49 protein-coding genes (1 of these 49 running past the window's edge) are annotated in these 57,671 nt (G+C 45.6%); 24 read left to right on the top strand and 25 right to left on the bottom strand.

Annotated elements, in window-relative coordinates; all coding sequences use genetic code 11:
- Positions 1 to 1,529: the 3' portion of a translocation and assembly module lipoprotein TamL gene (gene tamL, locus ACX0G9_RS06065; RefSeq protein ID WP_459063972.1), read on the top strand. 892 nt of this gene lie to the left of the window's left edge; the window shows 1,529 of its 2,421 coding nt (coding positions 893-2,421); its start codon lies beyond the left edge, outside the window; its stop codon occupies positions 1,527 to 1,529.
- Here the strand turns inward: tamL and truB are convergent.
- From truB to ACX0G9_RS06035, 6 genes are all read right to left on the bottom strand, one after another.
- Positions 1,506 to 2,240, bottom strand: a complete 735-nt coding sequence (gene truB / locus ACX0G9_RS06060) for a tRNA pseudouridine(55) synthase TruB (RefSeq protein WP_459063971.1) — start codon at positions 2,238 to 2,240, stop codon at positions 1,506 to 1,508. The genes tamL and truB overlap by 24 nt on opposite strands.
- A gap of 28 nt (positions 2,241 to 2,268) precedes the next feature.
- Positions 2,269 to 3,609 (bottom strand): DUF58 domain-containing protein, encoded by a 1,341-nt coding sequence (locus tag ACX0G9_RS06055; RefSeq protein ID WP_459063970.1) that lies wholly within the window; start codon positions 3,607 to 3,609, stop codon positions 2,269 to 2,271.
- A 29-nt stretch (positions 3,610 to 3,638) separates the two neighbouring features.
- Entirely contained in the window at positions 3,639 to 4,616 is a 978-nt protein-coding gene (locus ACX0G9_RS06050; RefSeq protein WP_459063969.1) for an AAA family ATPase, read from the bottom strand.
- Between the two features lie 26 nt (positions 4,617 to 4,642).
- Entirely contained in the window at positions 4,643 to 5,866 is a 1,224-nt protein-coding gene (locus ACX0G9_RS06045) for a DUF4350 domain-containing protein (RefSeq protein ID WP_459063968.1), read from the bottom strand.
- A gap of 171 nt (positions 5,867 to 6,037) precedes the next feature.
- Positions 6,038 to 6,928, bottom strand: a complete 891-nt coding sequence (locus tag ACX0G9_RS06040; RefSeq protein ID WP_459063967.1) for a DUF4129 domain-containing protein — start codon at positions 6,926 to 6,928, stop codon at positions 6,038 to 6,040.
- A 20-nt stretch (positions 6,929 to 6,948) separates the two neighbouring features.
- Entirely contained in the window at positions 6,949 to 7,917 is a 969-nt protein-coding gene (locus ACX0G9_RS06035; protein WP_459063966.1) for a stage II sporulation protein M, read from the bottom strand.
- Positions 7,918 to 8,014: 97 nt separating this feature from the next.
- Here ACX0G9_RS06035 and ACX0G9_RS06030 point away from each other — a divergent pair, with 97 nt between their 5' ends.
- Positions 8,015 to 8,779, top strand: a complete 765-nt coding sequence (locus ACX0G9_RS06030) for an RDD family protein (RefSeq protein ID WP_459063965.1) — start codon at positions 8,015 to 8,017, stop codon at positions 8,777 to 8,779.
- A 61-nt stretch (positions 8,780 to 8,840) separates the two neighbouring features.
- Here the strand turns inward: ACX0G9_RS06030 and ACX0G9_RS06025 are convergent, their stop codons facing one another.
- Positions 8,841 to 9,308, bottom strand: a complete 468-nt coding sequence (locus tag ACX0G9_RS06025; protein WP_459063964.1) for a DUF5362 family protein — start codon at positions 9,306 to 9,308, stop codon at positions 8,841 to 8,843.
- A 196-nt stretch (positions 9,309 to 9,504) separates the two neighbouring features.
- Complete coding sequence (gene proS, locus ACX0G9_RS06020) at positions 9,505 to 10,980, bottom strand: proline--tRNA ligase (protein WP_459063963.1); 1,476 nt, start codon at positions 10,978 to 10,980, stop codon at positions 9,505 to 9,507.
- A gap of 188 nt (positions 10,981 to 11,168) precedes the next feature.
- On the opposite strand from proS, the gene ACX0G9_RS06015 reads away from it, so the two are divergent.
- A complete protein-coding gene (locus ACX0G9_RS06015) occupies positions 11,169 to 11,987 on the top strand; it encodes a hypothetical protein (RefSeq protein ID WP_459063962.1) in 819 nt (272 codons plus the stop codon).
- Positions 11,988 to 12,156: 169 nt separating this feature from the next.
- Complete coding sequence (locus ACX0G9_RS06010) at positions 12,157 to 13,731, top strand: hypothetical protein (RefSeq protein WP_459063961.1); 1,575 nt, start codon at positions 12,157 to 12,159, stop codon at positions 13,729 to 13,731.
- Positions 13,732 to 13,763: 32 nt separating this feature from the next.
- Here ACX0G9_RS06010 and ACX0G9_RS06005 read toward each other — a convergent pair whose 3' ends face one another.
- The 5 genes from ACX0G9_RS06005 to ACX0G9_RS05985 all read right to left on the bottom strand — a co-directional run bounded on the left by ACX0G9_RS06005 (position 13,764) and on the right by ACX0G9_RS05985 (position 18,189).
- The gene (locus ACX0G9_RS06005; protein ID WP_459063960.1) at positions 13,764 to 14,519 is read right to left on the bottom strand and encodes an SGNH/GDSL hydrolase family protein; all 756 of its coding nucleotides are present in this window, start codon (positions 14,517 to 14,519) and stop codon (positions 13,764 to 13,766) included.
- Positions 14,520 to 14,703: 184 nt separating this feature from the next.
- Positions 14,704 to 16,341 (bottom strand): chaperonin GroEL, encoded by a 1,638-nt coding sequence (gene groL, locus ACX0G9_RS06000; protein ID WP_459063959.1) that lies wholly within the window; start codon positions 16,339 to 16,341, stop codon positions 14,704 to 14,706.
- Between the two features lie 71 nt (positions 16,342 to 16,412).
- Positions 16,413 to 16,706 carry a co-chaperone GroES gene (locus ACX0G9_RS05995; RefSeq protein WP_459063958.1) on the bottom strand — a complete coding sequence of 98 codons (294 nt, stop codon included), beginning with the start codon at positions 16,704 to 16,706 and terminating at the stop codon, positions 16,413 to 16,415.
- A gap of 429 nt (positions 16,707 to 17,135) precedes the next feature.
- Entirely contained in the window at positions 17,136 to 17,744 is a 609-nt protein-coding gene (locus tag ACX0G9_RS05990; protein WP_459063957.1) for a globin family protein, read from the bottom strand.
- Positions 17,745 to 17,760: 16 nt separating this feature from the next.
- Positions 17,761 to 18,189 (bottom strand): hypothetical protein, encoded by a 429-nt coding sequence (locus ACX0G9_RS05985; protein ID WP_459063956.1) that lies wholly within the window; start codon positions 18,187 to 18,189, stop codon positions 17,761 to 17,763.
- A gap of 429 nt (positions 18,190 to 18,618) precedes the next feature.
- Here ACX0G9_RS05985 and nusB point away from each other — a divergent pair, with 429 nt between their 5' ends.
- The 4 genes from nusB (at position 18,619) to coaE (ending at position 21,082) form a co-directional block, all read left to right on the top strand.
- Positions 18,619 to 19,545 carry a transcription antitermination factor NusB gene (gene nusB / locus ACX0G9_RS05980; RefSeq protein ID WP_459063955.1) on the top strand — a complete coding sequence of 309 codons (927 nt, stop codon included), beginning with the start codon at positions 18,619 to 18,621 and terminating at the stop codon, positions 19,543 to 19,545.
- Positions 19,546 to 19,584: 39 nt separating this feature from the next.
- On the top strand, positions 19,585 to 20,022 hold the full coding sequence (locus ACX0G9_RS05975; protein WP_459063954.1) for a DUF1573 domain-containing protein: 438 nt from the start codon (positions 19,585 to 19,587) through the stop codon (positions 20,020 to 20,022).
- Positions 20,023 to 20,072: 50 nt separating this feature from the next.
- Positions 20,073 to 20,402 (top strand): preprotein translocase subunit YajC, encoded by a 330-nt coding sequence (gene yajC, locus ACX0G9_RS05970; protein WP_459063953.1) that lies wholly within the window; start codon positions 20,073 to 20,075, stop codon positions 20,400 to 20,402.
- A gap of 71 nt (positions 20,403 to 20,473) precedes the next feature.
- Complete coding sequence (gene coaE, locus ACX0G9_RS05965) at positions 20,474 to 21,082, top strand: dephospho-CoA kinase (protein WP_459063952.1); 609 nt, start codon at positions 20,474 to 20,476, stop codon at positions 21,080 to 21,082.
- Between the two features lie 284 nt (positions 21,083 to 21,366).
- Here the strand turns inward: coaE and ACX0G9_RS05960 are convergent, their stop codons facing one another.
- Together ACX0G9_RS05960 and ACX0G9_RS05955 are read right to left on the bottom strand one after the other, a co-directional pair.
- A complete protein-coding gene (locus ACX0G9_RS05960; RefSeq protein ID WP_459063951.1) occupies positions 21,367 to 22,557 on the bottom strand; it encodes a pyridoxal phosphate-dependent aminotransferase in 1,191 nt (396 codons plus the stop codon).
- Between the two features lie 214 nt (positions 22,558 to 22,771).
- Positions 22,772 to 24,208: a serine hydrolase gene (locus ACX0G9_RS05955; protein ID WP_459063950.1), complete on the bottom strand. Its 1,437-nt coding sequence runs from the start codon at positions 24,206 to 24,208 to the stop codon at positions 22,772 to 22,774.
- 76 nt (positions 24,209 to 24,284) lie between these two features.
- Between ACX0G9_RS05955 and secDF the strand changes: the two genes are divergently transcribed.
- Entirely contained in the window at positions 24,285 to 27,353 is a 3,069-nt protein-coding gene (gene secDF, locus ACX0G9_RS05950; protein ID WP_459063949.1) for a protein translocase subunit SecDF, read from the top strand.
- Positions 27,354 to 27,799: 446 nt separating this feature from the next.
- Here secDF and ACX0G9_RS05945 read toward each other — a convergent pair whose 3' ends face one another.
- Positions 27,800 to 28,081 carry a hypothetical protein gene (locus tag ACX0G9_RS05945; protein WP_459063948.1) on the bottom strand — a complete coding sequence of 94 codons (282 nt, stop codon included), beginning with the start codon at positions 28,079 to 28,081 and terminating at the stop codon, positions 27,800 to 27,802.
- A gap of 143 nt (positions 28,082 to 28,224) precedes the next feature.
- On the opposite strand from ACX0G9_RS05945, the gene ACX0G9_RS05940 reads away from it, so the two are divergent.
- The 8 genes from ACX0G9_RS05940 to ACX0G9_RS05905 all read left to right on the top strand — a co-directional run bounded on the left by ACX0G9_RS05940 (position 28,225) and on the right by ACX0G9_RS05905 (position 39,537).
- The gene (locus ACX0G9_RS05940; protein ID WP_459063947.1) at positions 28,225 to 29,496 is read left to right on the top strand and encodes a sensor histidine kinase; all 1,272 of its coding nucleotides are present in this window, start codon (positions 28,225 to 28,227) and stop codon (positions 29,494 to 29,496) included.
- 5 nt (positions 29,497 to 29,501) lie between these two features.
- Positions 29,502 to 30,203, top strand: coding sequence for a response regulator transcription factor (locus ACX0G9_RS05935; protein WP_459063946.1), 702 nt, complete (start codon positions 29,502 to 29,504; stop codon positions 30,201 to 30,203).
- Between the two features lie 169 nt (positions 30,204 to 30,372).
- Positions 30,373 to 31,647 (top strand): TolC family protein, encoded by a 1,275-nt coding sequence (locus ACX0G9_RS05930; RefSeq protein WP_459063945.1) that lies wholly within the window; start codon positions 30,373 to 30,375, stop codon positions 31,645 to 31,647.
- 32 nt (positions 31,648 to 31,679) lie between these two features.
- Positions 31,680 to 32,789: an efflux RND transporter periplasmic adaptor subunit gene (locus ACX0G9_RS05925; RefSeq protein ID WP_459063944.1), complete on the top strand. Its 1,110-nt coding sequence runs from the start codon at positions 31,680 to 31,682 to the stop codon at positions 32,787 to 32,789.
- Positions 32,790 to 32,892: 103 nt separating this feature from the next.
- On the top strand, positions 32,893 to 33,816 hold the full coding sequence (locus ACX0G9_RS05920) for a DUF2279 domain-containing protein (RefSeq protein WP_459063943.1): 924 nt from the start codon (positions 32,893 to 32,895) through the stop codon (positions 33,814 to 33,816).
- A 264-nt stretch (positions 33,817 to 34,080) separates the two neighbouring features.
- Complete coding sequence (locus ACX0G9_RS05915) at positions 34,081 to 37,272, top strand: efflux RND transporter permease subunit (protein ID WP_459063942.1); 3,192 nt, start codon at positions 34,081 to 34,083, stop codon at positions 37,270 to 37,272.
- A gap of 103 nt (positions 37,273 to 37,375) precedes the next feature.
- Positions 37,376 to 37,906: a DUF7935 family protein gene (locus tag ACX0G9_RS05910; protein ID WP_459063941.1), complete on the top strand. Its 531-nt coding sequence runs from the start codon at positions 37,376 to 37,378 to the stop codon at positions 37,904 to 37,906.
- 74 nt (positions 37,907 to 37,980) lie between these two features.
- Positions 37,981 to 39,537: an acyl-CoA mutase large subunit family protein gene (locus ACX0G9_RS05905; RefSeq protein WP_459063940.1), complete on the top strand. Its 1,557-nt coding sequence runs from the start codon at positions 37,981 to 37,983 to the stop codon at positions 39,535 to 39,537.
- A 2-nt stretch (positions 39,538 to 39,539) separates the two neighbouring features.
- Here ACX0G9_RS05905 and ACX0G9_RS05900 read toward each other — a convergent pair whose 3' ends face one another.
- Positions 39,540 to 40,466 carry a hypothetical protein gene (locus ACX0G9_RS05900; protein ID WP_459063939.1) on the bottom strand — a complete coding sequence of 309 codons (927 nt, stop codon included), beginning with the start codon at positions 40,464 to 40,466 and terminating at the stop codon, positions 39,540 to 39,542.
- 294 nt (positions 40,467 to 40,760) lie between these two features.
- Here ACX0G9_RS05900 and ACX0G9_RS05895 point away from each other — a divergent pair, with 294 nt between their 5' ends.
- Entirely contained in the window at positions 40,761 to 41,198 is a 438-nt protein-coding gene (locus ACX0G9_RS05895) for a hypothetical protein (protein WP_459063938.1), read from the top strand.
- Between the two features lie 88 nt (positions 41,199 to 41,286).
- On the opposite strand, the gene ACX0G9_RS05890 is transcribed toward ACX0G9_RS05895, so the two are convergent.
- Both ACX0G9_RS05890 and ACX0G9_RS05885 read right to left on the bottom strand, forming a co-directional pair.
- Positions 41,287 to 42,963 (bottom strand): glutamine--tRNA ligase/YqeY domain fusion protein, encoded by a 1,677-nt coding sequence (locus ACX0G9_RS05890; RefSeq protein ID WP_459063937.1) that lies wholly within the window; start codon positions 42,961 to 42,963, stop codon positions 41,287 to 41,289.
- A gap of 76 nt (positions 42,964 to 43,039) precedes the next feature.
- Positions 43,040 to 43,726, bottom strand: a complete 687-nt coding sequence (locus tag ACX0G9_RS05885; protein ID WP_459063936.1) for a YggS family pyridoxal phosphate-dependent enzyme — start codon at positions 43,724 to 43,726, stop codon at positions 43,040 to 43,042.
- 184 nt (positions 43,727 to 43,910) lie between these two features.
- On the opposite strand from ACX0G9_RS05885, the gene ACX0G9_RS05880 reads away from it, so the two are divergent.
- The gene (locus tag ACX0G9_RS05880) at positions 43,911 to 46,256 is read left to right on the top strand and encodes a TonB-dependent receptor (protein ID WP_459063935.1); all 2,346 of its coding nucleotides are present in this window, start codon (positions 43,911 to 43,913) and stop codon (positions 46,254 to 46,256) included.
- Here ACX0G9_RS05880 and ACX0G9_RS05875 read toward each other — a convergent pair.
- Complete coding sequence (locus ACX0G9_RS05875; RefSeq protein ID WP_459063934.1) at positions 46,234 to 47,388, bottom strand: acyl-CoA dehydrogenase; 1,155 nt, start codon at positions 47,386 to 47,388, stop codon at positions 46,234 to 46,236. The two genes, ACX0G9_RS05880 and ACX0G9_RS05875, sit on opposite strands and share 23 nt — an antisense overlap.
- Before the next feature lie 76 nt (positions 47,389 to 47,464).
- Positions 47,465 to 47,986, bottom strand: coding sequence for a hypothetical protein (locus ACX0G9_RS05870; RefSeq protein WP_459063933.1), 522 nt, complete (start codon positions 47,984 to 47,986; stop codon positions 47,465 to 47,467).
- Positions 47,987 to 48,308: 322 nt separating this feature from the next.
- On the opposite strand from ACX0G9_RS05870, the gene ACX0G9_RS05865 reads away from it, so the two are divergent.
- The 3 genes from ACX0G9_RS05865 to ACX0G9_RS05855 all read left to right on the top strand — a co-directional run bounded on the left by ACX0G9_RS05865 (position 48,309) and on the right by ACX0G9_RS05855 (position 51,434).
- On the top strand, positions 48,309 to 49,781 hold the full coding sequence (locus tag ACX0G9_RS05865; protein ID WP_459063932.1) for an arginine deiminase family protein: 1,473 nt from the start codon (positions 48,309 to 48,311) through the stop codon (positions 49,779 to 49,781).
- 32 nt (positions 49,782 to 49,813) lie between these two features.
- Entirely contained in the window at positions 49,814 to 50,734 is a 921-nt protein-coding gene (gene ctlX / locus ACX0G9_RS05860) for a citrulline utilization hydrolase CtlX (RefSeq protein WP_459063931.1), read from the top strand.
- Between the two features lie 79 nt (positions 50,735 to 50,813).
- Complete coding sequence (locus tag ACX0G9_RS05855; RefSeq protein WP_459063930.1) at positions 50,814 to 51,434, top strand: DUF1684 domain-containing protein; 621 nt, start codon at positions 50,814 to 50,816, stop codon at positions 51,432 to 51,434.
- Here ACX0G9_RS05855 and ACX0G9_RS05850 read toward each other — a convergent pair.
- On the bottom strand, positions 51,431 to 52,360 hold the full coding sequence (locus tag ACX0G9_RS05850) for a DUF72 domain-containing protein (RefSeq protein ID WP_459063929.1): 930 nt from the start codon (positions 52,358 to 52,360) through the stop codon (positions 51,431 to 51,433). The genes ACX0G9_RS05855 and ACX0G9_RS05850 overlap by 4 nt on opposite strands.
- A gap of 189 nt (positions 52,361 to 52,549) precedes the next feature.
- On the opposite strand from ACX0G9_RS05850, the gene pfkA reads away from it, so the two are divergent.
- Both pfkA and pyk read left to right on the top strand, forming a co-directional pair.
- Positions 52,550 to 53,533, top strand: coding sequence for a 6-phosphofructokinase (gene pfkA, locus ACX0G9_RS05845; protein ID WP_459063928.1), 984 nt, complete (start codon positions 52,550 to 52,552; stop codon positions 53,531 to 53,533).
- Positions 53,534 to 53,554: 21 nt separating this feature from the next.
- The gene (gene pyk, locus ACX0G9_RS05840) at positions 53,555 to 55,048 is read left to right on the top strand and encodes a pyruvate kinase (protein ID WP_459063927.1); all 1,494 of its coding nucleotides are present in this window, start codon (positions 53,555 to 53,557) and stop codon (positions 55,046 to 55,048) included.
- A 61-nt stretch (positions 55,049 to 55,109) separates the two neighbouring features.
- Here pyk and ACX0G9_RS05835 read toward each other — a convergent pair whose 3' ends face one another.
- Genes ACX0G9_RS05835 through ACX0G9_RS05825 form a run of 3 tightly spaced genes read right to left on the bottom strand, consistent with a single transcriptional unit; the run spans position 55,110 to position 57,532 of the window.
- Positions 55,110 to 55,844 (bottom strand): copper homeostasis protein CutC, encoded by a 735-nt coding sequence (locus ACX0G9_RS05835; protein ID WP_459063926.1) that lies wholly within the window; start codon positions 55,842 to 55,844, stop codon positions 55,110 to 55,112.
- A 2-nt stretch (positions 55,845 to 55,846) separates the two neighbouring features.
- Positions 55,847 to 56,923, bottom strand: coding sequence for an isoaspartyl peptidase/L-asparaginase family protein (locus tag ACX0G9_RS05830; protein WP_459063925.1), 1,077 nt, complete (start codon positions 56,921 to 56,923; stop codon positions 55,847 to 55,849).
- Between the two features lie 36 nt (positions 56,924 to 56,959).
- On the bottom strand, positions 56,960 to 57,532 hold the full coding sequence (locus ACX0G9_RS05825) for a nuclear transport factor 2 family protein (RefSeq protein WP_459063924.1): 573 nt from the start codon (positions 57,530 to 57,532) through the stop codon (positions 56,960 to 56,962).
- Between the last annotated feature and the right edge of the window lie 139 nt (positions 57,533 to 57,671).

Below are 57,671 nucleotides of genomic sequence, written 5' to 3'. Positions count from 1 at the left end.
TGCCCGTTCTGGAGGACAGCACTCCCTATATCAGTCATACCGACACAAGTACTGCCCCCAAAACAACGGTCATTTCCCGTTACTCTAAATTCAAACCGTCTTTTCTTACCAAAAACGTATACCTACGACCGGACAGGCTATACAAACAAACCAATTATACCCGGACCGTCAACCGTTTTAATCAAATGGGAGCCTGGCAGCAAGCAACCATCGTCCTTTCCCAGGACTATGAAAAAGATACCCTTTTGGACGTCACCGTGAAGCTTTACCCGGCAAAAAAACAAAATATGAGTGTTGGCGTGGAAGCCAGCCGCAATACCAATGACATCGTGACGGTCAGTAATTTATTCGGAGTCGGGCTGAACCTTGGGCTGCGCAACCGCAATACCTTCAAACAATCCGTTCTTTCAACAACCAGTCTGCGCGGAGGAGTGGAATTAGGGGCGGATTTCATCCAAACCACCCAGGCAAGCATATCTCATAGCATTTATCTGCCCAAGGTATTTCCTCAACCTCCTAAGTTCCTGACTGACTTCTTTAAAATTAAATTCCGCAGGGACAGCGTCCGGACGGTACTGAACTTTAATGCCGCCTACACAGACCGGAGAGAATTCTTTACGTTAAAGTCCGTCAATACCTCCTGGGGATTTGAATGGACAAAAGGGAACAGATCTTTTTTATGGAGGCCCCTGAACATTGAATATACCAAACTGGATAATACCACGGACAGCTTCCGGCACTACCTGAACACGAATCCCTCCTTGAATCTGGCTTTCAAAAGCGGCCTGGTCATCGGTCATCAATTTGTCTATTCCTCTGTCAGGAAAAAAGGCATCACGACAAATTTCCTCCGGATGAGTGGTGAAGAGAGCGGCGCAGTGATCGGCTTATTCAAAACACTGGATGAAGGAGATCTCTGGCGTTATATCAAGGGAGATATCGAATACCGCAAACATATTGACTTCAAACGCAGCCAACTGGCTTTCCGGGCATATGCCGGGGCAGGCTGGTCTTATGGCAGAGAAGGAAATGTTTGGGAGGAAACCCTTCCTTTCTATAAAGCTTTCGTGGCAGGAGGGCCAAACAGCATGCGGGGCTGGCAGGTCAGACAATTGGGGCTGGGCTCTTCCAAGTTATACGATACCCTGGGAGGCGGTCATTACAATGATCGGTTCGGGGATGTTCAACTGGAAGGGAATATCGAATACAGGTTCCCGCTGGGCACTCTTTTCACCATAAAATTGCAAAGTGCCTTTTATGTTGATGCCGGTAATATCTGGAACAGACATTTGATAGATTCGATGCACAACCGCGATGTAGGCAGCGATTTTAAATTAAACCGTTTTTATAAGGAGTTTGCCGTCGATGCAGGTACGGGCCTCAGATTAGACTTCGATTATTTCCTGATACGTTTTGACTGGGCTTACAAATTGAAGGACCCGCAACGACTGAAAGATAGCGAACGATGGTTTTATAATCTATCCCTTGGCAGCGGACAATTTCAATTAGGCATCGGGTATCCGTTCTGAGGAGTTCAATTCCTTTTTAATATAATTTTCCGCAGTTTCCATATTCATGGCATCCTCTATTCTGAATTCTCCTATCCTTGTCCGGCATAACCGGCTCAAATGTCCACCGCACCCCAGCGCTGCACCTACGTCATTGGCCAGGCTCCGGATATAAGTCCCCGTAGTGCAAACTACTCTGAATTCAATTACGGGGAGTTCAAACCGGGTGATCTCAAATTCCCTGATCGTCACTTTCCGTGGATCCAGCTTTACATCCACTCCTTTGCGGGCCAGTTCATAGACACGCTTGCCTTCTTTTTTTATAGCCGAATGGATCGGGGGAACCTGCCAGATCTCACCGGAGAATTTTTCCAACACGGTCTGCAGTGATTCGGAAGTAACCGCGGAATAGTCCTTTAGATCCTGCGGTTGGCTCTCCAGGTCGAAAGTCGGGGTAGTCGCACCTAAGGTAATGCAACCGGTATATTCCTTCTCCCTGGCCATATACTCGTTGATCTTTTTGGTAAACTTTCCGGTACAAAGGATCAGCAATCCGGTGGCGAGAGGGTCCAGTGTTCCTGCATGACCCACCTTTTTAACCCTTACCATGCCCCTGATTTTCCTGACTACATCAAAAGAAGTCCAATGCAGGGGCTTATCAAGGAGCAATACCTGTCCTTCACTAAAAATACTCGTGTTTTCCTGCTTCCTTTGACCCGTTCTATCTTCCATTCCGGCAAATTTAGGCAGCTAAGGCGTTCTAAATGGCCATTCTGGCTTTTAATTCCAAATATTTATTCACGGTTTGTATGGTAAGTTGCTCAGGAGGGGTAAGGATCGCTGCAATTCCATGCTGGTTCAGCTCTTTTACGATCAGACGTTTTTCATAAGCGAACTTTTCTGCAATCGTCTTTATATAAAGACCTTCTATATCCCTGACCCCGCTATCCTGAACCTCACGAAGTCCGGTATTTTCGAAAAAGACCACCAGCAGGAGGTGATTTTTGGCAATTCCCCGGATATAAGCCATCTGCCTTTGCAAACCCGATAAAGATTCAAAGTTGGTGAATAATACGATCAGGCTTCTTTGGGTAATCCGGTTACGGATCAGGGCATATAATTTTTCAAAATCCGTCTCCTGGAACTTGGTTTGCTGGTTATATAATATTTCTAAAATATGGCTCATTTGCAGAGCCTTGCGCCCTGCCGGTAAAAACGTACCAATCTGGTCGGCGAATGTCACCAGCCCGGCTTTATCCTGTTTAAGCAGGGCGACCCGGGAAAGGATAAGGGATGCATTGATCGCGTAATCCAGCAAACTCATCCCGTCAAAAGGCATCTTCATGATCCGCCCTTTATCGATCAAACAATATACCTGCTGGCTTTTCTCATCGGTATAGGAATTTACCATCAGCTGCCCTCCCTTCCTGGCCGTAGCTTTCCAGTTGAGGCTTCGTATATCGTCACCGGTTACATACTCCCTGATCTGTTCGAACTCCAGGCTATGGCCCAGCTTGCGGATCTTTTTTTGCCCTCTGTCCGTCTGATTCCCGGACCAGGCTAACAATTCATATTGTTTCAGTAAAAAGTAAGAAGGCAAAACCCTTACGGTTTCATGCCTGTCCAGCACTTTTCGTCTTACCAGCAACCCGAACGGGCTTTTAATAAATACATTAATGGCGTGGAATTCATACTCACCCCGCTCGGTTGGACGGAGGGAATAAGACAGGATCTGCTGCTCTCCGGGTTTTAACGAACAGGAAAGGGAAAAATCCCTTCGTTGAAAAATATCGGGTAATTCGTCGATGATCTGAAGGGAAACTTTAAAAGGGTATTTATTTTTTATCACCAGTTTTACCGGGTTAAGATCTCCATTACTTAACCTGGGGGCGATTTCCCTCTCCCCTCCAACCGGGTCTTTCCTGGAAAAAAGGACAAGGTAATCCATAGCCGTTACCATGAGGAGGAACAAAAAGGAAAGTTGTGCAGGAACAAATAAAAAAGGTATTCCGTAAGACAAAACAAACAGCATGATAATGGCTACTATAAGCCCATAGAATCGCCGCGAAATGAAAAGGGATTTATAGAATCGTTGGAACATCGTCGCCGTGGTTTAAATGTTGACCGGTTTTACCGGGGTATTTCCATGGATTGTATGATTTCATTGATCACCTCATCGGCGGAAGCTCCTTCCATTTCTTTCTCCGGCGTCAGGGAAAGCCGGTGACGCAATACCGCAGGAGTCGTATGTATAATATCTTCAGGCGTCACAAAATCCCTACCCCGTATTGCTGCTATAGCTTTTGCTCCGTTCAGAATACCAATGGAGGCTCTTGGGGATGCACCAAGATAAATTGATTTATGATTGCGGGTGGCAGCCACAATGGATGTAATGAAATGGATCAGTTTTTCTTCCACATGCAGACCCCTCACCTGTTTGCGCAGTTCATCAATCTGTACTGCTGATAATACCGGCAGCACCTCCTCCATCCGGTTATCCATCCGCATCATATGATGGTTCGATACGATCCGAAACTCCTGTTCCTGGGTTGGATAGCCGATATTGATCTTAAAAAGGAAACGGTCAAGCTGTGCTTCCGGCAAGCGGTAGGTTCCCTCCTGCTCGATAGGATTCTGCGTAGCCACTACCATAAAAGGTGACTGAAGCGGATAACTCTGCCCATCGACGGTTATCTGTCTTTCCTCCATTACCTCAAATAAGGCGGACTGGGTTTTAGCCGGCGCCCTGTTGATCTCGTCGATCAGAACGATATGGCTGAAGATCGGCCCTTTTTTAAACTGAAAACTGCTTTCCCTGGGATTGAATACGGTAGTTCCGATCACATCGCTTGGCATTAGATCTGGAGTGAATTGTATTCTGGAAAAATCCACCGAGATTACTTTACTGAGCAATTTTGCGGTAAGAGTCTTTGCTACTCCGGGAACTCCTTCTATCAGGATATGTCCATCGGCCAGAATTCCTGCCAGTAACAATTCGACCATTTGCTCCTGACCTACGATCACTTTTCCGATTTCTGTCTTGAGCTGTTCGATCGACTGTTGCAATTCCCCCAGGTCGGTTCGTTGCTGAAATAGATTTTCTTCCATGATTAGGCTTGTATTTAAACTTGTGATTAACCTTGTTTGTAAAACTCCTCCAATTTCCTGTGAAATGTCAGTAAAGCCGCATCCGTAAGAGGACGGTTTACCTGCATTCCCCTCATTTCTTCCAACAGATCCTGCAAAAACTCTTTAGATATCCCGGTTTTATAGGATAGCTGGTCTACGAATCGGCTGTCGGGGTCACCAGGTTCCGAACCTGAAATGTCGGGCCCGGTTTCACTGTTCCGGTATTTGACCGGAGTAACAGGGTCCGAAAAATTCACGGACAAATTATACCGGGTTCTTACATGATCCTGGAAATGGGACACCATTTTTAATGCGAGGTTATGATTATCCCTGCGCTGATAATACAACCGTCCGATGGTCTTTACAAAATCCAGTGAATTATTCCGCAGTCTTTCTATTTTGGGGACTATCCGTTGTTTTCGTTTGGTCCCGAATAAATATATGAGCAGGAAAAGCAGCAGCAACAGCCCAAATGCCCAGCTCAGGGAAGCGTTTTTGAGAATATATTGCAGTGCAGAAAAATTACTCTTTTGCCCGCCGCCCTCGCTATACCGAAAATAATCATCCCAGATCACTTCGGTGACCGAGGAGGGTATGTATGACATAACCTGTTCATAATATGCCTTATTGTTCTTGTGTAAAAGAAAATAATTGGTGAGGGCCATGGGAGCAAAATGGAGCATAATGGAACCGCCGCCCTTATATCCGAGCTTCACAAAATCGGGGCGACCTTTTCCATCCCTCCCCAGAATGGAAGTGTATTGGGAGTCAATAGAACTGGCCCAGTCATCCATGGCATTACCAGGATACACAAAAGAAAGGGAATCTCTGTTCTCAGGGTCATAAACACTCACCCGAAGGCTATCCTTTTTTTTGTAAAAATCCTGGCCATACGCTTTTTTAATTTTCAACCCATGCAGAAAAGATTCACCAAAACCGAAGGCTGATATAAATACATGATTCCCCTCTCCCACAAAATTCATGATAGCGTTCATTTCGGATGAATCCGGATCCATCATGGAAGATATTATGATGTACGCTTTTTTATTTTCTCCGTTCAGAAAGGTGGTTGGAGAGTTTTTGTTGATACTGATCGTTGAATTGGGGAAAAGTTGGTGCAGATTCTCAAATGCGAAAAAGGTTCCATAGGGAATTTTATCCTTCCTCCATAGCGTAACCCGGGGGTTTGCCCTTTTGGATTGGTCGGAGCAGCCTGATAGTAGCAGCATTAAAACTGCGAATAGTACAAACCGGCCAGTACTAAAACCGGTACCTAACCCAGCACTTACACCAGCATTTACCCCGGCGCTTACCCCCTTATTTCTTCTATCGTTGATTTCCTTCAATTCTTTATAATTGTGCTTCCTGTTTATTTCCCCTTGGGCTAGTGTAACTCAGTTCTAAGGGGTTGTTCCTATAGATTTATAAAATTTCTGAAAATAGTGATTCACTCTGTCGAATTGTTCACTGTTTAATGAAAAGTCCCCATACCACACATGCTCATATGCCCGAATAAGATATCGAAAATCCGGTTCCTGGGTATTTCCCTTCATTTGGCGGAGATAATCATGATTCGTAGTCCGGGCATGAAAATGGATCATCCCCCTGGAATCCAGCAAGCCTAAGGTCTTCAGAAATAAATAACGTACTCCAAGTCGGTAATTTCCAGATTTAATGGCTTGTTCTAATTTTTCTTCCAGGTCTTCGACAGTCAGCTCCGTCTCCTCCGCACCATCCGAAATCGCTTTTGGGGGATTTCGAAAGAACAATTGAAGATTATTCTCTTTGACAATTTTATATATCGCGAACAAAAGGATGCTTCCCAGAAGACTATAGATTAAATACCTGAACCAGACACTGGTCAATAGTCTTTCGAGAAAGATCAACCACCCGTTATTATTGACCGGATCTTTTTCTTTAACCCAATAAGACAGATCATTTGCATAGGCAAAGGCTTTATCTTTCCTGTACCGGTCGATGACCGAGTCGGGAATCGTACGCAGAACAGGCTGCTCCGGATCCAATGCCGGAGAAGTTCCGTCCTTCACCTTTGGATCTGCCTCACCGGCAGCCTCTGCTTTCTCCGTCGTTTGCCCAACGGAGTCCGTCCCTGAAGAAACGGTTTCGGTTTCCTTTAGTTCCGAAGATAATACCTCTGTGGATGTATTCAGGGAATCCGGCAATCTTTCAGGATGTTGAGCCAGGGAAGAAAGACCTGTAGTTAAAAAACAGATTATCCCAAAGGTGAAGGACAATACTGCGGTTCTGCCAATCCTTTTACCAAACGTCACGAACAAATTTATGAAAGGAGTCAAGGGTGGATAATTGAGTGCTGAAGGTTCATTTTCTTTTCCACCTTTATCGGATAAAGAATAAAATACCAAATTATGAATAGAATGGAAAAGACTAAAATCGATATACTCAATAACATGGGCATGGTGGAATACCGGGTTACAAATCCTTCCAGAAAAGCGGCCGTGACAAATACCGGCACCAAACCGATCATCATTTTCAAACCATCCTTAGCACCCCGTTTCAGGGAATAGATCCGGTTATGCGTGCCCGGGAAAAGCAGGCTGTTACCCAATACGATACCAGCTCCTCCTGCAATAATTATGGATGATATTTCCAGTGTGCCGTGTATCCAGATTACCAGGATGGATTTCAACCCTAATCCTTTTGCAAAAAAATAATATTGAAAGGCGCCGATCATTACCCCGTTGGAGAAAAGGAACCAGATCGTACCGATAGAAAGCAACAGACCGGCGACAAAAGTCATAAAAGCTACTTTAATATTTCTGAGTGCAATGCCCAGGAACATACTCAGCCTCCCATCGCTTTTATAGACACCGAAAGGATCGCCCTTGGCAATATTTTCTTCCGTCATATCTACATACCGGTCGCCCAATACTCCCCTGACAAAGGTCTCATCATGCGCCGCGGAAAAAGCAGCCACCAGGGCGAATAAAATGAAAATGAGAAATGAATAGACTATTTCGCGATGATATTTCCTTATGATCAGCGGTAACTCCGTCCTCCAGAAACCCGAAATTCGGGAAACTTCTTCTTTTTTATTCCGGTAAATACCGAGATAGATGCGGGAGGCCAATCCATTCAGATACTGGGTAACCTTGCTATGAGGGTAGAAGGTCTTGGAATAACCCAGATCATTCACCAGATCGGTAAACTGTCCGGCCATTTCATCCGGATCAGTGGCTGGCTCATATTGATATTGCTTCCACTTATCTATATTTTTTTTAATAAAAAGACCTTCTCTCAAACCGGAAAGATTTAGCGTGATTCAGTAGTATATTTTGCTATATTTAAGCTTTACATTCACCCTTAAATATAATAAGGAAAATCTGAACAAAACCAATATGTCCCTAGTAAAATTAGATACCGGATTTAACATAGAGGTAGATTTTGCCATTACCCCATTTCACAAACGACTTTTTGCCTGGCTGATCGATGCTGCGGTCCTGTTTGCTTATTTCCTGATAATATCCAGGGTGATGGGTATTTTTTTGGGATCTGAATGGACAAATGAAGGATGGCTGGTAGTTTTGTTTAGTCTACCCTCACTTTTATATCACCTTATCTGCGAAATATTGATGAACGGACAGAGTATTGGTAAAAAAGCGATGGGTATAAAAGTGATCACAGCTGACGGAGGACACCCATCCTTTAGTCAATATGCGATCCGGTGGGTCTTTCGAATGGCCGATTTTCCGGTTTGGATCCCTGCGGCTGTTTATTCCAATTCCCTGCCCTGGTGGTGTATCATCTTTATTTTCGGAGGATTCGCCTGCTTCTTTATTACTCCTTATTCCCAGCGGATAGGCGACCTCGTCGCCGGAACGATCATCATAAATACCCGTACCAGTACGTCCTGGGAAGATACTGTATTTACCGAACTTGAAGATAACTATCAGCCCCGGTTCCCCCAGGTAATGAACTTAAGTGATAAAGATATCAATACGCTGAAGAGCATAATCGAAACCGTTAGAAAAAAAGGGGATTATGATCTTTCTATGCGGATCGGAGAAAGGATAAAATCAAAATTACATATCGAAAGCGATCAGGATTCCCTTGACTTCCTGCAAACCCTGCTGAAAGATTATAATTATTATTCGACCAGGTAAGCGTGTCACTGCCCGGAAATTCCGGAACCGGCCGGGCAGTGACAGCTACAGCCATTACCCTTTAAATAGTACTGTGTGTAAATGCTCCCGCAATAATCGCAATGATAAAGACGAGTGCATAAAAACCAAGAATGATAACCGTCAATATTCCCCAAAAACGAAAAAGGGATTTGAGGTTCCTGAATGCCTGAATTAGCTGATTCTGGTCATTACCGAGCAAAGCCGCTTGCGTCTTTTTGGAAAAATTATACAAGTAGAGGCAAGGAAAGAAATACAATAAAGCTATCAATATATATATAACTGAGATCAACGCTCCCATCCCCCCCATCATTCCGTAGGCTCCTCCCATGCGTCCGACGGTACTGGCAATAAAAGTACCTGCAAAAAGGGCTATTATTACAAATAGCCCGCAGAAGATAAACCCCAGTATCGATAAGAATTTACCCCACTTGGCTGTTTCTTTCAGGTAACCGGAGATACTGTTATCTACCTGTAATTCAAACAAACTGATTTCGGTGTTTTGTTCCATAAAATGGATTGGTTTTAGTGATTATGGATTCAATGTAAAAAAAATAGTTGCAATCACATAATGATTTGCAACTATTTTCTTTATTAAACAAAGCTATTTCAACAACTTAACTATTTTCCCTGCCATTCCCCCGCATGGAATAGCCTGGTGTTTACCCTGTTTTTCAGCCTTGGAAAATCCTTTTCAGCCTTAGGCATTAATAGGCCCGGGCGAACAAAACCCGTTGTATGCTGGGTTTGCCTGTCAGAATACAAATACCGCTCTCCGGGGCATTTTCCAGAGGGATACAGCGGATGGTCGCCTTCGTCTTTTCCTTGATGGCCGTTTCCGTCTCCGGGGTTCCGTCCCAATGGGCCGCAAAAAACCCACCTTTTTCATCCAGCCCCTTTTCAAATTCATCCCAATGGTCCACCCGGGTAATATGCTGGTCCCGGTAAGCCAGGGCCTTATCATACATCGATTGCTGGATGGTATCGAGAAGCCGCACCACCGTACCGGCCAGCCCTTCCAAAGGAACACTGGATTTTTCCCTGGTATCCCTGCGGGCAATTTCCACGCTGTTATTTTCAAGATCCCTGAGGCCAAGCGCAATCCGGACCGGAACTCCCTTCATTTCATATTCGGCAAATTTCCAACCTGGTCTGGAATTATCGTTATCGTCAAATTTTACGCTTACTCCGGCTGCCTTTAATTGGGCTGCCAATTCTTTTCCTTTGGCGTCCAGCAGGTCCTTTTTCTCCTCCCCCTTATAAATTGGGACGATTACGGCCTGGAGCGGAGCGATCTTCGGAGGTAAGATTAACCCGTCATCATCGCTGTGGGCCATTACAAGGGCTCCAATCAGCCGGGTGCTTACCCCCCAGCTGGTAGCCCAGACATACTCCAGCTTATTTTCTTTATCTGAAAATTTCACATCGAAGGCTTTGGCAAAATTCTGACCCAGGAAATGGGAGGTTCCGGCTTGCAACGCCTTTCCGTCCTGCATTAACGCTTCAATACAGTAGGTATCCACCGCTCCGGCAAAACGTTCGCTTTCCGTTTTTACTCCTTTGATCACCGGCAAGGCCATATATTCTTCGGCAAAGGTGGCATAGACATCCAGCATCTGCCTGGTTTCCGCGATCGCTTCGGCGGCTGTGGCATGAGCGGTATGGCCCTCCTGCCAGAGGAATTCGGCGGTACGCAGGAACAGACGGGTACGCATCTCCCAACGAACTACATTCGCCCATTGGTTGATCAGCAGTGGCAGATCCCGGTATGACCGTATCCAGCCCTTATAGGTACTCCAGATGATGGTCTCGCTGGTAGGCCGGATAATTAACTCTTCTTCCAGTTTTGCCGAAGGATCAACGACCACCCCTCCCCCATTGGGGTCGTTCATTAGCCGGTAATGGGTAACAACGGCACATTCCTTGGCAAATCCTTCCACATGGGCGGCTTCCTTGCTAAGAAAACTTTTGGGTATCAATAATGGGAAATAGGCATTCACATGACCGGTATCCTTGAACATCCGGTCCAGCTGGTCCCGCATCTTTTCCCAAAGGCCAAACCCATAGGGCTTGATCACCATACAGCCTTTTACGGCCGAATGATCGGCCAGACTGCCCTTGACGACCAGGTCGTTATACCATTGAGAATAGTCTTCATTCCGGCTTGTAATTTCTTTGCTCATAGAGGGTAAATTGGTCTGGTGATTATGTTTTTGGAGGGCCTTTTGGTTAATATAATTAATTCGTTTTTAACAATAAATGGTTAATGATTTCCTAATAAGGCTGATTATTTGTTGTAACTTTACCTTAACAGAAGACGCGCAAATTTAGCGACTTCCATTTGAAAAATAACACTTTAAAACCCTTCGCCATGAAACACATATATACCTTTCTGGCTGGCGCGATGATCATCTTCAACAGTTGCTCCTCCACCCAAAAGGCCTCGCAAACGCCTGATGATGTTTATTATTCACCCGGCGCCTCCAAAACTACCGGTACTTCCTCCGGCCAGGAGCAGGATGAATATTACAGTACAGCACCAAGCGATCAATACGTCCGTCTTAAAGTACAGAATCAATCACGTTGGTCGTATTTTGATGACTATAACGCCTATGATTCATATTATGCCCCTGTAGGCTTAGGTTACGGAGGTGGTTATGGCGGCGGATTCGGGTATGGGATTGGTTATGGAATGGGATTCGGTATGTCGGCTCTCAGCTTTACCTTCGGAAACCCTTATTTAGGCTGGAATAATTATTACATGTGGAATAGTTGTTATAATCCTTACTTCTATAATCCTTATTATGGCGGCGGATATGTTGTTGTAAATCCAAAGAATCCCGGCACCAGTGTCGCCACACATTTACGTAGCATTAACGGCAGCAACTATACCAATGGTTTTGCCGGAGGCAACGGGGTAAGAACTGCCAATAACCGGTATTACCGTCCGGCAACAGGGAGCAATACATCCTCTTATCAACAAGGAGGCAGATCTGGAAATGGCAACCAGTACAGGACCGTGAATGGAAATGGCTACCGGCCATCCAACAATGGGAGCGGAAATCAGCCAGCGACCCGTTCCACTTATTATCAGCCTTCCAGTCAATCCAGTCAGCCTACCAGAAGTTATACTCCTTCAAGCGGTGGCGGTGGTGGAGGCGGCGGTGTTAGCCGGCCAGGCAGACATTAAATGCATCCCCTATCCCCTAAAGGGAGGGAATGGATGAATAATTTTTCTTTTAATAAGAGGATCGATCTTACATAATACAGGAGGACTGATTTTGAGCATTTGCTGAATCTTTCCTCCTTTTTTTATAACACCCATCTCTGTTCATTAAATGCTCAGTTCCTGACCTATTATGCAAAAACTCCTTTTGTTAGTAAGCCTGTTGTTAGTAAGTCTGGTTGCTTGTCAACAACTGGCCGCCCAATTACCGGAAGATGCCTTGCGGGCGTCCTGGACAACCCCGAGTGGAACAGCCCGTGAACAAGCAATTGGAGGTGCAATGGGGTCTCTCGGAGGAGAGATTTCATCAGGATTCGTCAATCCGGCAGGGTTAGGCATTTATAAAACCAATGAATTCGTAATAAGTCCCGGATTTCGCTTCCTGATGGATAAAAGTACCTACCTGGGTACAAAAACCTCCGGCAATTCGGTGACCAATTATAATATGGGAACCACCGGCCTCGTATACAGCTATCAGGGTGGTAACGGAGGGCACAATGTTTTTGCCATTGCTGTCAACCGGATGGCCAATTTCAACAGCAATATCTATTACAAAGGTCAAAATAGCCAAAGTTCAGGTTCTGAGCAATACGCACAGGAATATGCGGCATCGGGGCTTGACGTCAGACAGGTCGACCAGAATATTGCCAACCCGGGTCTTACTTACGGTACCCGGATGGCCCTGTATACATCCCTGGTCGACACCTTGACGGCCGGAGGGGAAATGTTTGTCGTCGGGCAGCCGTCGAAAGGAAGCTCCTTCCTGTTGAACCAGGAAAATAATCTCCGGACCAGTGGCGGTATTACAGAGATCGCCCTTTCGGTGGCTACAACAGCAAGGGACAAATGGTACTTCGGAGGAACGCTCGGTATCCCTATTCTAAGCTATACCCGTACCCAGACCTATTTTGAATCCGATGCCAGTGGTAACACAAATAATGATTTCGACTCTTATACCTATAAGGAGACCTACTCGTCTAAAGGATGGGGTTTAAATGCCAAATTAGGAGTGTTATACCGTCCGAATAATTCCTGGAGATTCGGTTTGGCCGTTCATACACCCAGTATGTTTGGGATCACTGACAAGATCCACTCTTCGATGGTAACCAGGACCGAAAACCTTACCAGTTACAAACAGGTTTCTATTTCTTCAGATACGTTGGATATGTTATCCAATATCAATCCTGTCAATTCGGTGAATTACAATTTATATACACCCTGGAAGTTTCTCTTCAGCACCTCATATGTATTCGGTGGAGGTTCGGCAAATGTAAAACAACAGAAAGGGTTTGTCACCGCAGATATCGAATATATCACAACAGGCAGCCCCCGGTTCCGTACAGCAGATAATGGCGACGGCAGCGATAACAGCTATTATGACGCGGTTAACCAGGCTATAAAAAACTCTTATAAAGGAACCCTGGGAGCCCGCTTCGGTGGAGAGCTAAAATTAAGCACCTTTATGGCCCGGGCAGGGGTTGCTTATTATAGTAATCCGTATGAGGGCAGCGTATTAAAAGCAGACCGGTTGTTTCTCAGCGGTGGACTCGGTTATCGCAACAAAGGCATGTTCATCGATCTTACGTATATACAAGCCTTTAACAGAGATGTAAATTTCCCGTACATCCTCGCGGATACAAAAAATGAATATGCCTCACTCAAAGAGTCCGGAGGAACAGTCATGCTGACGGTCGGATTTAAATTTTAGGAAAAACTGGCAAGCATCCGGCCCTTCGCCCTTCAAAAACTAATTTTCTTCATGACAGGTTCCAGCAGGGCCGCCCAAATAGCGTATTCCTTGCCGGAAAAATGCAAGCCGTCCGATGCGATCAGGGAAGGATCGAAAGCTGCCTTGCGGCTTTCATCCGTAACATTTACATATTGTACCTGGTAATCCCTGGCAACCTCGTAATTGATATCATTGAACGTATTGATCCCCGAAGAAATTTGTTCCCGGTCTGCCCCATGGGCAAAAGGAGTAACGGAATAATCAGGAATGGAAAGGATGATTACATGGGAAGGCTTATTCCCTGCCAATTGAATAGACTGCTGCACCAGGCTGATGAACTGAATTTTATAATCTGCCTGACTGAGCCCCTGGTATTGATTATTCACACCGATCAGCAGCGAAACATAATCATAGGGGGGAGCAGCTGATTTAATGGAAAGGGCATATAACAGATCCCCTGTTGTCCACCCTGTCCTGGCAATGATCTCCGGGTCTTTACAGTTGAAATGATCGGCTTTCAGCAAGGCCGCTACCTGGGCCGGATACCGGTCGTCAACCGAAACAGATTGACCGATCGTATAGGAGTCACCTAATGCAAGATAGGTCCTCGAAGCTGTATCAAGAGGGTTGGGTAACAAGGCAGTATCTTTCGGAATCCTGGCCGGAGAAAGGCTGCTATTATTTTTTATACAAGCGGTCTCCGGTATCAAGCCTAACGTAATACATACGCCTGCAATCAGTCCTATAGTCTTAACCTTGAACAACATCGTCTTAACCTTGAATAGTTTTAAGGGCAATAAGGGGTGAAAAGGGGTAAAAAGGGTTCTTTATGTATCTCTATAGGTATATACGCAAGAAAGCGGCCCGATAGATTTCGGGCCGCTTCAATATATATTAATCCTTCCCGTACATTAGGTAATTTACCTAACTCCTCCTTTAGGGGGTTGGGGATTAGTAATCCATTCCACCCATTCCAGGTGCGCCGCCAGGATGGCCATGCGCTTCTTCTTTCTTAGGCTTGTCAGCGATCACACATTCGGTGGTCAGCAACATTCCTGCGATAGAAGCGGCATTTTCAAGGGCAATGCGGGTAACCTTAGTAGGATCGATAACACCCGCTTTCAACAGGTTTTCGTATACTTCGGTACGGGCATTAAAACCATAATCGCCTTTTCCTTCTTTTACCTTCTGAACGACGATGCTTCCCTCGATCCCGCTGTTGATAACGATCTGGCGAAGAGGTTCTTCGATAGCGCGTTTTACAATGGCAATACCGGTTGTTTCATCTTCGTTGGCGCCTTTCAGCTTTTCCAAAGATTCGATAGCGCGGATATAAGCTACTCCACCGCCGGGAACGATGCCTTCTTCAACGGCAGCGCGGGTGGCGTGTAAAGCATCGTCCACACGATCCTTCTTTTCCTTCATTTCGATTTCTGTAGCAGCACCTATATACAACACAGCAACACCGCCACTGAGCTTAGCCAGGCGTTCCTGTAATTTTTCCTTATCGTAATCGGAAGTGGTCGTTTCGATCTGTGCTTTGATCTGGTTTACGCGGGCTGCGATATCATCTTTTTTGCCTTTACCACCTACAACAGTTGTATTATCCTTGTCGATAGTCACCGATGCTGCGGAACCCAGATAACTCAGGTCAGCGCTTTCCAGTTTGTATCCTTGTTCTTCGCTGATCACGATACCCTTTGTAAGGATAGCGATATCCTGCAACATTTCTTTTCTTCTGTCGCCAAAGCCGGGAGCCTTAACAGCAGCCACTTTAATAGTACCGCGTAATTTGTTGACCACTAAGGTAGCCAGTGCTTCACCTTCCAGGTCTTCAGCGATGATCATTAAAGGACGGCCGCTTTGTGCTACTTTCTCCAAAATGTGGAGGATATCTTTCATCGCAGAGATCTTTTTATCATAGATCAGGATGTAAGGATTCTGTAATTCGGCTTCCATTTTTTCGCTGTTGGTAACGAAATAAGGAGAAATATAACCACGATCGAATTGCATACCTTCTACTACATCAACGGTAGTATCGGTTCCTTTGGCTTCTTCGACGGTGATCACACCTTCTTTACCCACTTTGGCAAAAGCCTGGGCAATCAGTTTGCCGATGTTATTATCATTATTGGCAGAGATGGAAGCGACCTGCTCGATTTTCCTGCCATCGTTACCGATAGTCTGGGATTGAGCTTTCAGATTGGATACCACTTTTTCTACGGCTTTGTCGATCCCTCTTTTCAGGTCCATTGGGTTAGCGCCGGCAGCTACGTTCTTTAAACCTTCGCTGATGATCGCCTGTGCAAGTACGGTAGCAGTAGTCGTTCCGTCTCCGGCAATATCAGCCGTTTTGGACGCTACTTCTTTCACCATCTGGGCACCCATATTCTCAATGGGATCTTCGAGTTCGATTTCTTTAGCTACGGTGACACCATCCTTAGTAATGGAAGGAGCGCCGAATTTCTTTTCCAATACAACATTGCGTCCTTTTGGACCTAATGTTACTTTAACGGCATTTGACAGAATATCAACGCCCCTTTTCATCTTATTGCGGGCTTCGATGTCGAAAAATAGTTGCTTAGCCATATTTTCAAATATTTAAAATTTTATATACGATAATTTATCCGCTTGTTCCTGCCAATACAGGAAGCTTGCTTTTATAATTTTGCAATAATGTCAGACTCCCTCATGCTCAGGAAATCCTGGCCTTCAAAGCTGATTTCTGTTCCGGCATATTTGCCATACAGAACCACATCTCCTACTTTTATAACAGGTTTTTTCCCGTCTTCATCGATTTCGCTTATTGCAACGACTTCTCCTCTCTGAGGTTTTTCCTTTGCAGTGTCGGGGATGATGATACCACCTGAGGTTTTTGTTTCAGCAGGCGCAGGTTTTACGAATACCCGGTTTTTAGTGCCCGCAATCGGTAAAATCGCTAACTTCTTAGCCATAATTGTATAGATTTTTGTTTTTATGAAAGATGCTGACTCCTGCAGGTTGCAGGCTTGCAAAGGTATACGAAATTCATACCAAACACGAAAGCAAGGTCATTATTGCAGGTTTAGCAAAACTCCGATCACCCTGATTAGGTAACCGTGTCAATATTTCAGCCACCAACAGGCGTATTTGTCAGGGAGTTGAATTTCAGGATGAATTGAAGGAGCTTTCCCCTGAGTACGATATCTGTACAATCAGCGGAAATAATCAAACAAAAGCGGCTATTGCCGCACAGCCACTATAAATGTATGGTTTTCAAATATTTAAGACTATGAATGAGAAAACCCCCGGAAAATGTTTTCCCCGGGGGTTTCTCATCTCTTATCACTATAAAACAAAAAAATTAAATCATAAACCGCAAAACAAGTCATCTGCGGGGAAATCTACATCTGAACGACCTGCGTTCTGAGGGTTGCTACAACAGCGCCGACCTGGCCGATCAGTTGAGTGGAAAGACCATTTTTCTGCGCTCCTTTTACGAGGTCTGTTACAAAAGAATCAAAATCGTCATTTGCCGCTTTTCCGTTCATACGCGGATTGGTCGCCGGATTGTGTGCAGCTACCATGCTTTTTCCTCCATAAGTGAAGTTCTTGGCTCCTGTAGCCACGCAGACAAAATCAGTCAGATTTTTTGATAAGGCTGAAAAACCTGTAGTTACGGGAGGAGTAGCTGTCACTTCGGCCAACAGCACCGAAAAAAATCCATTGATGTTGGGATCTGCTGCAATAACGAAAATGGTACTATCCAATACAGACCGGATGCCCAAACGTCCTTTTTCGATCATGGTTCCGGCATTGGCAGGATCGGCCACCATCGTTGTTCCCCCGAGAGAATCATAAAGGGTCATTTTGGTAGTATTATTATTGCTTTTGCTGCAGGATGGCGTCACCGATACAGTGATCACCAGGCCAAGAATAAGGGCTACACCTAACACCTTTGAACCGGCCAATCTGAATTTGTTTTTTACGTTTGCTGGAATCTTCGTTTTCATTATGTCGATTTTAAAATTAAAAAAGGTTTTTAAAGAAGTTATAGACTTTATAGGTACCTGAAGTCGATGCCACCGGGCAACCGCTCTTCAGATCTTTTTCACTGGGGATAATCCGGACGGCTTTATAGGCAAGATTTGATTTAAAATCCGCAAACACCTTAGCAGCCGTGGTTTTGACAGGAAAAAAAGTAAACACCACAATAGCACTCTGAGGATTGCATAGCACGTGATCCACACCTTTTTGCCGGTATAACCAGTCGATTATTTTTGTGGAATCCTCGCCTGCTATTTCCTGCTGGATGTCGATACGGGCCATTGCCCTTAAATTGGGATCGGGCGCTTTTGGCCTGGTAACTATATATATGTGCACTGCCAAAACAGCCACAAAAACCAGAAAGACGCTCCCGGTAACCATCAGGATCTTTTTAACTAAATGCTTGTTCATATAAAAAAGCTGTTTTTAAAATTTTTGACGGCTGTTGCCTGAAATATGCTTTTTGTATGTCTTAGAAAAAATGTGAAGAACTTAACAAGTAAGACCGATCAGAATTAGCAATACGATAACCTCAACCGCTTTTTAAAGGAAAATTCCGGCTAACACGAGACTTCCCTTTGAAAACAGAATACTACAGCCGAAAAGGCTTTTAAACGAAAAGACTGAATGATTTTTTAATCAGTGTTATAAAGAATCCGCAGAAGTACTCACTGCATTTTCCTTTATATTGATTGTTTATTTTACCGATATCCGGACCGGATACTAAGAGATACGACAATATTATGACAATAGATTTCGGGTTTTGAGAAATTTGAAGGAGTGTGCAAGGGGTAAATGGTAAATTCTTATCTTCGCAGCCGCTAACAAAGCTCTTATTAAATGATCAGTAGAAGAAATATCCGGGTTAAAGTGATGCAAACCTTGTATACCCTGGAAGCGCAGGAACAGAATGTGAAACCGGGAGAACCGGTTAGAATCTTGCAAAAGCATTTTGACCAATCCAGGCAGTTGTTAGTGTACCTTCTTTATTTTCTTACTGAAGTGGCCCGCTATGCCGAAACGGATTCCAGGGTCCGGGCCTCCAAACACCTGCCTAATGAGCAGGATCTGAACGTCAATATCAAACTGGCCGGCAATGAATACATCTGGAAGATCCTGGAGGACCCTTCCTGGCAAAAAGCCCTGGCAACTGACAAACCACAGCTGATTGTTAATAAAGATCTGATCAAACGTCTCTACCAGGAGTTGGTAACTACGGAGGAATATAAAAAATATATTACCGATGCCGGTAGGGAAAAAAGAACAGAAAAACATATACTGGAATTTATTTTCACCGACCTGATGCTCCCCAATGAACTGTTCGAATCCCATATCGAAGAGTTGTTTACCAACTGGGACGATGACGTGGATGTAATATGCCAGTTATTGATGGCCTGCCTTACCAAAACCCAGCCTTTAACCCTGCAGGAAATTATCAGTTCCGAAAAATTGGGTTTTGCCAAAGGACTTTTACAGACGGTTATGGAGAAGAAAGAAGTGGTTATGGACCTGATCAAACCCAAATTAAAGAATTGGGATGCAGACAGAATCGCCACCCTGGACATGATCCTTATGCAGATGGGAGTGGCCGAGTTCCTGTTTTTTGAGACCATTCCTCCAAAAGTTACCATTAATGAATATATTGATATAGCCAAAGAATATAGTACCCCTCAAAGCGGTCAATTTGTCAATGGAATCCTTGATAACATACATAAGGAACTGCTCAATGATGACAAAATGCATAAAATTAATTTTAAACCCTCCTAAAAAGCGCCATTTCCTGTAGGTTTGCAAAAAATAATCTTCATGCGTTATCTATTTTCTTGTTTTTTAGCGGCCGCTCTTCTTTCCGGCTGTAAAAACAAAGATAAAAGCGGAGCGATACCATCCATAGGGGATAAGGCCGTCCAAAGGGATTCCACCCAGCTTACCACTATTCAATGGCTGGATTCTGTTAAAGATTTCGGAAAAATCAGTGAAGGCCAGAAGCTGGAAGTATCCTTCCGGTTTAAGAATACCGGTGATAAACCCCTGGTGATCGAACGGGTACAACCCAGTTGCGGTTGTACTGTAGCCGAACAATCCAAAGAACCCGTAGCACCGGGCCAGGAAGGGCTGATCAAGGCTACTTTTAACAGCGAAGGGAAAACCGGGGTTAACCATAAGACCCTCAACGTATTCGCCAATACGAAAGAAACCCAGAATCATTCCCTGGTTTTTACGGTGGAAGTGGAAAAAAAATAAATTATTATAATTTATTATAGTACGAATCATTTCAATCAAACAATAATACAATGACTCCATTAGTAGTTTTATTACAAGCAGGCGGCGGCGGACTTCCCCAGCTGTTCCTGATAGGTGGTATGATCCTGGTATTTTGGCTTTTTATGATCCGACCTCAGGCAAAAAAAGCCAAACTGGCCAAAAAATTCCAGGAAGAAATGCAGAAGGGAGACAGGATCGTTACGATCGCCGGCATCCACGGAAAGGTGAATAAGGTGAACGATGACGGAACCATGGATATTGAAACAAGCCCAGGCAGCTACCTGAAAATTGAGAAAAGCGCTATCTCTATGGAGTGGACGCAGAATATCAATAAACCGGCAGCGGCAGATAAAAAATAATAAGCAGTGAGCCCGGTAAAAGCCGGGCTTTCTTTTACCTATCAATAAAGGGTCAATTTAATAACAGGCCTATGCTCAGAGTGGGTTTGACAGGCGGCATCGGTTCCGGTAAAAGCACGATTGCCGGAATATTCGTTGTTTTGGGTATTCCCGTGTCCAATGCCGATCAGGAAGCCAAACGGGTCATGAATACGGATCCTGATCTGAGACAGCAGATCATCCGTCATTTCGGACCGGAAGCCTATAATGACAAAGGGTTGAATCGTTCCTGGCTCGCCAGTCAGGTATTTACCGATCAGCATAGGGACAAGCTTGAGCTCCTTAATTCATTGGTTCATCCGGTCACGATCCGCGAAGGGGAAAAATGGATGAAGGAACAATCTTTAAAATCCCATTATGCTATCCGGGAAGCTGCCCTCATCTTTGAAAGCAAATCCGGAGGGTATCTGGACTATGTTATAGGAGTTTCTGCTCCGGCAGTCTTACGGATTGAACGGACGATGAACCGGGATAAAATAACCCGGGAAGAAGTCCTTCAACGGATGAAAAATCAGATGGATGAGGAAGAGAAATTAAAATTATGCGATTTTCTGATCTATAATGACGGGCAACAGGCCGTCCTTCCCCAGGTACTGGCCCTTCACGAACGGCTACTGGCGTTAAGCTCCGCTACATTATGACTTCGTTGGCTGGTGGAATGTCAATTCGAAACGATACCGATTTTCCTTGATACTTAATATCTCTTATACCCTTAAAAGGGCAGGTAGTATATCGAAAAAAAAGCGCTGGTTCCCACTCAAATAAGCTAATGTCTTTTTTATGGTATTTTCTTGGAAAAGGCGCGTTTTTTTGATATACCACCATGCCTGACGGTTCAATAGAAAAAGGCAGCCGCGATCGATCACAGCTGCCTTTCCGCTATAGGTATTAGTTGATATCTTTTGTCTGTCAATTTCTCCCCTCTCTATTTCAGTTTAGCCAGCGCTTCTGTTATCCTTTCCCAGGCTTTTTCGATATTCCCCATGCTGTTCGCAAAAGAGAAACGCACACAGGCAGGCTCTCCGAAAGCATCTCCCATTACAGAAGATACGTGGGCCGTATTAAGAAGATACATACTGAAGTCCGCAGCATTCTTAATAACCTCGCTCCCATTGGACTTGCCGAAATAGGCCGAAACATCGGGAAAAATATAAAAGGCGCCTTCGGGTTCGAAGCATTTGAAGCCAGGAATCTGTTTTACCAATTCCAGGGTTCTTTTTCTTCTGTTGGTAAATTCCCTGACCATGCCCAGTGATGGTTCCAGATCAGTTGTCAGCGCGATCACCGCAGATTTCTGGGCAATGGAGTTGGTCCCGCTCGTAAATTGTCCCTGTAATTTTTCACATGCCTTGGCAATTTCCGCATGGGCGGCGATATACCCCAGACGCCAGCCGGTCATGGCAAATCCTTTGCTCAATCCGTTGACGATAATGATCCTGTCCTTCAGGTCGTCGAATTGTGCGATGCTTTCATGTTTGCCGGTAAAATTAATATATTCATAAATCTCATCGGAAATGATGAAAATGCCGGGATGTTTACGGAATACTTCGGCAAGGGCACCTAACTCTGCTTTATTATATACCGCACCGGAAGGGTTACACGGAGAAGAAAACAGAAATACTTTGGTAGCAGGAGTAATGGCAGCTTCCAGTTGTGCCGGTGTGATTTTAAAACCACTTTCGAGAGGGGCATGTATTTCCACTACTTTTCCACGGGCTATCTTAACCAGTTCGGAATAAGTCACCCAATAAGGAGTGGGAATGATCACTTCCTCATCTTCGTCCACCAAAGCCAGGATGATATTGGCCAGGCTTTGTTTGGCACCCGTGGAAACCACGATATTTTCTGGTTTATAATCCAGATTATTATCTCTTTTCAATTTGGTACAAACCGCTTCGCGGAGATCCACATATCCCGAAACGGGGGTATAATGGCTCCAGTTATCATCGATCGCCTTCTTCGCCGCATCCTTGATATGTTGCGGTGTATCGAAATCGGGTTCACCAAGACTCAGGTCGATAACATCGATCCCTTTTGCTCTTAATTCGCGGCCGAGCTTAGCCATCTTGAGGGTTTCCGGTTCGCTGAACCTGGAAAGAATAGAAGATAATTGCATAGTATTTATAAAATTGAGCGGCGCAAAGATAAGCGCTGGGCTGCAAGCTGCAAACGGAAATTTTACAGGGGTTCCTAAAAATTGGACTACGGGAGAACTTCGGCCCTAACACTGTTAAGGGCTAGTTCGTATTGGCTACGCCCGTAACTTTCGTCCCGTTCTCGTCCGAACGGAACTCAGTTACGCATATGCTCGGTTATGCCCGAAAGGGCCATCATTGATAGTACATCTTCCATCCGGAAAGATCCGGGATCCTTGCCTTTGAACGGTGGAGTTCGTTCTCATAGATCACCCTTCCCAGGTTTTTAAGGAAGGGCAGGCCGATTCGTTCATAGTCGTATTGATTATCATTCAATATCCCGTCGCTGTTACAATAAATGGTAGCGCTCAGCATATATTCAATGTGTTTGTCGAAATCGGCAAAATAGCTGATATCCGTCAGGAATCCATAGGCATCCCCTTCCTTGCTGAAGATCCGGATATTCCTTGGCAGCCGTCCCTTTTCTGCACCCCAGTAAAGGAACTTTCCATAAGCATCCGGAAAACCGGCCGAATCGTAAGATGGGTAGCCGGATTCTCCCGGATATTCAGAAAGAAATTGATACACAAATGAATAATCCTCCTCCCGGAGATGAAAAGCCTGCGAATCGGGCACTGACCGGGGAAAAAGGATGCTCCGCAAAATCCGGTGGAGGCTTTCCAGCGTGATCCTGTTCTTTTTTGAAAAATCCATCGCATGGTTAACCATACCGGTTTTGTCATAATAGGCCCTACCCAGGGAATCCTTTCTTTCAGGGTAAGACAGATTGCTGATCTGCATGGGTTGTCTGTAAATGGATTTTCCTGATGAATCGAGGAAACTGACAGGATTGGTATGCCTGTTCTGGTCCTCGGTCATCGAAACTTCCAGCCGGTGCAGGATAGCAGCATCGGGATAGCCCATTTTATGAAGTTTTTCATTGAGGTTTTCCTGCCCCAACAGCTCATAAAGGCGGTTAAAAGCATCATTATCGCTCACTAAAAAGATCTTTTTTACGTACTGCGCAACAGTGGGACGGCCATCCTTTGTTGTAGGGTCATTAAAGACCGGAGTCTGGCCGCTGTAAGCCTGCCCGGTGATCAGGGAGGCATTTCTGTCCAATCCGGGCAATCTCAACTCATTTAGTCTTTGAAGGGCAAGGAGAGCCACAGGCAATTTTACGGTGGAAGCGGGATAAAAATATAAGTTGGGGTCCGTATTATAATAATAATCCCGGAAAAAGGGAGTATTGGTAGCATCCCGGTCTATCCGCGTATAAATGATCTGGACCCGGAATGAGTCCTTGTTATTCAATATATTACTAAAATATTGGGGATAACGGAACAACAATTGTTCAAGGAACGGATCGGTTTTGGCTGTCGGGGAAATGACCGGCCGGGCAGCCGGAAGTCCGCCTTTTATCCCTGGCTTCCCTGTATCTGCCCCCGGTTTGAGCGCAGTAGTTGTGCCGTAGGGATTAACAGGATCAGGTGATACTGTGCCTGCAGCGGACTTCTGCTCCGTAATGGTTTTCCCTGAAGAGCTTCCTGTGGCCGATGCTTTCCCGGCGGGCCGGCACCCGGCCAGAAGGCCAGGGATCAGAAGCAGGCCCGCAAAATCCTTTGTTCTCATAATTCAAAATAGCTAATACTATTCAATTCTAAAACCTATATTTGCGATTCTTTAAAAAAAACAAACGAAACTTCCAATGAGAGCACTGGTAAGTATTTTTGCTGCTTTATTGATCATTATTTCATTGTATCAACTTTCCTTTACCTGGTTTGTGAACAAACACGAATCGGCAATGGATGTTAAAGCCAAACAGTATGTAAATAAACTCTACCCTGCGGCCAACAAAAAATATCCCGGCGATAAAGAGGCACAAGCCCTTTATCAGGATACCCTGGACCAGGTTTACAACACAAAGAAGAGGAAATTACTGGATAGCACAAGGGATACAAAGATTACCTGGTGGAATACTACTTACCAGAAGTCCAAGGAAAGTGAATTGTTGCTGGGTCTGGATCTCCAGGGCGGTATCAGCGTGACCCTCGATGTAGCCATCGACGGTCTGATCAAGGGGCTGTCCAACAATCCCCGCGATCCTGTATTGTTGAAATCCCTGGAATCGGCGAATCAAAAAAAGGTGACCAGTTCCGGAAACCTGATAGATCTTTTTGCCCAATCATTCAAAGAAGTTAATCCCTCAGGGAAACTGGCTCCTTTATTCGCGAATGCAAACCGCAATAAGATCAAGTTCGATGCTTCGGATAATGCCGTGGTGACCTATCTGCACGAAATGGCGAGCGCCGCTATGAAACAGACCTACCAAGTACTCCAGAAACGTATTGATAAATTCGGCGTGGCTCAGCCCAGTATCAGCCTGGATGAGAACAGGGGCATCATTTCGGTGGAGCTGGCAGGTGCCACCGATCCGGAAAGGGTCCGTAATTATTTGCAATCTACCGCCAATCTGCAGTTCTGGGAGGTATATAATACCGGCGAACTGGTGAATTCCATTCAAAATGCAGACAAGGCCTTACAGAACTACCTCAACGGAGTAAAAGCCGATACGTCTCTTAATAAAGCGGATTCTGCCAAAAAGGACACCAGCAGTCTCGCAGGTAATCAGAATCCCCTGTTTAAAATTATTCGTTTCCTTCAACCGCAGCAGGATCCCAAGACCGGGCAACCCCGCTATTCCGCTCCAGTCGGCCAGGCTGCGATCAAGGATACCGGTACGATCAACGATTATCTGAGTAATCCGGTTGTCCGTAATAATTTTCCACAGGATCTGAAATTCCTCTGGGGCAAACAGGAACTGGATGATGACGGAAAGGCCATTCCTGTTCTGGAACTCTATGCTATCAAAACCCTTCCCGGCACCGAAAAAGCAAAAATCGAGGGAGATGCCATCGAAGATGCCAGCCAGGATTTCGATAACGTCACCAGCGAAGTCATCGTGGAAATGAGCATGAAGAAGCAGGGAGCGAAAGACTGGGCTTCCATGACCACTAAAAATTCCAATCCATCACGGCCGATCGCGATCGTGCTGGACGATATCGTTTATTCAGCCCCGTTTGTCAACGAACCGATCACCGGCGGACAATCCAGGATCACCATGGGTCGTGGCAAAAACTCACAACAGACTATTCAGGAGGCGCAGGATCTGGCCAATATCCTGAAATCCGGTAAGCTGGACGCACCTGCCAAGATCGTATTTTACGATGTGGTTGGGCCTACCCTTGGTAAAGAAGCGGTTAACGGCGGAATGCTGGCCTTTCTTATCTCCTTTATAGTGATCTTCGGCCTGATGCTGGTTTATTATAACACGGCCGGTTGGGTAGCCAATGCCGCACTGATCCTGAACCTGCTGTTCACTATTGGGGTATTGAGCGCGCTGCATGCCACACTGACGGCTCCGGGTATCGCTGCCCTCGTACTGACCATCGGTATGGCGGTTGACACCAACGTAATTATATTCGAGCGTATCAAAGAAGAGCTGACCCGAGGCAAGAGTTACCAACTCGCCGTTAGTGATGGTTACAAACGATCGTTGGCTCCTGTATTGGATTCGCATGTGACAAACCTGCTTACCGCCCTGATCCTGTTTTACTTCGGATTGGGCCCGGTCCTTGGTTTTGCGACCACACAGATTCTCGGTATCCTGCTTTCTCTTTTCTGCGGTATCCTGGTTTCCAGGCTGATCACGGATTATTACACCAACAAGAACCGCCATTTTAAATATTTCACTCCCCTCTCCCGCCGGATATTCAAACACGCTTCCTTTAAATTTATTGAATACCGTAAAGTGGCTTATGGCATTTCCGTTGTCGTTCTGTTACTGGGTGTTGGATCCTTTTTTCATGGATTCAAAGAAGGCGTTGAATTTGAGGGTGGGCGCAGTTTTGTGGTCAACTTCCACAAGCCGGTTCAGTCTGAGCAGGTGAAGGATCAGTTAAAACTGACCTTTGGGGGTTCCGTCCCTGAGATCAAGACCTATGGAGGTAATGAGCAACTGGAAATCACGACAGATTACCTGATCAAACAGGAAGGACAAACGACAGATTCCATCGTTTTAAATAAATTATACGAAGGACTGAAATCATTCCTTCCAGTCGGAACAACTGTTCATGATTTTGTATCCAATAAATTTGTGCAGGGGAGCAAAAAAGTACTCCCTACTATTTCCGATGACCTGAAGGCGGGTGCATTTAAGGCGGTCATATTTGCCATTATTATCATCTTCCTGTATATATTCATCCGGTTCCGTGACTGGAGATATTCCCTGGGTACCATCATCGCACTGTTGCATGACGTGTTCGTAACCCTGGCCGTATTCTCCTTCCTGCATGAGGTTGTACCGTTCCCGCTGGAAATCGATCAGCATTTTATTGCGGCAATCCTGACGGTTATCGGCTTCTCCATGAATGACACGGTTATCGTATTTGACCGTATCCGTGAAGACAGCCGCATTCTGAAAGGGGCCAGCAATGGACAGATCATCAACAAGGCCATCAACGAAACCCTGAGTCGTACCATCATGACTTCGCTCACGGTATTCCTCACTATCCTTATCCTTTTCCTGGTGGGTGGTGAAGTGACCCGTGGTTTTGCCTTCGCGATGTTGATCGGGGTAGTAACCGGTACCTATTCATCGATCTTTGTAGCCGCTCCGTTCCTGGTGGATTTTGCCAAAGGCAAACCACTTGGTAAAAGTGGAGAACCCGGAACCGGCGCTGAAAAAGCAAAGGTGGTGGCTCCTGCAAAATCCTGATAACACTGCATGAAAATCCGGATATCAACCTGATATCTCGGCCCTAAAATATAAAAACCCTGTAGCTGATCGCTGCAGGGTTTTTTCTTTTTGCCCCTCTTAGCCGCTCCAAAGATTGCGTTCTTACAGCCAGACTAAGTCCTTTAGAATACCTGAGCGTCCAAAATCAATTTCGAAAATTTACTGAGGAACAATAAGCTCTTCTACTCTGAGTGAATGAAAGAAATAAAATCTCCAACAACGAAGGTTTCTGAAGATGGGGTTTCCCAAGGGGCGTAACAGAACTTCGGCCTCTACACAGTAGTGGCCTCGTCCGTAACCTTCGCAAAGCTCGGTTAGGGCGCGACGCATAAAAGGTATTTGCCCCCGGCGCACATTTTAAATCAGCGCCGGGGGCAAATAACGTCCCGATAACAACCGGGACGGGGGGAAAGAAGTAGTATTGACTAACTTTTTTTAGGGGTCTTATTCTCTTTGAAACGTTTATCGGGAGTACCGTCCTTTTTCGCATGGACCGGAGTGGTTTTGGCACCACCTTTATTTGCTTTATAACGCATGTCTGCTGTGCCATCCTTTTTGGTCGGACCAGCAGTGGCAGAAGCAGCAGGTGCAGCGGCAGTTTTAACGGTCTTTGCCTTCTTGGCTGGAGCCGGTGGCGGGGTGGTCTGAGCAAAACTGAATCCAGCGAAAGAAAGTAATAGACTGGCAAGGATGATAATTTTTTTCATACTGAGGTGAGTTTTTCGTTAAAAAAAGGAATTCTTTCGTAATTTATTCAAATGCGTGCCGGTAACAAAAAAAACTTTCTTAACAACCACTTAACCATTTTATTATATTTATTGAATATAAAGCATAGCAATTTTGCACAACCATGCGTTCTTCTACCTTAAAATGGATCGTTTTATCGGCCACCCTGCTGGCTTCTCTGATCGTAACGGTCCAGCTTTTCTGGTTGAACAAAGTCTATTCTTTTGAGCAAAGGCAGTTTAATATCAATGTTGTCAAGAGTATAAGAGGTTTATTTGAAGACCTGCAAATGAATGATGCCCCCGGCACCAGTTTGCAGGAGCTCATCAACAATCCGGGCAATAACTATTTTCTGTTCAAGGCCGATACGATCCCCCCCAGGGATTCCCTGTCCTTTTACCTGCAGGAAGAATTTGCCGACTTTGGGGTCCTTACCGATTGTAAATTAGGAGCTTACAGCAGTGCATCCAAAAAATACGTTTACGAACAGTTCCTTCCTACCCCAGCCTCCAGGTATCCCGGCGCAAGAACCGCCCAACAGGATCTGCCAATATTCAGGACGGATTTCGATCATATCTTATTGTATTTTCCGCACAGGCATGAATATATACTGGAACAGATGGGTTTCTGGATTGTCAGCAGTGTGGTCCTGTTCCTTGCCCTGATCGGGTTAACTGTCAGTCTGTTCTATTTCTACCGGCAAAAATTCCTGGCGGAGATCCAGAAGGATTTTGTCAACAATTTTACCCATGAGTTCAAGACTCCGCTTGCCGTGATGAAGATCGCTTCGGACGTACTCGCCCAGCATTCCATACTCCATCAGCCAGACCGCCTGGAGCGATATACAGCCATCATAAAAAATCAAACAGAGCATTTGCAAAGCCAGGTAGAGAGACTCTTAAAAGCGGCCTCCCTGGAATCGAGGGACCTGCCTATCCGGAAAGAAGATATCGATGCGCATCTGATGATTGAACAAGCCCTGAATAAAGTTCAACCGCTGATAGAGCAGAAAAAGGCAAAGGTGGAGCTAAAAATGGAGGAAGGCAAAGGTATAGTTCATGCAGATAAGGCTCACCTGGAACTGGCCCTTGTCAACTTATTGGAGAACTCCCTTAAATATTCCGATCAGCCCCATATCGTTGTGGAGACGGGAAATGAAGAAAACGATTTTTTCATTTCTGTAAAAGACAATGGCGTAGGGATCGAGAAAAAGTACCTGAAGAATATATTTAAAAAATTTTACAGAGTTCCAACAGGCGATATTCACAACGTAAAGGGTTTTGGCCTGGGGTTGAACTTTGTCAAACGTATTATCGATGCCCATAATGGGAAAATAAAAGTGAACAGCCTTCCGGGCATCGGTACGGAATTCCGATTATTCATACCACTCAATTAAACCATATGCAAGGATCCAAAATAAAAGTGCTTTTGGCAGAAGATGATCTTTCCCTGGGATATGTTATAAAAGATAACCTGATGGATGCTGGATATGATGTCGTGCTCTGCCCTGACGGGCAAACCGCGATCGATAAATTCGATAAAAACGAATTCGATATTTGTTTGCTGGATGTAATGATGCCAAATAAGGATGGGTTTGCCGTGGCAAAAAAACTCCGTCAGCAAAGCGATTTGGTCCCTATTCTCTTCCTTACAGCCCGTTCGATGGAGGAAGATAAAATCAAGGGGTTCGAAAGTGGCGCCGATGATTATATAACCAAGCCTTTTTCCATGCAGGAACTGCTGATGCGTATGGAAGTATTCCTGAGAAGGACAAAGAAAATGCACTCCGACAAGGCCGTTACCTTTACTATTGGGAACCTCAATTTCTCATATACCGATCTTAAACTTGTTATCGATAAGGAAATCTTCAACCTCACCCAAAAAGAGGCCGATTTGCTGAAATTCCTTTGTGAACATGCGAACAGGATCCTTAAAAGAGAAGAGGTCCTCTTAAATGTCTGGGGAAAGGATGATTATTTCCTGGGAAGAAGCATGGATGTCTTCATTACCAAATTGCGGAAATATTTTAAAGCCGATCCGATGGTAAACCTGGAAACTATTCATGGCGTTGGCTTTCGGTTTAATACACCGGACCCATCTTAACAATTTGTTTGGCAATATAATAGCAGGTTTGATCATTTCTCCTCCGCCGGAATCTGTACCATCCGGCTTATTATTGCCTGACCTATCATATATCAATTTACCCTTGCTTAACCCCTGATTAACATTCTAATACAATAATTTTGCACTCTTAAAAACAATCGCATAACCTATGCAAAAAAAACTGGTCGTATTGATCATACTTTCCTTTTTTACCAGTTCCATGCTCCGGGCGCAGCTTCACCAGGATACCATTCGTATTTCCTTACCTGAAGCCGAAAAGATGTTCCTGGACAGCAATTTGCAATTGCTGGCTCAGCGTTATAATGTAGATGCGAATAAGGCCCTTGTCATTCAGGCAAAACTTTGGCCAAATCCCAATTTCAGTATCGGACACACGCTATATTCAGGAACCCTCAGGAAGTTTTTCCCGGTGGGCGCAAATGATGAGACTACAGCCGGACTTTCTCAATTGATCCTGTTGGCAGGCAAACGAAACAAGCAGGTACGGTTGGCCCAGGCCAATGCCCAATTGACAGAATACCAGTTCTTCGATTTGCTGCGCACCCTGAAATATACACTGCGGACAGATTATTTTCATATCTATTATCTCCGGCAAACGGCCAAACTTTATGACGAAGAGATCAGGGCACTTGGCCAGATCGTCCATGCTTTTGCCCAGCAGCAGGGAAAAGGATATATTTCAGAAAAAGAGGTCATCCGAATAAAAGCGCAGTTATATAGCTTTCAGAGCGAATACAGCGATCTGATCAACCAGGTAAGTGACCTGGAAAGCGAGATAAGACTGGTATTACAGGCCAAACCTACCCTGTATATCGAGCCTTCACCCGATGTCCGGTCACTGGGCAGTCTGGACCCGGCTCAATATCCTTACAATACTCTGGTAGACTCTGCCTATCGTAACCGGACCGATCTCCAGATAGCAAGGGCCAACACGAATATCAACCAGTTGAATTATGCTTATCAAAAAGCATTGGCCGTACCTGATCTTAGCTTATCCCTTGGGTATGACGAGGCCGGAAGTTTTCTGAATAATTATGTCGGTATCGGAGCGTCGATCGATCTGCCATTTTTTAACCGAAATCAGGGCAATATCAAATCTGCCAGGGCGCAGATCGCTAATGCGGTGACTACGCAGAAAAGTACCCAGGCCGCTGTTGAAGAGAATGTTGCCAGGTCATTGGAAAAAGCGTTCGCTCAACATAAATTGTATCAGTTGATCGAGCCTGGATTTACAGGCGATTTTGAGCGTCTGATGAAGGAAGTATTGATCAATTACCAGAAGAGGAATATCAGCATCCTGGACTTCCTGGACTTCTACGATTCGTATAAACAAAATACGCTGCAGCTTAATTCGATACAGTTTAACCGGGTAAGTGCATTTGAGGATATCAATTATTATACGGGTACTAATTTTTTTAACTAACCGTCAACGTTTACCGATAATCATACTTTTATATGCGAAATATTTTCAGATCAGGCGGCAGGTTTCTTTGTGTTCTTTTAGCGGGAGCCACCCTTTTTATGCAGGCCTGCGAAACCAAGGAGAAAAAAACGACCGGGGATAAAGACAAATACATCATACCGGATACGGTCATGAACACCTTGCGGATAGACACAGTTAAGACCTCCCAGCTGATGAATGCCATTACACTCACAGGAAAAGTGGGCTCCAATGATGACAACGTCGTCCCTGTAAATGCTTTGGTCAGCGGCAATATTCAGGATATTAAAGTCCTTTTAGGCGATTATGTTAAGGCCGGTCAGGTATTGGGCGTTGTGAAAAGCTCTGAGATGGCCGGATATGGCAATGACCTCATCAATGCCGAATCCAATTTACGGATCGGGGAAAAAAATCTTGAAAAAACCAAGGACATGTTTAAGAGCGGTCTTGCTTCCATGACGGATTCTCTTAGTGCGGAAGTCGCAGTTCAGCAAGCCAGGTCAGAACTTAGCCGGGTAAACAGGGTATTAAAGATCAATGGCGGCAACACACAGGGTGACTTTGTTGTCCGTGCGCCGATCAGCGGATTCATCGTTCAAAAAGCAGCCACGAACAATATGACCATACGCGGAGACAACAACACCAGCCTGTTTACGATTTCAGACCTGAAGAATGTCTGGATCCAGGCCAATGTATATGAATCCAATATCAGTCTCATTCACCTGGGGGATAACGTAGATGTAACTACGCTGGCCTATCCGGGAAAAGTTTTTAAGGGAAAAATCGACAAAGTGATGAATGTCCTGGACCCCGCCAGCAAGGTAATGAAACTGCGGGTCGTGCTCCCTAACCCGGACTATGTGCTGAAACCGGAAATGTATGCCAGTATCACCGTCAACAATAAAGAGAACCGTCAATGTCTGAGCATTCCTTCCCAGGCATTGATCTTCGACCACAGTCAATATTATGTCCTCGTATTTAATAGCAAGGCTGACGTAAGGATTACCCCGGTGCAGGTGATCAATACGGTTGGCGAACGGACATTCCTGGCAGGCGGCGTGAACGATGGGGATAAAGTCATTTCCTCCCAGGCCATTCTAATCTATGATGCCCTCAACAGTTAACCAGGGCAGGGCTTGGCCAGGGCTTACCGTAAGGTGGATACGAGACACAAGGGGCTATCGATGAAAAGATGTAATTTTTTTCTTACTTTTATCCCTAAGCCGTATGCAAGTAAAAAAATGCTACCTGTCATTGCTCGCCCTCTGTCTCCTTTTCCGGACCGTATCCGTATCGGCCCAGGAATTTTTCAGACCTTCCCCTACCTACAATAAAGGGCGGGTGACAGGAACCATCATTGTGGAATCGGCTATCGGAGTAGCCATAACCTTTGGACTTAATTATATATGGTATAAAAAATTTCCACACAGCCAATTTCATTATTTTAACGATAACAATGAATGGCTGAGTATGGACAAGGTCGGACATGCCACGACCGCTTACAATATCGCGGCCATCCAGAGCGATGTGTTGCGTTGGGGAGGCGTCAAACCGGGTACCGCTGCCGCGATCGGCACCCTGACGGCGCTGGGATTCATGACCATGATAGAAATCATGGACGGGCATTCAGACAAATGGGGGTTTTCCAAAGGAGATATGGTTGCCAATTTAGCCGGCTGCTTTTTATTCGGAGGTCAGCAATTGCTTTGGGGCGAACAACGTATGGGGCTTAAATTTTCTTACCACGGTTCGATATTTCCTCAATATCATCCCGGAGAACTGGGCCGGAATCTGCCTCAACGTATGTTAAAGGATTATAACGGGCAGACCTATTGGTTCTCTGTCAATATAGCTTCCTTTCTTCCGGCGTCCGGTAATTTCCCAAAATGGCTGAACCTGTCGGCCGGCTATGGAGCGGAAGGCATGATCGGTGCAACAACCAACCCCAAGATTATAGATGGACGGAGGGTCCCTGATTTTAAACGGTACCGGCAGTTCTATCTTTCTTTCGATACCGATCTTTACCGGCTTGATGGCCTGACCCCGCTGGAAGCCACTTTATTAAAAGTAAACCGGACCCTGAAAATGCCGGCTCCGACCTTGGAATGGAATAAAGTGGAAGGATTAAAAGGGCATTTATTCTATTATTAATATAGAAATTCGACTCTTCTTTCTACTTTTAAACACTCTAATCCAAGGCCCAAAGACCGCCACTGGCGGGCTGCCTGGAAGGGCCATCATTTGTTAATGGAATTTGATTGGGGGTACTTTTATACACCCCCAATCAAATTCCATTAACATGGTATTAACCCTACATTCCATTAACATTGTGCTCTGAATAACAGGGCATTACCGTTGAATAAACCTCCCCGTTACCAAGACCTATAAATCACAATTGACCCAAAATATCAGGTAATGAACAAAGTGCTTAAAGGAATACTGGCTTTCTCTCTGAAGAACCAGTATTTTATTTTCTTTGCAACAGCTCTTTTAGCCGTTTATGGTTTTTTTACCTTTAGGAATATGCCAATAGAGGCATTTCCGGATGTCACCAATACGGAAATCACCATTATCACGCAATGGCCGGGAAGAAGTGCCGAGGAAGTGGAGAAGTTCGTAACTATCCCCATTGAATTGGCGATGAATCCGGTACAGAAAAAAACAAGTCTCCGCTCTACCAGTATTTTTGGTCTTTCTGTAGTGAAACCGATCTTCGATGATGATGTTGCGGATATGTTTGCCCGCATACAGGTCAATAACCTGCTACCCAATGCCAGTCTTCCCGATAATATTTCCCCTCAGGTACAGCCCCCTACCGGACCGACAGGAGAAGTATTCCGGTATACGCTGGAGAGTACATTCCGCGATCCGAGAGAATTAAAAACCTTACAGGACTGGGTAGTCGACAGGGAACTTCGTTCGGTGCCGGGCATAGCCGATATCGTAAGTTTCGGCGGGATGGTAAAGACGTATGAGATCAGGGCCAATCCGCAGATCCTGGCCAATCTGGGGATTACGCCCCTCGATGTTTATACTGCCGTCAGTAAAAGTAATATCAATATCGGCGGGGATTTCATTAAAAAGAATTCTCAGGCATATGTAGTGAGGGGCATTGGGCTTTTAAACGATATCAATGAAATAAAGAACATCATTGTTCAGAACAATAATGGTATTCCTATCCTGGTCAAAGACCTGGCTGATGTGGAGATTTCCAATATGCCCCGTATGGGTGAGGTGGGAAGGACAGATGCCATAGACACATCCGGGCATCGCAGACTTCGTAATAACCCCGATGCCGTGGAAGGAATCGTATTGATGCGGAAAGGTGAGAACCCCGATGCAGTTATCCGCGTTTTAAAGGAAGAGGTACAGAAACTGAATGAAAGAATTTTACCGGCAGATACCAAGATCGTTCCTTTCTACAACAGGGAAGACCTGATCAAATACGCCACCCATACGGTACTTCATAACCTTGTGGAAGGGATCCTCCTGGTTACACTGGTCGTTTCGCTTTTTATGTTCAACTGGAGAACCACCCTGATCGTTTCCATTATCATTCCATTATCCTTGCTTTTCTCCTTCATTTGCCTCAACCTGATGCATATGTCGGCCAATCTGCTTTCCCTGGGCGCTATAGACTTCGGGATCATTATCGATGGAGCGGTTGTTATGGTGGAAGGATTGTTTGTAATGCTGGACCTGAAGGCCAAAGAGATCGGTATGGAACGTTTTAACAGGCTGTCCAAGCTGGGGATGATCAAGAAAAAAGGAGCCCAGTTGGGTAAGGCTATCTTTTTCACCAAACTGATCATCATTACGGCGCTTTTACCCATTTTCTCTTTTCAGAAAGTGGAAGGTAAATTATTCTCCCCGCTGGCCTATACGCTTGGATTTGCCTTATTGGGAGCCTTGATCTTCACTCTTACCCTGGTACCGGTCATGGTCAATGTACTGCTGCGAAAGAATGTTCAGGAGAAACATAATCCTTTTGTACATTTTGTGACGCGGATGATCATGCAGGGATTCCGGTTTGTCTTCCATCATAAAAAATCGTCGATCATCATTGCGTCCCTGGTAGTGGTTGCCGGCTTATATTCTTTTAAATTCCTGGGATCTGAGTTCCTTCCGGAGCTTAATGAAGGTTCTATATGGGTACGTGCTACCCTCCCCTATAGTATTTCTTTGGATACTTCCATGGCAAAGGCCGAACAAATGCGGGGGATCATGATGAAATTCCCCCAGGTACGCAGGGTCATGTCCCAGACCGGCAGGCCGGATGACGGGACCGATGTCGCCGGTTTTTACAACAACGAGTTCGGAGTAAACCTATACCCGGAAGAAGAATGGAACCCGAAGATCTCCAAGGAAGACCTGATAGCCAATATGAGTAAGGAATTATCCATTATTCCCGGGGCCGAACTCAATTTCTCCCAGCCCATTATGGATAATGTGGAAGAAGCTGTCTCCGGTGTAAAAGGATCTATTTGCGTAAAGATATATGGGGATTCCCTCAACTACATGGAAGAACAATCCGAAAAAGTCCACAATATATTAAAAACCGTTTCAGGGATCGAAGACCTGGGCGTTATTAAGAATATTGGACAACCGGAATTGGATATAGACCTGGATCAAAGTAAAATGGCCCTGTACGGGGTTTCTGCAGCCGATGCCAATGACGTCATTGAAATGGCCATTGGAGGAAAAGCCGTCAGCCAGTTATACGAGGGCGTCCGGAGATTTGACATCCGGATTCGTTTCCCGGAGCAATTCAGACAGACGGAAGGAGATATCGGTAACCTGCTCGTACCCACCCAGAGCGGCTCAAAAGTACCTATTCATGAGATCGCGGCTATTACCCAAAAGACAGGCCCCTGCCTGATCTTCCGTGACGATAACCGGCGTTACACCGCGATTAAATTTTCTGTACGCGGCCGGGATATGGGTAGCACCATTGCGGAGGCACAGGAAAAAGTCGATGCAAAAGTGCAGCTTAAAAGAGGCTATTCGATGGTATGGCAGGGGGATTTCGAGAATCAGCAACGGGCTTCCAAAAGATTGACGGAGGTCGTACCGATTAGTTTATTGCTCATCTTTTTGCTTCTTTTCGTAATGTTCGGAAACCTCAAGGATGCCGGACTGGTTTTCCTCAATGTTCCTTTTGCCGTCGTGGGCGGCGTACTTTCGCTGTTGATCACCGGAACGAATTTCAGTATTTCCGCCGGAATCGGGTTTATTGCCCTTTTCGGGATCTGTATCCTGGAAGGCGTATTGCTGATCTCGGCATTCAAACATAATCTGGAGCGAATCAAAGGCGATGACAGCCCTCTCTATACTTCCATAAAGATCGGCGTCCATGAACTGATCCGCCCGGTATTAATGACGGCCCTGATGGCAACGATCGGCCTTTTGCCTGCCGCCATATCCACGGGGATAGGTTCTGAAAGCTCCAGGCCATTGGCAAGGGTGGTTATAGGAGGCTTATGCCTGGCAACGGTATTTTGCCTGCTGATCTTTCCACTGGTTTTTTTCTGGGCCTATAAAAAGGTGGATACCAAACACCAGGGAGAGATTGATAAAAACAATACTACAGGAATAGGTCCATCTTAAATGCAAAAGCCGGGTCTGGCAAAATTAATAACAAAATCGGATATTAAATAAAACAGGTTAGTCCTACGTTCTTTAATTTTGCCCACGATAAAATCTATCATTCATGGCTATTTCTACCTTTGAGCTCGTTATTGCAATTATTATAGCCGCCCTGCTGGCCGGTACCCTGGCCTATTTATTCCTGAAACAACGGAAGGAGTCCAAAAAAGAAGAAACCAAACCGGCAGCCGACCCTTCTTCCGGGATAAATTCCCGCCAGCTGCAATTACAGGCCTATGAGCGCCTCATCCTGCTCACTGACCGTATTGCCTTACCTAATCTTATCAGCCGGGTGAACCAGCCCGGCCTGAGCGCAAGAGAAATGCAATCCCTCCTTACTCAGAGCATCCGCCAGGAATTCGAGCACAATATTACCCAACAGATCTACGTATCCGCAGAAGCATGGGATGCTATCCGGAATTTTAAGGAACAAAACCTGCTTATCGTTAACCAGGTAGCCTCTTTCTTGCCCCAGGAGGCAACCGGTCTGGATCTGAACAAAAATTTACTGGACCTGCTTATGCAAAGCCCCAAGGCGTCCCTTCAGAATGTCGTGTCCGAAGCCCTTAGCTTTGAAGCAAAGAAACTTATGTAGATTTGGTCTGCGGACCTTCGGTCTGGGTTGTTTGCGGTAAGGGTAATAAAAAGGTTGCTCCACAATATTGCTCCATGGAAAAAAAAATAGTAACGGATAGCGGGATTGAGATTAAAGAGGTATATACTTCAGCGGACCTTCCTTCCCGGGAGGAAGATCTTCCCGGCGAATTCCCCTATACCAGAGGGGTGCAGGCCGATATGTACCGGGGCAAATTGTGGACGATGCGCCAGTATGCCGGTTTCAGTACGGCCGAAGAGAGTAATAAACGTTATCATTATTTATTAAGCCAGGGGGTCATGGGATTAAGCGTCGCTTTCGACCTGCCGACGCAAATAGGTTATGACAGCGACCATGCGCTGGCGGAAGGCGAAGTGGGCAAAACCGGGGTGGCCATCGATTCCATCGAAGATATGCAAACCCTGTTCAAGGGTATCAGGCTGGAAGACGTCACCACATCAATGACCATTAATGCCACAGGTTATATTTTACTCGCTCTTTATACGGCTATTGCCAAAAAACAGGGTGCTGACCTTAAAAAAATTTCCGGTACCATTCAGAACGATATACTTAAAGAATATGCGGCAAGGGGTACCTATATCTATCCTCCCAAGCCCTCCATGCGTATTATTACCGACATTTTTGAATGGTGCGGTAAAGAATTGCCCAAGTGGAATACCATTTCTATATCAGGATATCATATCCGCGAAGCAGGCAGCACGGCCGTCCAGGAGATAGCATTTACGCTGAGTAATGGAAAAGCTTACGTTCAGGCGGCCAAGGAGAAAGGCCTGGATATAAATAAGTTTGGCAAACGTCTCTCCTTCTTTTTCAACGCGCATAATAATCTTTTTGAAGAAGTGGCAAAATTCCGTGCCGCACGCAAGATGTGGGCGGTTATGATGAAGGACCTGGGGGCAACCGATCCGAAAGCCATGATGCTTCGTTTCCATACCCAGACAGGGGGAAGTACCCTAACCGCACAGCAGCCCCAAAACAATATTACCCGGGTAACCCTGCAAACGCTTGCGGCTGTATTGGGGGGTACACAATCCCTTCATACCAACGGCTATGATGAAGCGCTGAGTCTGCCTACGGAAGAGGCTGCCAGGATTGCCCTGCGGACGCAACAGATCGTAGCCTTTGAAAGCGGTGCGCCTGAAACGGCCGATCCCCTGGCAGGGAGCTATTTTGTGGAGGCGCTTACCAGGGAGGTCGAAGAGGAAGCCTGGAAACTGATACGGCGTATCGATGACATGGGCGGAAGCGTGAGCGCTATCGAACAAGGGTTTATCCAGGATGAAATTGCCCGCAGTGCCTACGAATACCAACGCCAGATCGAAACAGGCGAGAAAATCATTGTGGGCGTAAATAAATTTCAGGTAACAGAAAAAGACTCAATCCCCGGTTTCAGGATCGACGATTCCATCCGTCAGGTACAAACGGAAAAATTAGCCTCCCTCAGAAACAGAAGGGATCCTGCAAAATGTGATTCAATTCTTCAGGATCTTAATGATAAGGCGGCTTCAGGAGAAAACATCATGCCTGTCGTACTCGAGGCCGTCGAGAACAATTGCACCCTGGGAGAGATTGCCGATACGTTAAGAGAAATTTTTGGGGAATATAAGTAACCCTATTCCTGTTCCAACAGAACGGGAATTGGAATCTCTTTTTCTTCCCGCAGAGACCGGTCCAGTTCATTATAGATATTCATCAATAAGCCGCTGTTATTTTGCAGCTTAAGTGTCAGGTCCCGGGTTTTATCTTTTTCCGATTCCAGCAGGTCTTGCAATTCCTGAACCGATGTCATCAATTGCCCTGTTTTGGCCGTTTGTTCCTTCAAATCGTTTACCTGTATTTTTATTATGTCCCTTTCACGTTGCAAACCGGTTATCTCTTCCTGTAAACCATTTAATTGGGCCAGCAATTCCCCTATCCTGCTTTTATCTTCCCTTCCCTGGTATTCAACCAGATGATAATTCTTTATCCTTTGTTCCAACTGATTTTGCAGGAAGTCGATCTGGATGTCCTTTTCTGCAATAAGATCCTGAACCGATGCCAATTCGCTGATACGCTCCCTTAGCATCCTGTTTTCTTCTTTTGTATCTGTACCAGGTTCATTTTTATTAACTGCGTTTTTCGCCTCTTCCATGCCCTCTTCTTCTTCTGAAACAGATAATACCGAGGCAGATTTTTTTCCCTCTTCAAGGGCCTCCTTCAATTCAAGGACTTTTTTTTCCGATTCCTTTAGTTTCTCCTTCAGTTGCTCTACCCTGGAATCCGCCTGCTCCTGGTATTGTTCATACTTATTTTTCATCCAAAGCAGCCCCTGGTATGGAGTTGCTGCTTCCTCTTTAAACGAATAATCATCATCCACCAGAACCTGGTCGGTGTTGGCCAGGGCCAGTGGCAACTCATTTTCTCCACCTTCTCTTCTTTTCCTCCGATAATGGATATAAGTGGTGATTAAGGCCGTAATAACGAACATAGGAATAAAGATCCAAACCAGAATTTGAAGAAATTGCCCGAACTCATAAAGCGTAACTGTCGACAGGTACATAGTGTAGAATTTTAAGTAAAAGTCCTACCATATTGATAATTAATGTTTTATATTAAAAAAAGAAAATGCAAAGGCTTAGAGATCCTTTAAGGGAGGGGTTATCCTATAAAGCAAGAATAATACCAATTCACACTAAAAAAAGAACCATTGACCGAAACCACCTCTTTCAAACGCCCATCCGCGTAAAAGCAAATTCATTTTGATCATTTTTGCACAAATTTGGTACGGATAACCTGGTCATAAAAAGACCTTAAGGTTAGAAGACTTCTTATTTAAAAATTAAAACCGAATATCATGAAAGGAAAATGGATGAGCCTCTATAAAAAATTGCTCTTCTGCGCAGTCCTGGGCATTGCCTTATGTTCATCAAACGTTTTATTTGCCCAGGGTGGTGAAAGAGGGGGTGGCGGAGGAAGAGGAGACACCGCAGCTATGAGGAAACGGCAGGAGGAAATGTTGCAACAGGTAAAGACCGACCTTAAACTGACCGATACACAGACCGATTCCGTATCCTCTATTCAAAAAGAATTCCAGGGTAAAATGCGGGCCATATTTATAGACGAATCGGTGAGCCGGGAGGATAAAAGGGCTAAAATGGAGCCTTTGAATGATGAGCGGAACAAACGTTTACAAGCTGCATTAGGCGATGATCTTTTTAAAAAATACCAGGCCTGGGTGCAGGAGCACCGCCCCCAAAGAGGTGGCGGAGGCGGAGGAGGCAGAATTAACTAAGTGGTGAACTGCACGTTAAAGGAAAAGGAGGTATTTGCCTCCTTTCCTTTTTAACTCATTTTAAGGATTATACGAATATCTTTTTCTATCAGCCCTTTTTCTGTTCTTTCGCCCAGGTATCCTTCAGGGACACCGTACGGTTGAAAACCATTTTGTCTTCCGAACTGTCCTTATCCAGGCAAAAATATCCTTTGCGCAGAAATTGATACCTTTCTTTAAAGGAGACCTTTCTCAAGGCAGGTTCCGCAAAAGCGGCAGAAACCACCTGTAAAGAATCCGGATTTATATATTCCTTAAAATCGCCCTCTTCGTTAGATGGATTCTCCACCTTGAACAAACGATCGTATAACCTCACTTCCGTAGTAATGGCATGTCGTATGCTGACCCAATGAATAGTAGCCTGTACCTTAATATTAGCCTGGTCTCCACCGCTCTTGCTGCCAGGCAGATAAGAACACCGGAGTTCGCTGATATTCCCCAGATCATCTTTAATGACTTCATCACATTGAATGATATAGGCGCTTTTTAATCTGACCTTTCCCCCTGGAGCCAGCCGAAAGAATTTTTTGGGAGGATTCTCCATAAAATCTTCCCTTTCTATATATAATTCCCGGCTGAAAGGGATTTCTCTATGGCCTGATTCAGGATCTTCCGGGTTATTCTCGCTGGTAAGCACTTCCTCCTGTTCCGGATAATTCGTCAACACAATCTTCAGTGGCTCAAAAACAACCATTCTCCGCGGCGCAATTCGGTTCAGTTGTTCCCGGATACAGAATTCAAGCAGGGATACGTCAATCAGGTTTTCTCTTTTCTGTACACCAATCTTATCGGCAAATACCCGGATACTCTCCGGCGTATAGCCCCGGCGACGCAGCCCGGAGATTGTCGGCATCCTGGGGTCGTCCCATCCCGTTACCTGCTTTTCCTTTACCAGTTCCAGTAATTTCCGCTTGCTCATCACGGTAAAGGTGAGGTTCAAACGGGCGAACTCATATTGATGAGAGGGGAAAATGTCCAGTTTTTCAATGAACCAATCATACAAGGGGCGATGGGGGATAAATTCCAGGGTACAGACGGAATGGGTAATATTTTCTATCGAATCGCTCTGCCCATGGGCGAAGTCATACATCGGGTAAATACACCATTTGTCGCCGGTGCGATGGTGGTGGGCATGTTTGATCCGGTACATGATAGGGTCACGCATATGCATATTCGGTGAACCCAGGTCGATCTTTGCCCTGAGCACCTTTGCCCCGTCAGGATATTTTCCTTCCTTCATTTCTGCAAATAACCGTTCATTCTCTTCCTTGCTTCGGTTACGGTAAGGGCTTTCTTTCCCGGGCTCGGTCGGCGTACCTTTTAAGGAGGCGATCTCGTCCGGAGTACTGTCATCCACATAAGCCAGGCCTTTACGGATAAGATTTACAGCAAACTGATAGATCTGTTCAAAATAATCGGATGCGTATAACTCATTGGCCCATTCAAAACCCAGCCAACGAATATCCTCCTTGATACTGTCCACATATTCGGTTTCCTCGGTCACGGGATTGGTATCGTCAAAACGGAGATTCGTCTTTCCGCCATATTTCAAGGCCAGGCCAAAATTGAGAAATATTGATTTGGAATGACCAATATGCAGGTACCCATTGGGCTCAGGGGGGAACCGGGTAAGTATGGTCTTGTATTTTCCGGATTGCAGATCCTCTTCAACGATTTCTTCCAGGAAATTCAGGGATTTCTCTTCTTCTTTTTTGATTTCTGTCATAAATTTCGATTCCGCAGACCTTGGCCGCATTTTATAATAGGCGAATTTACAGCATGTAATGGAGGTTACCAAAGGCTCAGCCCCTGCCGCCGAAAAGAAGACTGCCGATCCTGACCAGGCTGCTTCCTTCCTCTATGGCAATCTTATAGTCCCCGCTCATGCCCATGGAGAGAATGGCAGAGGGTTGGAAATATTTGTCGAACAAAGTCTTCAATCCCTTTAATTCTTCTCTTACTTTCGCAGGGTCGTCTGTAAAAGAAGCCATCCCCATAAGGCCGAGAATTTTTACATTTTTTAATGAATTCCCGGCTTTCCCACCAGCCTCCATCCCGACTGACCCACTCCATATCCCCTCCATCATCAGGTCATCCAGTTCCTTTGCGTCAAAACCGAATTTCGTATCCTCCCTGGCGATATGAACCTGTAACAGGCAATTGATCACCCGGCTGTTCCGGCCACCCTGTTTGTCAATTTCACGGAGTAATTTTAAGCTGTCCACCCCATGAATAAGGTAGACAAATGGCGCAATATATTTCACTTTATTGGACTGAAGATGCCCAATAAAATGCCAACGAATATCCATTGGTAACTGACTTTGTTTGTCCACCAGTTCCTGTACATAATTCTCTCCGAAGTCCCGCTGCCCCTGATCGTAAAGAGCCACGATATCTTCCACCGGTTTGGTCTTGGATACGGCTACCAGCTGTACACTGATCCCCAGCTCCTCCCTGATTTCCCGGTACTTTTCCTTATTTACGGACATTTGAATTATGGTTTGAACGCGAAGATACTTACACAGGCGGTATTTAGCGCTATGGCCGTCCCGCCAAATAGGGTTAATTTTGCACCGGTTAACAGCTTTCATCATGTAGAAAAATATACCCTTGAACCCGACAACCTGGAAACACTTCACATTCGCATTATTCTATATACAGTCTTTTTCCGGAATGGCACAGTCAGGAGCCGGACGCCAAACAATTACAGGAAAGATCATCGACGCGGCAACCCAACGGCCAATTCAATCTGCCACGGTCAGCCTGCTGGGGAAAGACTCTATTGTCCTGGCAGGCGCAAGCTCCGAAATGGATGGCAGTTTCCATATGGGCAACATTCCGGATGGTCATACCTTGTTCAGAGTGAGCATAGTAGGTTATCAACCCGTTTACAGGGTAATCCCAGCAGGCCAGAAAAACCTCATTAATGTTGGGGTCATAAGGGTGAAGCCTCTTGCGGCACAATTACAAACCGTCGTGGTAGTTGGGGAAAAAGCAGCATTCCGGACCGAAATCGATAAGAAAGTATTTAATGTGGACCGGAGCCTGGCCTCGAAAGGAGGAACAGCAGCAGATGCGCTCCGGCAGGTGCCCACGCTGAGCATCGATGCCACCGGGCAGGTCACCCTTCGTAATGGAGCCCCCGTTATCCTGGTTGATGGCAAAAGAACAACGCTTACGCTGGATCAGATCCCTTCCGACCAGATCCAGAGCGTGGAGGTTATTCCCAATCCTTCGGCAAGATATGATGCACAAGGAAATAATGGCATCGTGAATATCGTCATGAAGAAGAACCGGAAGCCTGGTATGAATGGCTCAGTTACCGGTGTATGGAATTCTCTTCATGAGCTATATGGTTTCCTAAATACGAATGTCTATCAGAACCGTTGGAATTTCACGCTGAATTATATGGCCCATCGTCATCGCTCTGTCTCGAACACCAGCAGCCGTCTCGATAATCTTAAGGATAACACCTCTCTATTACAGAATGGAAGGGCCGTTACAACAGGCCCTTTCCAGAAAATCAGGGCAGGCGCTGACTTTTTTATGGACCAGCACAATACCTTTAGTCTTTCCTCGGATGTTGGCTTCGGCAAACATCCAACAACAGGTGAACAGGCGGCAGAATATTTGAATGCGGTGGGTGGTGTCGATTCCGGCAGTAACCGGAAGACGACAGAAGGTGACGTATTCACCTTTACCCATACCGAATTCGAATATACCCACGCATTTAAAAAACAGGGAGCGAAATGGACGACCAGCGGAGCCCTGGAAACTTATCATGGTAAATTCGAAGGGTCCTACACGATGCAGTATCTAAATAAAGCCGGAGCAGAAACCGGCCTTCCTTACCTGCAGCAATATGGAGGTGGCGCAAATGCCAGTACCCTTACCTGGCAGTCCGACTTCACAGAATCCTTGCGGGAAGGAAAGGCCCGCCTGGAGGCTGGTGTGAAAGCCATCCTTCATAACAATCACAGCCGGAATAATTTTCTCGACTATGATCATTCTCTGAATCAGTATACCGTTAACGGCCTGGCCAGCTATGATTACAGCTATGCCGATAATACCTATGCCGCTTATGGCAGTTATAATGATCATATCGGGAGTAAATTCACCTATATGGCCGGTCTCCGGGTGGAACAATTTGATTATACGGGCACGATCCACGACAACCATACACAATTTTCCTTCCATAATACGGGCATATACCCCAGCCTGTTCCTGACGCAGAAAGCGGGCGACAACGGCGAATTCCACCTGAACTATTCCCGGCGCGTAAACCGCCCCCAATGGTGGCAGATCACACCATGGACCAACTATTCCAATCCGCAGAATCCACAGGCAGGCAATCCGAAGATCCAGTCAGAAAATACGAACCTTGGAGAACTCGCTTACAATAACTCCCGGGGAAGCACGACCCTGAATGCTACTATATACGTGAAGAATACCCTTAGCCCGATCATTTCTTATAATATTCCGCTATCCAATGACACACTCCTGAGCACTTTCAGAAATGCCAATAGCACCAATACCTATGGATCGGAAATTATTGTAAAAATACCTGTGTTGAAATGGTGGAGCGCTACCACCAATCTTAATTTCTTTCAGACTGCTATCAATGCGGATAACCTCGCGAAAGGGCTCTCCAATTCCGGCTTCAGCTGGTTCGCTAAACTGAATTCGGAAATGAAGCTGGCCGAAATTTACACTTTCCAGTTAACCGGCAACTATAATGCACCGAACATCATCGCCCAGGGGAAAATAATGGCTTCCGGGGGGGTGGATGCGGCCATTAAACGGGATTTCCTGAAGAATAAGACAGGTACGCTGGTCCTTAGTGTTTCCGATATCTTTAATACACAACAATACAAGGTCATGACCGGGTCATCGAGCAGCTTCATTCAATATGCTGTCACCAAACCGCAGACACGGGTATTTAAAATTAATTTTACCTATTCGTTCGGTAAAGAAAAAAACGGAGAGCTTAAGAAAGCTACTTCAATATCGACCGACTGATCACCATACGCTGGACCTCGCTGGTGCCTTCATAGATCTGGGTGATCTTGGCATCCCGCATCATCCTTTCCACATGATATTCTTTGACAAATCCATACCCGCCATGGATCTGAACGGCTTCGGTCGCCGTCCACATGGCGGTTTCAGAGGCAAAGACTTTCGCCATGGAAGAACTAAGCGTAAAATCCAGGTCATTATCCTTTTCCCAGGCTGCACGCAGGCATAAAAGGCGGGAAGCCTCGATACGGGTGGCCATATCCGCCAATTTGAACTGGATAGCCTGGTGATGCATGATCTCCTTACCAAAGGCCTTCCTTTCCTTGGAATATTTCAACGCCAGTTCATAAGCCCCGCTGGCTATTCCCAATGCCTGCGATGCAATCCCAATACGACCGCCTGCCAGGGTTTTCATGGCGAATTTAAAGCCGAACCCTTCGGCCCCGATCCTGTTCTCCCTGGGTACTATGACATCGTTAAACAATATGCTGTGCGTGTCGCTGCCGCGTATCCCCAGTTTATTTTCTTTGGCTCCTACTACAACCCCGGGAGAATTCTTTTCAACGATAAAGGCATTGATTCCATGACTTCCTTTGGCGGGGTCAGTTTGCGCGATAACCAGGTAAACTGAAGCGGAATTTCCATTGGTGATCCAGTTTTTGGTTCCGTTCAGCAAATAATGATCCCCTTTATCTTCCGCTGTCGTCTGTTGAGAACTGGCATCACTGCCTGCCTCCGGTTCGCTTAACAGGAAAGCGCCAATATAAAGCCCGCCATCCTTTCTTCCCTGTGCCAACGGAGTGAGATATTTTTGTTTTTGGGCTTCATTTCCGAATTTGTCCAGGCCCCAGCATACCAGGCTATTGTTAACGCTCATACATACGCTGACGCTGGCGTCTATCTTACTTACTTCCTCCATGGCGAGCACGTAGCTGACCGTATCCATGCCGGCGCCTCCGTATTGAGGGTCGACCATCATACCCATAAAACCCAATTCGGCCAGTTTTAATACCTGTTCATGGGGGAACCGCTGGTGTTCATCCCTTTCTATTACTCCGGGCAGGCAATCGTTCTGTGCAAAATCCCGGGCCGCTTTCTGTATCATCAAATGTTCTTCTGATAATTGAAAATGCATAAGGACAAAAATTTTATGGCCTCAAAAGTAACAGAAAGTTGTTTAGCAAACTAACAGTTGGTAGTTTTTTTCCGCATTAGTTATTCCCCGTAATGGACTGCCCGTCTTTTCCATCCAGTAATCCGATAACAGTCTTGAAAATAACGATGAACAGACCCGCCTCTTCTTCGGTAAAATTGCTGGCTTGTTCATCCCCATCCCCGCCTTCGCTGTAAATAATGGCAGCGGCAAATTGTAATAAAAAGGGCTGGCAAAAGGAATCCATTATGGTCATGGCATCCGTTTCGTCAAAACCATCATGGAAAACTTCTTCCATTTCATCGAACTCCTTATGAAAAGCCTTTTCAAATTCTCCTTCCGTAATTACAGGAATTCCCGGCTGGATTTCACGGAAACCAAGCAGGATAATCGTCAGTATATAGGCTACATCCTCCCTGGCATCGGGTTCATCCAACTCCCTGCTCTCCCCCAGTACATAACCCACCAGGGCAGGCTGTTCTTTGGAAAAAGCCTCCCACACAGATTCGACCTGAGCCTCCTCCATTTCCTGGATAGCGTTATTGATATTATCGATCATTTTTTCCGTAATAAGTTGCATCCCTGGTAATTTTCTTCAAACCTACGCCAAAAATCGTAAAAATTCCCTCCTTTGCGGTTGCCACGCAAATCCTTATATTTGCCCCGAACGAACTCCGTTCGTTCGAGCGACTTTAAGAGAATGCTTCCTTCTATGAGTATGCAGGCAAACCATAGTACATTGACCCCCAGGAGCAGATCAACCCAATCTTTGCTTCCTTCCAATTTTTATGTTCCCGACTAGCGTTTTTCAATTTGTCCCGATCCGGTTCTGATTAATCCGTTTCAAAAAGAGGACGATTTCATTTTTCATCTAACTATTCTAATAAGCATAATTCTTATTTATGGCCAGGCATCCATCACCAAAAGCACAAGTATCGGTATCCTCAGAAATCGGCAGGTTACGCCGTCTCCTGGTCCACAGTCCGGATAGCGGATTGGGCAAAGTTGTACCCTCCAAAGCCCAGGACTGGCTCTTCGAAGATATCGTCCACCTGGAAACCATCCGGAGAAAAGAATATGACTTTTACACAAAAATATTGTTGTATTTCCTGGATCCGGAAAAGATCAAAGGGAAATTAGCCGGAATCGACGATGAAAAGAGCAAACGCAGGTTTTACAAACCCGGAGACGATCTTTTTTTCCGGTCTGATAAGGTAGTCGAATTACAATGGCTGCTGGCCGATATCCTTGGTGATCATGAGATCAAGATCAAACTGGTAGCTTCTGTCTGCGCGATAGAGACCTGCTCTTATGATACCCAAAAGGAATTACAGGAATTATCCCCCGTTCAACTGGCCAAGACCTTTATTAGCGGTACGATGAATGATGAGGATAACGAGGATGAAAAGATGCTTTTCGCTCCTATTCCTAATTTTATCTTTACCCGTGACATTGGCATTGTCATCAACAATTATGTGTTACTTAACAAGCCTGCCAAAAAAGCCCGTACCCGCGAAGCCCTGCTGGCAAAATATATTTTCTTCAACCACCCGCTTTTTACCGACTACCAGGACAGGATCATAGAATTAGCGGATACCCATCATCATTTTTTATTGCCCAGGGAGGGCGATGACAAAAAAGTCACGCTGGAAGGCGGAGACGTCATGGTCGTGAACAAAGATCACCTGCTCATAGGGGTTAGCGAACGCACTTCCCTGGAAGCAGCCTATCAGGCCATTAAGGTATTGTTTGAAAAAAATATCGTTAAAAAGATCACGATTGTCCGGATCCCCAAAAAAAGGGACTATATGCATATCGATACCATCTTTACCCAGGTCAAACGTAATGTCTGGGTTATGCTGGGAACTTTTTCCCGGAAAGCCATGAAACATGAGGACAATGATGCCGTTCAGCGCATCCTGGATGGCAGCAAAAAAGAGGATAAACTCCGGATCATCCAGTTCCGGAAAAAGGATCCGGCCAACCCCGAGTATTTTGACAATCTGGAAGATCTCCTTACCGATATCAGTAAGAACGACCTGGGCTGCACCGAAAAAACAAAATTCATTTATTCCGGCAATAATGAGTTCCCATTCGACGCCCGTGAGCAATGGACGGATTCCTGTAACCTGCTGGCACTGAAAGAAGGTGTCGTATTGGGATATGACCGGAATGACAAGACCATGGAAGCTTTTAAAGCAAATGGTTTTTCGGTGATCCATGCCCACGAATTGATCGAAAAGATGGAGAGCGGCCATATTAGTCCTGATGACATGGAAAATACCCTGATCCTGATGCCATCGGCAGAATTGTCCAGAGCACGGGGTGGGTTTCATTGTATGAGTATGCCACTGCTCAGGGACGAAATCGAATAGAGGAAACAGCGTATTAAAAAAAAAATGGTAAAATGCAAACCACTTCCCATTTGTTAATGATCCGGCCCGTAAATTTTGGATTCAATGCGGAGACGGCTGTGAATAATGCATTTCAAATCGAAGCCCCCGATGACGGACTGCAGGAAAAAGCGTTAAAGGAATTCGATGCGTTTGTAAAGGTTCTCCGTGAAAATAAAGTAGAGGTCACGGTTATCGAAGATACCCGTGAACCCTATACGCCGGATTCCCTATTCCCCAATAACTGGGTATCCTTCCACCAGGACGGGACCATTTGCCTTTACCCGATGTTCGCCCTGAACAGGAGACTTGAACGTAAGCCTGGTGTCCTGAAGGAAATAGGCAAAAAATTCATTTCCCTAAAGACAATCGATCTCAGTTCCTGGGAAGCTCAGGGACTTTTTCTGGAAGGGACAGGAAGTATGGTCCTGGACAGGGACAACAAAATAGCTTATGCCTGTCTTTCCCCAAGAACGGAAAGCAGGGTATTGCAGGATTTCTGTGAAAAGATGAACTATATACCGGAGACTTTCAAGGCAACAGATGCGGAGGGAAGATCCATATATCACACCAATGTCATGATGTGCGTAGCGGATAAATACATAGTGATCTGTCTGGATTCCCTGACTGTCATAGCAGAAAGAAAGCATGTCCTCTCCACCATCGGAAATTCCGGGAAACAATGCATCGAAATCACCCTGGACCAAATGAACCATTTTGCAGGGAATATGCTGCAGGTCCATAACACTGCCCATGAAAAATTGCTGGTCATGTCAACCCGTGCGTATGATTCTCTTACCACTTCACAAAAAGACCTGCTTGGCTCTTTCAACAGGATCATTCATTCACCGCTTACCACTATTGAAAACCAGGGAGGAGGAAGTGCCCGGTGTATGATGGCGGAAATACACCTGCCTGAGACCGAACCATGTTGATATTACATCGATGCCTCAAAAACAATGACCTTGATCCGGATATCCGGACAATAAAACCAAACCTGTAATAAGCATTAATATGAAATTTTCCTTACTCATTTTGTCCTTTTTATGTTCAACCCTGGTCGGCCTGACCCAGGATATTACCAACACAGGGAATGTAAAAATGTATACCGATTCCCTGATAGCATTTCGTACAAATTACATTAACACACATGACGTGGTTAAAACAGAGGGGGATAAAAAGTTATTGGCCTTTTTCCCTATCGATCCATCCTACGTGATAAAATGCCAGTTTGAAAAAATCGATAAGGCAGACTGGTTTCCGATGAATTCATCCGGTTCCGTTAAAAGGCTGCATCGCAGGTACGGCAAACTGACCTTTACCCTCCGGGATACCAGCCTTCAGTTGTATGTTTACCAATCTCAGGGATTGATGCAAACTGCCGAATACAAAGACTATCTGTTCATTCCTTTTTCCGATCAATCCAGCGGAGAAGAGACTTATGGGGCAGGGCGATATCTGGATTATACGATCAATGACATTCATGACGGAACCTTATTGTTGGATTTTAATAAAGCGTATAATCCCAGCTGCGCTTACGCCACCGGATATAATTGCCCCATTCCGCCCAAAGAGAATGACTTGCCGGTATCGATAAGGGCAGGTGAAAAAAATTATGGCAAAAAGGTTCATTAGAACAAGGTCAGGTTACCTCCGGCGGTATTGTTATACAATTTCGGCGGCTTCAGATCCAGCCCGCATTTTTTATTGAATTGTTCTGTTGCATAACGGCATAATTCCGGGGCATTCAATTCATCATGGCTATGAAGAAAAAAATAGATTTCGCGTAATCCATTTTCTATCCAGGTATTAATACGGTCTGCCCAGGCTTCTATCCGGATAAGATCTGTGGGATGCAGGTTATTGGCGACAAACCGGATAAAAGCCACCGGAGCTGTCAATTTCATATGCAGGCAATCCCGTCTTCCGGAAGTATCCGTGATCACTGTTCCGACCCCTGATTCCCGCAGCATTTCCCAGGTATCAGGTACACCATCCCTTCCTGCAAACCATTCTTCATGCCGAAGTTCGACACAGGTTTTAAAATCACGGGGGAGCTGCCGTACAAAGTCCTGCAGGATGACCGCCCGGTTTGGGCCAAAGGAATCCGATAATTGCAGAAAGGAAGGTCCGAGCGTTGATCCAAAACTTTGGATATGATCGATAAAAAGTTCGGTTTCCCTTTCGACATTTTTTAATTGCCGGATGTGACTGATCGTATTGGTGAATTTCGGGCAGAACCGGAAATCATCCTTCGTCAGGGAAGCCCACCGTTCGATCACCTCCCTTGGTTGCAGATTGTAGAACAAGGCATTTAATTCGATGCTGTTGAATTGCCTGACATAATGCGCCAAAAAATCCTTTTCTTTTGTTCCTTTTGGATATACTTTACCAATCCATTCCTTATTTCCCCAACGGGTGCAGCCAATATATACTTTGGCGGGCTCCTTATTGTCCTTTACGAGCCCTTTCAGTAAATCGACGGTCAGCCGGTTATCGGGAGGAAGTGAGAAGTCTATATTTTCGATTTGAGCTATATGTTCCACCCTGCCAAAATCCATTGGTTAATTTTAAGTTATGGAAAGTAATGTCTTTACGTAAATTATACAACATACGATTCTTATTGGTTGCCGATTCAATCCAAATGCTTATTTTTGGGACTTCTTTTGGCTTAAGGTAGATATTTTTCAATAAAACCTGCCATTGGTTAAAGCTTTTTTAAACATTAAATCATTAGAACAGCATTTTTGATGGAAAACAAAGTCACCAAAATTGGCGTACTCACTTCCGGGGGTGATGCTCCGGGAATGAATGCAGCCATCCGTGCCGTTGTTCGTACCGGTATTTATAATGGACTGGAGGTGTTTGGAATTATGCGGGGATATAGCGGAATGATCGAGAACGACATCGTACCCATGCATTCGAGAAGTGTAGCGAATATCATTCAACGGGGAGGAACCATTCTCAAAACAGCCCGTTGCAAGGAGTTTTTTGAACATGAAGGACGGAAAAAAGCCTATAACAACCTGAAGAACCTGGGCATCAATGGCCTGGTCATCATCGGGGGAGACGGGTCTTTCCGGGGTGCCCATAAAATTTCCCAGGAATTCGATATCCCCTGCATAGGTTTACCAGGAACGATCGATAAGGACATTGCCGGTACAGATTTTACCATTGGTTTTGATACGGCCGTGAATACGGCTGTTGAAGCGATCGACAAGATCCGCGATACGGCCGATGCGCACGATCGTCTTTTTATCATCGAAGTTATGGGTCGGGATGCAGGTTATATTGCCCTGCATAGCGGAATAGCTACCGGGGCGGAGAATATCCTCATCCCAGAGCGCAAAACAGATATCGAAGAGCTGGTAAGTTCACTGCTGGAAAAAGAACGCCGCAAAAAATTAGTGAACCTGGTCGTCGTAGCGGAAGGGGATAATTTCGGCGGAGCCGCTGATGTGGCCAAAGTGATAAAAGAGCGTTTGCCGATGGCCGATACAAGGGTTTGTGTCCTGGGACATATTCAACGGGGAGGTTCTCCAAGTTGTATGGACCGCCTGATCGCCAGCCGTATGGGGTATTCGGCAGTAGAATGCCTGCTGGAAGGCCGTCACAATGTGATGGTAGGGATCGTGAACAACAAAATGCATTTTACTCCCCTGGAGAAAGCTGTAAAAGCCAAACAAAAGATCAGCGACGAATGGTTAAAAATCGTCAAAATATTAGCTTCGTAAAAAAAACAAACCCATTGTTCCATGTCAAAGAATTTATCGAAATATCTGTATCAGCAAATGGATAAAGAGGCTGGCCTTCAGCATACTTTTCATAAAACGAAGATAGTCGCGACTGTTGGACCCGCTTGTGATACCTATGAGAAACTGCTTGAATTGGTAAAGGCCGGCGTAAATGTTTTCCGGCTGAACTTTTCCCATGGTGATCATGAGGGCAAGGCAAAGATCATCGAACATATCCGCAATATCAATATTGCTGAACCGTATAACATTTCCATCTTAGGAGATCTTCAGGGCCCTAAGCTGCGTGTAGGAGATATCAAGGACGGCGCGCTGACCATTGCACCCGGCGATATACTCACCTTTACTTCAAAAGAAAAGGTGATCGGTACCATGGAGAAGATCTATGTCTCTTATCCCAACCTTCATCACGACGTACAGGTAGGCAATAAGATCTTAATTGACGATGGCAAACTGGAAGTGGTAGTCGTGAATATAACTCCTGAAGGCGATGTAAAAGTAGCCGTCACTTATGGCGGGGTGTTGTTACCCAAAAAAGGAGTCAATTTACCGGATACCAAGATATCCCTGCCATCCATGACCGAAAAAGATATTATCGACCTGGCCTTTATCATTGACCAGGAGTTGGACTGGGTGGCTTTATCTTTTGTCCGGAAGGTGGAAGATATTGTTGATCTTAAACGTCGCCTGGCGGAAAAGAACAGCCAGACCAAGGTGATCGCGAAAATTGAGATGCCTTCCGCATTGGAAGACCTGCGGAATATTGTAAACGAATCCGATGGGGTAATGGTGGCAAGGGGTGATCTGGGCGTTGAATTACCGGTGGAAAAGGTGCCCATGGCGCAGCGTGAGATCATCCGCAAATGTATCCACCGCGGCAAACCCGTGATCGTAGCCACGCAGATGATGGAAAGTATGATTGACCGGGTGAAACCCAACCGCAGCGAGATCACCGATGTAGCCAATGCCGTGCTGGAAGGCACCGATGCCGTTATGCTCAGTGCAGAAACAGCCACCGGGCAACATCCGGCCCTCGTCGTGGAAACTATGCGCAAAATCATCCTGGAAGTAGAACGTACTGAATATCGGTATAACCGGGAGGAAGACCTGATACCTCAGCCCCACTCCCCTTCCTTTCTTAGTGAAGCCATTTGCTATAATGCGTGTAAATTAGCCACGGATACCAATGCGGATGCATTGATCGGCATGACCCAGAGTGGGTATACGGCTTTTGTGATGTCAAGCTATCGCCCCAAATCGCCGCTGTATATTTTCTCCAAGGAAAAAGGCCTGATCAATCAATTGAGCCTGAGCTGGGGGGTAAGAGCATTTCATTATTCGGAAGAAGAAAGTATGGATGATATTATCCAGGACCAGCACGCTATCCTGAAAGAAAGAGGTTTCCTGAAAACCGGGGATGTCGTAGTAAACACAGGCAGTCTGCCTGTGGAAAATCATCTTCCGACGAATATGTTAAAGATTACCGTAGTAGAGTAGTTACGGCAGTAGGATAACGGTAGTTGAATAACGGCAATTGAATAGTAGAGTAGTAGAGCGATTAGCTGACTGTAGCGGCTAATCGCTCTAAAATTAGTTCTATCTCCTTTTGGTCGGCCATGACCACGGATTGTTCTTCTTTCATCGAAACATTTTTGAATTCCATTGCGCTGGCTTTCCGGATACGTGCAGAAGTATGAAACTCCCCGGCATCCGTCTTTTTTACCAACTCATCGATATTGGCTGATCTTACCCCTGAGCCCGGCATGATCTGAATACGTTCATCTGCCTGTCTTACCAGTTCATTGATCATTGCCGCCCCTTCTATAGCCGTCGGCCGCTGGCCGGAAGTGAGAATGCGCTCGCATCCGATACTGATGATATCTTCCATAGCCTCAAAAGGATTGACCGCCCAATCGAAAGCCCGGTGAAAAGTTACACCCAGGGGATACGCCGATTCCACCAGGCGACTGCATCGTTCTCTATCGATTGTTCCATCAGTATTCAATATACCGATCACGATCCCGTCACAACCTGTCTGTTTACAAAACGCCACTTCTTTCAGCATCACTTCGAATTCCTCCTTCGTGTAAAGAAAATCTCCTCCGCGGGGCCGGATGATCGGGTACAATTGGATATCCAGTTTTTCCCGGGCGATGGTTATGACCCCTGCAGCGGGGGTAGTCCCGCCTTCTTCGGGGCTGGCACAAAGTTCCACCCGGTGAGCGCCCGTCTGTTGGGCGACGATCGCCGAAGAGAGGTTAAAACAACATATTTCCAGTTTATAGTTCATCATTTTTAATACCAGCTTTTTACCTGTACCATTTTTTCTTCTTTATTTGAACGTAAGGCATAACTGAACCCTTTTTGTATGGCAAAAGAACCGGTTTCGCCTTTTTTATTCAGCGCAATGAAGGCCACCTGTATTTCCTTCGCTTTTTCACCTTTGATACGGATGATCCTTTCCACGGCCTGTTTGCAGGCCTGTTCGGGAGAAAGGCCATGTCTCATGCCTTCTACCACGGCATGAGATCCGCAAATACGGATGACGTCTTCCCCCTGCCCCGTTGCTGTTACAGCTCCTACTTCATTATCCACGAACAAACCTGCTCCAATGATGGGAGAATCGCCCAGTCTGCCCCTCATTTTAAAACCCATGCCGCTGGTTGTACAACTGCCGCTTAGATTTCCGGCAGCATCCATAGCCACCATTCCTATCGTATCGTGGTTCCACTCCCCGCCTGCCAATTGCGCAGGCGCAAATGGCCCATGTCCACCCTTTGTACCCCTGGAATTTTCGATATTGATGACAGGTTTGTATTCGGATTTTTTCAACCATTCTTCATAAGCATGTCTTGCATCATCGGACAGTTTCTGTTCTTCTAGTGGAAATCCTTCCGCTACGGCGAATTTCTGGGCTCCGCTCCCAACCAGCATAACATGCGGTGTTTTTTCCATTACCTTTCTGGCAACAGAGATCGGGTGTTTGATCCGTTCCAGAAAACCTACACTCCCGCAATTACCTTTTTCATCCATGATACAGGCATCGAGGGTGACAATGCCATCCCGGTCAGGATTGGCTCCCAGGCCTACACAACAGTTGAGAGAGGCTTCAGTCACCATAACACCTGCCTCCACGGCGTCCAATGCTCTTCCTTTATTACTTAGTATCTCCCAGGCCCCTTTATTAGCCGCCAAACCAGCATCCCAGGTAGAGATCACAATGGGCTCTCCCAATGTAGCTGCAGGTTCTCCTGCCCTTTGCGGATCATTGAATGAATCGTTACCCTTTCCTGCGGTTGCTTTTTTTCCTAAGAATAACAAGCTTAGCGCATTCAACACAGAAACCTGCAGAAATTTTCGACGATCGGACATATTGAATAGTTTTTTTGTAAAAATAAGGGACGTTCTTCAGGATGCCTTTGCGGCCATAAATTTTTCCAGGCCCTTTCTGGCCTTTCCCCTGATCTTATTCTGCAGGAAGGGACTCCATCCCAACAAGATCCCGGGTGTTCCCAATGCCTGCCGGCTCCATTTCCAAAGATCGAATCTATCCTGATGTTCGGAGATCCTACCGTCCCGGAAAGCAAATAACGCTTTCCCCTTATTAACAACTTTCCGCCCCGTCTGGGAAAAAGTATAGGTAGCTGTCCAGGTACAGGAACCATAATCGTCTTCCGATTTTATATCACCATATATCATCTCCATTTCTTTTGCACTTTTTAGCAGCATCTCCCACATCGCTCTTACCTCCTTTCCTTCCAGGTTCTCAAAGACCGGGTCGTAGAAAACAATATCCTCATGATAACAATCCAGCATTCCTTTCCAATCCAATCTGTTAAAACAGGAATAAAACTGCGCTATTAGCTTTTCTGCACTTCGACCTGACCACTGGTCAGGATCTTGTTCGTATGGGCTTCGCCCGAAACTTTCGTCCCCTTCCCTCGAAGGGAACTCAGTTTCGCTTCGCTCGTTTACATTCATAAAAAACTACTCCTTTATTTAACTTTCTTTGATTAAATTGGGATGAGCGACTAAAATTAACCTGTAATCGGCAACTAACAATGCAGAGTTTTCGGCAAGTATGAATGCAGCGTTTTCGGCAACAATGGTACAGGATTTT

This window comes from Flavitalea flava, from assembly GCF_054461575.1.
This window is presented reverse-complemented; position numbering and strand designations above follow the sequence as displayed.

Bases quoted from the DNA above. Each gene is read 5' to 3' on its own strand.
- truB (WP_459063971.1), bottom strand. From the start codon at position 2,240: ATGGAAGATAGAACGGGTCAAAGGAAGCAGGAAAACACGAGTATTTTT.
- ACX0G9_RS06055 (WP_459063970.1), bottom strand. From the start codon at position 3,609: ATGTTCCAACGATTCTATAAATCCCTTTTCATTTCGCGGCGATTCTAT.
- ACX0G9_RS06050 (WP_459063969.1), bottom strand. From the start codon at position 4,616: ATGGAAGAAAATCTATTTCAGCAACGAACCGACCTGGGGGAATTGCAA.
- ACX0G9_RS06045 (WP_459063968.1), bottom strand. From the start codon at position 5,866: ATGCTGCTACTATCAGGCTGCTCCGACCAATCCAAAAGGGCAAACCCC.
- ACX0G9_RS06030 (WP_459063965.1), top strand. From the start codon at position 8,015: ATGTCCCTAGTAAAATTAGATACCGGATTTAACATAGAGGTAGATTTT.
- ACX0G9_RS06025 (WP_459063964.1), bottom strand. From the start codon at position 9,308: ATGGAACAAAACACCGAAATCAGTTTGTTTGAATTACAGGTAGATAAC.
- proS (WP_459063963.1), bottom strand. From the start codon at position 10,980: ATGAGCAAAGAAATTACAAGCCGGAATGAAGACTATTCTCAATGGTAT.
- ACX0G9_RS06015 (WP_459063962.1), top strand. From the start codon at position 11,169: ATGAAACACATATATACCTTTCTGGCTGGCGCGATGATCATCTTCAAC.
- ACX0G9_RS06010 (WP_459063961.1), top strand. From the start codon at position 12,157: ATGCAAAAACTCCTTTTGTTAGTAAGCCTGTTGTTAGTAAGTCTGGTT.
- ACX0G9_RS06005 (WP_459063960.1), bottom strand. From the start codon at position 14,519: ATGTTGTTCAAGGTTAAGACTATAGGACTGATTGCAGGCGTATGTATT.
- groL (WP_459063959.1), bottom strand. From the start codon at position 16,341: ATGGCTAAGCAACTATTTTTCGACATCGAAGCCCGCAATAAGATGAAA.
- ACX0G9_RS05995 (WP_459063958.1), bottom strand. From the start codon at position 16,706: ATGGCTAAGAAGTTAGCGATTTTACCGATTGCGGGCACTAAAAACCGG.
- ACX0G9_RS05990 (WP_459063957.1), bottom strand. From the start codon at position 17,744: ATGAAAACGAAGATTCCAGCAAACGTAAAAAACAAATTCAGATTGGCC.
- ACX0G9_RS05985 (WP_459063956.1), bottom strand. From the start codon at position 18,189: ATGAACAAGCATTTAGTTAAAAAGATCCTGATGGTTACCGGGAGCGTC.
- nusB (WP_459063955.1), top strand. From the start codon at position 18,619: ATGATCAGTAGAAGAAATATCCGGGTTAAAGTGATGCAAACCTTGTAT.
- ACX0G9_RS05975 (WP_459063954.1), top strand. From the start codon at position 19,585: ATGCGTTATCTATTTTCTTGTTTTTTAGCGGCCGCTCTTCTTTCCGGC.
- yajC (WP_459063953.1), top strand. From the start codon at position 20,073: ATGACTCCATTAGTAGTTTTATTACAAGCAGGCGGCGGCGGACTTCCC.
- coaE (WP_459063952.1), top strand. From the start codon at position 20,474: ATGCTCAGAGTGGGTTTGACAGGCGGCATCGGTTCCGGTAAAAGCACG.
- ACX0G9_RS05960 (WP_459063951.1), bottom strand. From the start codon at position 22,557: ATGCAATTATCTTCTATTCTTTCCAGGTTCAGCGAACCGGAAACCCTC.
- ACX0G9_RS05955 (WP_459063950.1), bottom strand. From the start codon at position 24,208: ATGAGAACAAAGGATTTTGCGGGCCTGCTTCTGATCCCTGGCCTTCTG.
- secDF (WP_459063949.1), top strand. From the start codon at position 24,285: ATGAGAGCACTGGTAAGTATTTTTGCTGCTTTATTGATCATTATTTCA.
- ACX0G9_RS05945 (WP_459063948.1), bottom strand. From the start codon at position 28,081: ATGAAAAAAATTATCATCCTTGCCAGTCTATTACTTTCTTTCGCTGGA.
- ACX0G9_RS05940 (WP_459063947.1), top strand. From the start codon at position 28,225: ATGCGTTCTTCTACCTTAAAATGGATCGTTTTATCGGCCACCCTGCTG.
- ACX0G9_RS05935 (WP_459063946.1), top strand. From the start codon at position 29,502: ATGCAAGGATCCAAAATAAAAGTGCTTTTGGCAGAAGATGATCTTTCC.
- ACX0G9_RS05930 (WP_459063945.1), top strand. From the start codon at position 30,373: ATGCAAAAAAAACTGGTCGTATTGATCATACTTTCCTTTTTTACCAGT.
- ACX0G9_RS05925 (WP_459063944.1), top strand. From the start codon at position 31,680: ATGCGAAATATTTTCAGATCAGGCGGCAGGTTTCTTTGTGTTCTTTTA.
- ACX0G9_RS05920 (WP_459063943.1), top strand. From the start codon at position 32,893: ATGCAAGTAAAAAAATGCTACCTGTCATTGCTCGCCCTCTGTCTCCTT.
- ACX0G9_RS05915 (WP_459063942.1), top strand. From the start codon at position 34,081: ATGAACAAAGTGCTTAAAGGAATACTGGCTTTCTCTCTGAAGAACCAG.
- ACX0G9_RS05910 (WP_459063941.1), top strand. From the start codon at position 37,376: ATGGCTATTTCTACCTTTGAGCTCGTTATTGCAATTATTATAGCCGCC.
- ACX0G9_RS05905 (WP_459063940.1), top strand. From the start codon at position 37,981: ATGGAAAAAAAAATAGTAACGGATAGCGGGATTGAGATTAAAGAGGTA.
- ACX0G9_RS05900 (WP_459063939.1), bottom strand. From the start codon at position 40,466: ATGTACCTGTCGACAGTTACGCTTTATGAGTTCGGGCAATTTCTTCAA.
- ACX0G9_RS05895 (WP_459063938.1), top strand. From the start codon at position 40,761: ATGAAAGGAAAATGGATGAGCCTCTATAAAAAATTGCTCTTCTGCGCA.
- ACX0G9_RS05890 (WP_459063937.1), bottom strand. From the start codon at position 42,963: ATGACAGAAATCAAAAAAGAAGAAGAGAAATCCCTGAATTTCCTGGAA.
- ACX0G9_RS05885 (WP_459063936.1), bottom strand. From the start codon at position 43,726: ATGTCCGTAAATAAGGAAAAGTACCGGGAAATCAGGGAGGAGCTGGGG.
- ACX0G9_RS05880 (WP_459063935.1), top strand. From the start codon at position 43,911: ATGGCACAGTCAGGAGCCGGACGCCAAACAATTACAGGAAAGATCATC.
- ACX0G9_RS05875 (WP_459063934.1), bottom strand. From the start codon at position 47,388: ATGCATTTTCAATTATCAGAAGAACATTTGATGATACAGAAAGCGGCC.
- ACX0G9_RS05870 (WP_459063933.1), bottom strand. From the start codon at position 47,986: ATGCAACTTATTACGGAAAAAATGATCGATAATATCAATAACGCTATC.
- ACX0G9_RS05865 (WP_459063932.1), top strand. From the start codon at position 48,309: ATGGCCAGGCATCCATCACCAAAAGCACAAGTATCGGTATCCTCAGAA.
- ctlX (WP_459063931.1), top strand. From the start codon at position 49,814: ATGCAAACCACTTCCCATTTGTTAATGATCCGGCCCGTAAATTTTGGA.
- ACX0G9_RS05855 (WP_459063930.1), top strand. From the start codon at position 50,814: ATGAAATTTTCCTTACTCATTTTGTCCTTTTTATGTTCAACCCTGGTC.
- ACX0G9_RS05850 (WP_459063929.1), bottom strand. From the start codon at position 52,360: ATGGATTTTGGCAGGGTGGAACATATAGCTCAAATCGAAAATATAGAC.
- pfkA (WP_459063928.1), top strand. From the start codon at position 52,550: ATGGAAAACAAAGTCACCAAAATTGGCGTACTCACTTCCGGGGGTGAT.
- pyk (WP_459063927.1), top strand. From the start codon at position 53,555: ATGTCAAAGAATTTATCGAAATATCTGTATCAGCAAATGGATAAAGAG.
- ACX0G9_RS05835 (WP_459063926.1), bottom strand. From the start codon at position 55,844: ATGATGAACTATAAACTGGAAATATGTTGTTTTAACCTCTCTTCGGCG.
- ACX0G9_RS05830 (WP_459063925.1), bottom strand. From the start codon at position 56,923: ATGTCCGATCGTCGAAAATTTCTGCAGGTTTCTGTGTTGAATGCGCTA.
- ACX0G9_RS05825 (WP_459063924.1), bottom strand. From the start codon at position 57,532: ATGAATGTAAACGAGCGAAGCGAAACTGAGTTCCCTTCGAGGGAAGGG.